This is a genomic window from Streptomyces sp. SLBN-118, from assembly GCF_006715635.1.
GTDB lineage: Bacteria > Actinomycetota > Actinomycetes > Streptomycetales > Streptomycetaceae > Streptomyces.
The window spans coordinates 918,094-973,465 of record NZ_VFNP01000001.1 but is presented as its reverse complement, the minus strand read 5'-3'; the positions used below and the strand labels follow the sequence as shown (position 1 = coordinate 973,465).

The window sequence follows — 55,372 nt, the reverse complement described above, 5'->3', positions numbered from 1 at the left end:
GAGGGCATCTGCGGCGCCTGCAGTCTGGTCATCAACGGCGACGCGCACGGCCCCGAACGCACCACTGCCTGCCAGCTCCATATGCGGTCCTTTCAGGACGGTGACACCATCGACGTCGAGCCGTGGCGTGCCTCTGCCTTCCCGGTGGTCAAGGACCTGGTGGTGGACCGCAGCGCCTTCGACCGGATCATCCAGGCCGGCGGCTACATCACCGCACCCACCGGTTCGGCCCCCGAGGCCCATGCCACGCCGGTCCCCAAGCCGGAGGCCGACTTCGCCTTCGAGCACGCCGAGTGCATCGGCTGCGGCGCGTGCGTGGCGGCCTGCCCCAACGGCTCGGCGATGCTCTTCACTTCGGCGAAGATCAACCATCTCAATGTGCTGCCACAAGGTGCGCCCGAGCGCGAGACGCGCGTGCTCGACATGGTCGCGGCGATGGACGAGGAGGGCTTCGGCGGCTGCACCCTGACCGGCGAATGTGCCACGGCCTGCCCCAAGGGGATCCCGTTGCCGTCCATCGCCGCGATGAACAAGGAGTGGCTGCGGGCGAGCCGGAAGGTCCGCCGCTGAGCCCATGATTCCGGACAGCTTCCCGGTGTGAGGCCGGGCACAGTTTCTCGACGCAGGCAACAAACTCTTCACGCAACTGTCACATTCGCCGCAGAATTTTCGTCTCCGGTGGCAGCGGGGCGCGTGGACAGCAAGATCAACCTTGTTCAACGCTGCACTGTGTATCGCGACATGTCCGCATAGCAGCCAACCAATTCGCGGAGATTTCCCCGGAGTTCGGGTGAACCGGTAGGCATGGATCCGGGTCACGGGCGCCGACCACGCCCGTGACCGACCGAACCACCGAAACATCTGGGGGTATTTGCCATGCCTGAACTCACCCGCCGACGCGCCCTGGGCGCCGTCGCAGGAGCGGCCGCCGCTGTGGCCGTAGCGGGCACAGCGGCCGCTGCCGCGCGGACCGAGCGGACCGTCGTCTCCGGCCCCTCGGCCGAACCCGCCTCGTTCGACGAGGTCTTCCAGGGCCGCCGTATACAGGGCGCGCCCGCCCGGGCGGGCGGGCATCACGGAGGCGGACACCACGGGGGCGGACACGCAGGCGGACACGGGGGCGGCTTCTCCGTGCGCATCGACGGCGAAGAACTGCATGTGATGCGCAATGCCGATGGCACCTGGATCAGCGTCGTCAACCACTACGAGACGTATCCCACGCCCCGAGCGGTGGCCCGTGCCGCCGTCGCCGAACTCCAGGGCGCCGCCCTCGTCCCGCTCGTCACCGCCTGATCCAGGAGCACGCACCGTCATGACCGTACGCAAGAACCAGGCGCAGCTCACGGCCACCGAGAAGCGCCGCTTTGTCGACGCGTTGCTCGAACTCAAGCGCAATGGGCAGTACGACGCCTTCGTCACCACCCACAACGCCTTCATCATGGGCGACACCGACAACGGCGAGCGGGTCGGCCACCGCTCGCCCTCCTTCCTGCCCTGGCACCGCAGGTTCCTTCTGCAGTTCGAGCGGCAGCTCCAGGCCGTGGACCCGTCCGTTGCGCTCCCGTACTGGGACTGGACCGCCGACCGCACCGCCGCCTCCTCGCTGTGGGCGGCCGACTTCCTCGGCGGCACCGGGCGCAGCAGGGACGGCCAGGTGATGGACGGCTCGTTCGCGTTCACGTCCGGCAAGTGGCCGGTGAGCATACGCGTGGACGGGCGCGGCTTTCTGCGCCGCGACCTCGGCGCCGGGGGCCGTCAGCTGCCGACCCGGGCCGACGTGGACTCCGTCCTCGCCATGGCCACGTACGACACTCCGCCGTGGAACAGCGCGTCGGACGGCTTCCGCAATCACCTGGAAGGCTGGCGCGGCGTCAATCTGCACAACCGGGTCCATGTCTGGGTCGGCGGCCAGATGGCCACCGGAGTCTCGCCCAACGACCCGGTGTTCTGGCTGCACCACGCCTTCATCGACAAGCTCTGGGCCGAGTGGCAGGCACGCCACCCCGGCTCGACCTACCTCCCGGCCGCAGGCACACCCAATGTCGTCGATCTGCGCGAGACCATGCGCCCCTGGAACGACGTGACCCCGGCCGACATGCTGGACCACACCCGCCACTACACCTTCGACACGGCGGCATAGGAATCACCGCGCAGCAACGGGTCGCGGGGACTGTGCACAGGGCCGGGCGTCAGCCCCGCGATCCGGGCGAGCTTCCGGAACGCCGGTCATTGCGCTCACCCAGGGTCCGAACGTCAGCGCCGCGCGGGGATTGCCTAGGCTGTCCGGCGTGACGCGAAACAGCAGGCCACTGGCCATATTCGACCTGGACGGAACGCTCGCCGACTCGGGGCACCGCCAGCGCTTCCTTCAGCGCAGGCCGCGCGACTGGGACGCCTTCTTCGCGGCGGCGCCGAAGGACCCGCCGCTGGCGATGGGCGTCGACCTGTGTCTGCGCGCGGCCGAGGACTGCGAGGTCCAGTACCTCACGGGCAGGCCGGAGCGGTGCCGCAGGGACACCCTGGTCTGGCTGGCCGAGCAGGGGCTGCCCGAGGGCACGGTGTTCATGCGGCGCAACGACGACCGCCGGCCCGCCCGCACGACCAAGCTGGAAATCCTGCGGAGGCTGGCGCACGACCGCGAGATCCGGATGCTGGTGGATGACGACGCAGGGGTGTGCGACGAGGCGGAACGGGCCGGCTTTGCGGTCGTACGGGCCCGATGGGCGGGCGGAGCGACCGAAGTGATGAAGGCGGCGCAGGGGCGCGAGGGCCGCACCTGAGGGTCCGTACGGGAGAGCCCTCAGGCACCGAAGGTGGGTACGGCGAGAGCGTCAGCTGCTCTCCTCAAGCCGAAAGCCGACCTTGAGCCCGACCTGCCAGTGCTGGATCTGCCCGTCCACGATCTGGCCGCGGACCTCGGTCATCTCGAACCAGTCGAGGCCCCGGAGGGTCTGGGACGCCCGGTTGATGCCGTTGTGGATGGCCTGGTCGATGCCGTCGGGCGAGGTGCCGACGATCTCGGTGACCCGGTAGGTGTGGTTCGTCATGTGTGTCGCACTCCTCTCGATGCGTTCACTCCACGGTGCCCCACCAGGGGGCGGCGCGCGAGGTGAGACACGTCGAATTTCGGGGCTCGGGGTGTGCTGGGAAGGGGCGGCCGGACCTCCCTGGAGGTGATGCATCGTCAGGTGAAAACGCAATCGCTGCGGCTGAAACATCCCCTCGGCGTGTTGTGCAGTCCAACGAGTGATAATCCGGCTTTCGTCACTCGAAGGGCCCAGGGTGGCCATCGAATGCGGTTGTGTCGGCTGGTGCTGAGCCGCAATCGGGCTGACGGTGGATCATGTCGCAACGCGATCCCATGAGCCGACGAAGTGTCAGCCTTCGCAGCGCGGCGAAAGGAAAGTGCCCCATGCGCTCTGCCCGCACACTGTTCGCCTCGGCCGCCGTTACGGCGGTCCTCGCTCTCACCGCGCCCGTTGCGAACGCCATCACGATGGACGAGGACCACGGGCAAGACAGCTCCTCCACGCAGCAGTCCGGTCGTCAGGAGTCCGGTCGTCAGGAGTCTGGCCGTCAGGAGTCCGGTCGCCAGGAGTCTGGCCGTCAGGAGTCCGGTCGCCAGGAGTCTGGCCGTCAGGAGTCCGGTCGCCAGGAGTCCGGTCGTCAGGAGAGCTCCAGCACGGAGGACTCCACCGCGTCCGACCCGTCGTCGAAGAAGGAGTCCTGGAAGAAGGGGGACTCTGCGACGAGTTCGGAGTCGGCGACCACTGAGGAGTCCGCGACGAAGGAAGAGTCCTGGAAGAAGGACAAGCCCTGGGGCGGCGTCCACACCGGTGGTGGCGCCCTGTCCGCGATCGTCGAGGACTGGGGCCAGGACAGCGGCTCCTCCTCGGAGAGCGGCGGCGGATGGAAGAAGGAGAAGCCGGCGGGCGGCGTCCACGCCGGTGGCGGCGGCCTGGCCGATTCGGGCGGCGGCCTGGCCGCGGGCTCGCTCCTGCTCCTCGGCGGTATCGGCTTCGGTGCCTACACTCTGCGCCGTCGCAACGCGTCGAGCGGCGCGGTCGCTTGATAGCCCGGACCACCAGTCGTCACATTCCGCCGCGGCCGCCGTCCTTCCGGACGGTGGCCGCGGTGGCTGGTTCTCCTCGCAGCCCTGCGCTGCTGTCCGATCGCGACCCACAGGCCCGCGTCCACGAAAGGCACACATGGCCGCCCAGCTGTCCTCCGGCACGAACCCGCCCGCCTCCGCACCCCGCTCCGTCGGCCGCTCGATGCTGTGGGCCATCGCCTCGATCGGGCTGGGCGTCGTCGTCATCCTCAACTCCTCCGGCCCCTCGGCGGGCGGAGTCCCCCAGCTGCCTCCGGTGGTCGCTGCCCCGCCCACGTACGGTCCGCCGGCGCCGCCCGTCGCCAGTCTGGTGCTGCCCCGCTCCGCACCGAAGCGGCTGTCGATCCCGCAGATCGGCGTCGACGCCCCGTTCACGACCCTGTCCATCGGAGCGTCCGGGCGGCTCGACGCGCCGCCCGCCAACAACAGCAACCTCGTCGGCTGGTTCGTGGGCGGCGTCTCGCCCGGGGAGCGCGGCGCTGCGATCGTTGCGGGCCATGTCGACACCAAGACCGGCCCGGCCGTGTTCTTGCAGCTCAGCAAGCTCAAGGCCGGGAGCAAGGTCGCCATCACCCGCGAGGACGGCATGGTCGCCTCGTTCGTGGTCGACTCCGTCGAAAGCTTCAGCAAAGCGCGCTTCCCCAACCAGCGGGTCTACGCCGACACCCCGAGCCCGCAGCTGCGCCTGATCACCTGCGGGGGCTCGTACGACCGAAAGAAGAAGGACTACACCGAGAACGTGGTGGCGTTCGCCCATCTCGACTCCGCCCAGCACGCCTGAGCTACGAACCCGCGCAGGAACGCGTGGCCCGTTTCGCGCTCGCCCCTCCCGCGCACCCCATTCCCCGCCATTCAACCGTCGCACATCCACTCTCCGCCGGGCGGTCATGTCGAATCCAGCCAGCCACGGAAGAAGTAAGGAGCCGGGCCTCCGCGCCCGCGGTCCGTCCCCTTCCGTCCGGCACAGGAGACCGTCATGCCCGCATCGCCAGCTGTCGTCCCCGCCCCACTCGCCGCCCCCGCGCAGATGCCCACCCAGCTCGCCGCGCCCCTGCCCTCGCCCGTCCCCGCTCCCCTCGGCCCGGGGGACGAGCAGCGCTACGTCGTCTCCCTCGCCCGGGACCAGGAGGACGTACGGGCCGCGCAGCGCCTGCGTCACCAGGTGTTCGCCGGTGAGATGGGCGCCAGGCTGGAGGGACCCGAGCCGGGCCTGGACACCGATGCCTTCGACGCGTACTGCGACCACCTCCTCGTGCGCGAGGCCGAGACCGGTGAGGTCGTCGGCACCTACCGCCTGCTTCCGCCCGACCGCGCCCGGGTCGCGGGACGGCTCTACTCCGAGACCGAGTTCGACCTGGCCAGGCTCGCCCCGATCCGCGACGACCTTGTCGAGGTCGGCCGCTCCTGCGTCCACCCCCTGCACCGCAACGGCGCCGTCATCGCCCTCATCTGGGCCGGGCTCGCCCGCTACATGACCCGCACCGGCCACAACTGGCTGGCCGGCTGCTGCTCCATCCCGCTCGCGGACGGCGGCACCCTCGCCGCGGCCACCTGGGACACCGTGAAGGCCAAGAGCCTCGCCCCCGAGGAGTACTGGGTCATCCCGCACAAGCTGTGGAACCCCGACTCCGTCGCCCGCCCCGACGGCCGCACCGAGCTGCCCGCCCTGCTCCGCGGCTATCTGCGGCTCGGTGCCTGGGTCTGCGGAGCGCCCGCCCACGACCCCGACTTCGGTGTCGCGGACCTCTACGTCCTGCTCTCGCTGCGCCGAACCAACCCCCGCTACCTGCGCCACTTCCTCTCCCTCGCCCCCGTGCGATGAGCGTCTGGCTCCCCAGCGCGCCCTGCACCCCCGGTGGCTGCGCGACCCACCACGGCCCGGCGGCCGGCTCGCTCAGGGCGGCGGCCCGGCTGCTCGCCGGAACCACGACGGTCCTCGTCGGCCTCCTGCTCGGGCCGGTGGTCGCGCTGCTCGCGCCGGTGCTCGGAACCCGCTTCCGCCATCGGGCGACCCGCTGCTGGGCGCATGCCGTGGTACACGCCTTCGGCGTACGCGTGCGAATCGTGGGCGTAGGCCGGACGCGGAGCACCGGCGGTTCCCTGGTCGTCGCCAACCACATCTCGTGGCTGGACATACCGCTGATCGCGGCGGCCCTGCCCGGACGGATGCTGGCCAAGACCGAGGTCCGGCGCTGGCCGTTGCTCGGACCGCTGGCCGCCCGCGGCGGCACGTTCTTCCTGGAGCGCGACCGGCTGCGTACGCTGCCCGGCACCGTCCGCGAGATGGCGTCCGCGATGAACGGCGGCGCGCGCGTCATAGCCTTCCCCGAAGGGTCCACCTGGTGCGGCCGGGCCCAGGGCCGCTTCAGGCCCGCCGTCTTCCAGGCCGCACTCGACGCGGGCGCCGACGTTCAGCCCGTACGCATCAGCTATCTGCCCACCGGCGCCGCCGCCTTCGTCGGGGAGGATTCGCTGACCGCGTCCCTGTGGCGGGTCGTGGCGGCCGGCGGGCTCACCGCGGAGATCCGGCTGCTGCCGGCCATCCCCGCGGGGAGCTGCCCCGACCGCCGTTCACTGGCCCGTGCCGCTCAGCGTGCCGTCGCCACAGACAGCGCGAACCTGCCTTCCGTGTCCGTCCACCAGTGCGTCAGCTCAAGCTCCGCAGAGGCGAGTTCGGTCCGTACACCTGCCTGACGGAACTTCGCCGACACCTCCGTACGCATCTCCTCGCCCGCTTCGAACGGCACCACGAGATCCAGCTCGGGGATCTTCACGGTCAGTGCGTGGCGCGCCCGCAGCCGCATCTCGATCCACTCCTGCCCACGGTCCCAGCGCGCCACATGCTCGAAGTCGTCGGGGTCGACGTCCGCATCCAGCTCACGCGCGATGACGGACAGCACGTTCTTGTTGAACGCGGCCGTCACCCCCGCCGCGTCGTCGTACGCCCGCACCAGGACCTTCTCGTCCTTCACCAGATCCGTGCCGAGCAGCAGCGCGTCACCGGGATCCATCAGCGAACGCACGGAGCGCAGGAACGCCGCGCGCTCCTCGGGCAGCAGATTGCCGATCGTGCCGCCGAGGAAGGCGATCAGCCGCGGCCCCGGGGTGGCGGGCAGGACGAGCCCGCGGGTGAAGTCGGCGATCAGGGCGTGGACATTGAGCGAGGGCCGCTCGGCGAGCAGCGCCTCGGCCGCGCCGGTCAGCGCGCTCTCGCTCACGTCGACCGGCACATAGGTGTGGAGCTCGGGCAGTTCGTCCAGCAGATGCCGGGTCTTGTCCGATGAGCCCGAGCCCAGCTCCACCAGGGTGCGTGCCCCGGTGGCCGCGGCGATCTCGGACGAGCGGGCGAGCAGGATCTCCCGCTCGGCGCGGGTCGGGTAGTACTCGGGGAGCCGGGTGATCTCCTCGAAGAGCTCGCTGCCGCGGGCATCGTAGAACCACTTGGGCGGCAGCGCCTTCGGCGTACGGGTCAGCCCGTGCAGCACGTCCGCGCGCAGAACGGCGTCGGTGGCATCCTCGGGCAGGGTGCGGGTCAGCAGAAACGGGCTCACGCGGGTGGCTCCTTGAGCGGGGTCAGAAGGACATCGGTGCGGGTCGCCGCCAGCAGGGTGCGGTCGGGGACCTCGCGCCAGTGCGGATCGTCGTCGTACGGCTCCGAGGCGACGACCGTGCGGCGGCCGGGCTCGGCCAGATACCAGAGCGTGTCTCCCCATGCCGTCGCCGCGACCGTCTCGCCGTCGGTGAGAAGGAGATTGAGCCGTGAGCCGGGCGCGGCCTCGCCGACCTCGCGGACCGTGTCGGCCAGCGCCTGGCCGGGCTCGTCGCCGTCGCGCAGCCGGTGCAGTACCAGCGCCCACACCAGCGCCGAGTCGCAGCGCGCCTCCAGTGACAGCAATTCGGTAGCGGGCAGGGTCACGGCGAGCGGGGCCAGCGATCCCGGCCAGCCCCCGACCGCGCCGTTGTGGCTGAACAGCCAGGGCCCGGCGGCGAACGGCGCGGCCGCCGCCTCACCGTCCGCGCCCGCCTCGGTGGCGTCGCGGACGGCGGCGAGCACGGCACCGCTGCGGACCACCCGGGCGAGATCGGCGAAGGAGAGATCGGCCCAGACGGGGCCCGGGCGCCGGTACCGGGCGGGCACCGGATCGCCCTCGGCGTACCAGCCGACGCCGAAGCCGTCCGCGTTGACCGTTCCGTACCGCTGGTGACGCGGCGCCCAGGACTGCCTGAACAGCCCGTGCGCGGGCTCGACGAGCAGTTGCCCGAGCGGCAGCGGCGGGCCGAGGAAGGCGATGTGGCGGCACATCAGGCCGACTCCCCGCGCACATGGGCGTCCCGTGCCGTACGGAAGCCGGAGAAGATCTGCCGACGCACCGGAAGGTCCCAGTTGCGGAAGGTGCCGCGGCAGGCCACCGGGTCAACGGCGAACGAACCGCCGCGCAGCACCTTGTGCGCGCTGCCGAAGAACACCTCGGAGTACTCGCGGTACGGGAAGGCGGCGAAGCCCGGGTAGGGCAGGAAGTCGCTCGCCGTCCACTCCCACACATCGCCGATCAACTGCCGTACGCCGAGCGGCGATTCGCCCTCCGGGTAGCTGCCCACCGGGGCCGGCCGCAGATGGCGCTGGCCGAGGTTGGCGTACGAGGGCTTCGGATCCTCGTCGCCCCAGGGGAAGCGGCGTGAGCGGCCCGAGTGCGGATCGTGGCGGGCCGCCTTCTCCCACTCCTCCTCGGTGGGCAGCCGACGCCCCGCCCAGCGGGCGTACGCATCGGCTTCGTACCAGCTGACATGCAGCACCGGCTCGTCCGCGGGCACCGGCTCGGTCACCCCGAAGCGGCGGCGCAGCCACTGACCGCCCTCGCGGCGCCAGAACAGCGGAGCGCCGATGTCGTGCTGCCGGATCTGGTCCCAGCCCTCGGCCGCCCACCAGCGGGGATCCGTATAGCCGCCGTCCTCGATGAAGGTCTGGTAGGCGCCACAGGTCACGGGCACGGTGTCGATGAAGAAGCCCGGAACGACCCGCTGGTGCGCGGGCCGTTCATTGTCCAGCGCCCACGGCTCGGTCGAGGTACCCATGGTGAACGGGCCGCCGGGTACCAGGACTTCGGCGGGCAGACCCTCCGCGCTGCCGGCCGGCGGCTCGGGCGCGGTGAGCGCCGCGGGCCCCTTGCGCAGCTGATGCGTGATGAGCATCGTCTCGTCGTGCTGCTGCTCGTGCTGGGCGATCATCCCGAAGGCGAAGGCGGCGTCGACCAGGGGCCTGCCCTCCAGTGGGGTGGTCTCCAGGACGTCCAGGACCCTGCCGCGCACATCGGAGGCGTACGCCCGCGCCTCGGCCGGGGCGAGCAGCGGCAGCGTGGGCCGCAGGGAGCGTGGATGCTCGAAGGCGTCGTAGACGGAGTCGATCTCGGGGCGCAGTGCCTCACGCCCGGCGACGGTGCGCAGCAGCCACTGCTCCTCCTGGTTGCCGACATGGGCCAGGTCCCACACCAGCGGGGACATCAACGGCGAGTGCTGGGCGGTCAGTTCATTGTCGTCGACGCACGAGGTGAGCGTGGCCGTACGGGCTCGGGCCGCGGTCAGCGCGTCCAGGGCGCGGAGCCGGAGGTCTTCGGTCATCTGGTCGGTTCCTTCCCGAGGGACGGGATGCGCAGCTCGTCGGCGGGACATCGCCCCGGCAGGACGTGGTGTTCGTTGAATGCGGCGACCGCGTCCCGTACGGCGTCGGACGCGCCGATGCGCGGCAGCGCCTCCATGGCGACGGCGAAGCAGGTCACGGCGGCGGCATGCAGTTCGGGGTCGGTCAGTGCGTGCCGTGCGGCGTTGGTCCACAGCAAATTGCGCGGTGCGGGCAGGGAACCGGCGTACTCCGCCAGTGGTTTCACGGCGCGGTAGACCGTCTCGGCGGCCTCGGCGTCGTCGAACAGGGCCGTGGTGACCGCGAGCGGCACCATCCAGCCGTCATCGCCCGGCTGGGCGTCGATCATGCGCAGTTCGAGATGGCCGCGCGGCCTCGCCGGCGGGAAGAGGGTGCTCAGGTGGTATTCGAGATCCTGCCGGGTCGGCGGGCGCACGACGCCGGAGCGTATCCACTCGCGGAAGGTGAGCCCGCCGGGCTGTTCCCACGGGTCGCCGTCCATTCGTATGCACATCACCGGTGCGTCCAGCGCGTGCGCGGCCCAGGCCGAGCGCGGTTCTCCGCCGAGCGGCGGCGCGAGGGGCCGTACGGCATCGAGCGCGGCCCACACGGCCTGCCGCGTCGAGCGCCAGCCGGTGTACCGCCCGCCCTGGAGGGGCGAGTTGGCGAACGAGGCCATCAACACCGCGCCGAGCAGATGCGCGAGCTGCCAGCGACGGCCGTGCCCCAGAGGGCCCGGCTCCTCGTCACCGGCGTCCAGACACACCTGGATCGAGGCGGAACTGCACATCATGGCGCGCCCGGACGGACCTGTCCGGTCGAAATACGCCTCCATGGCGTCATAACGGGGATCGTGGAGCAGTCTGCGTGGCGGATTGACGGGATCGAGCCCGATTCCATTGAGAGTGAGGCCTGCCGGGCGGAGCGCGGCGCGTACGGCGTCCAGATCGGCGGCGACGGAGTCGATGCACTCCATCAGGGAGGCGGCGGGGGGCGAGCTGAGCTCCAGCTGGCCACCTGGCTCGAAGGTGAGGGCCGAATTCAGTTGTAGAGCACGTACCTGGTCATGGGCCGCTCCGAGGCGGTCGGCGGGGAGGGGGCGATCGGGCCGCTCCAGCTCATGGACGAGCCATTCGACCTCCACGCCCACGTAGCGGGGCGGGCCGTTCTTGAAGCAGATACATCGAAGCAGGTCCTCGGCTTCTTCTTCCACGAGTGGGGGGCCGAAGCCGCCGGCATCGGGTGGGTGCATGTCCGGTTCCTCTTTCAAAGGCACCCTGCCAACCTAAGGCCACCGCCGCCGCTGCGCACAAGAGTGCCCGTCGGTGTTCGTGGGACGTAAGAAATGCGATTGCCGCGCCCCCAGCAGATCGCCGACGATGGCCGCCATGAGTGCACGACTGAGGGGGATCGCACGGCAGACCGAAGAAATCGTCGAGAACGGCCACTACCTGGCTCCCGACGGGCGGACCGTGGACATCGGGCGGGTGCTGGCCGTCGCACTGGCCGGGACCCGGATGTACGGGCCCGAAGCCGTGGATGTCGAGCCGGACACCGACCGCACGACATCCTTCGAGGTCACGGCCGAGAGCAGCACCCGGGCGGCCATGCGTCTGACCGCGGCCGACAGCGCCCGTGTGGGCGTCCTGAACTTCGCCTCGGCACGCAATCCCGGCGGCGGCTATCTGAACGGCGCACAGGCCCAGGAAGAGGCACTCTGCCGGGCCTCGGCGCTGTACGCCACGCTCCTGCGCGCCCCGGAGTTCTACGAGCACCACCGCGCCGAGCGCAGCCCCTTCTACACGGACCGCGTCATCCACTCACCCGGCGTCCCGCTGTTCCGTGACGACCGCGGACGGCTCCTCGACGAGCCCTGCACGGTGGGATTTCTGACGTCGCCCGCGCCGAACGCCGGGGTGATCACGAGCCGGACCCCCGACCAGGTACACCGCATCCCGGCCGCGGTCGCCGCCCGCAGACAGGGGGCGCGGCGCTAGCCGCTCCAGTGGAGCCGGTGCTTGCACCGGGGGGTGCTGGAGACAGCGGCCAAGGAGGGCTACCGGCGGCTGGTGCTGGGGGCCTGGGGCTGCGGGGTCTTCCGCAACGACCCCGCGGTGGTCGCGGCCGCGTTCCACGCTCTGCTCACCGGGGGCGGCCGCTTCGCGGGCCATTTCGAGCAGATCGTCTTCGCTGTACTGGACCGTACGTCCGACGGGCCGACCCTCGGGGCCTTCCGCCGCACCTTCGCCGCCCAGTTGCAAGCCGCCCAGTTGCAAGCCGCCCAGATGCAAGCCGGTCAGCTCCAGCCGTAGCGCTCCCGCAGCCGGTGCACGACCCGGTCGAAACGCGGCCGGTCCAGCGCGCACGCCTCACGGCGCATTCCGCGCTCGTGAACCCGCAGTACGCGGTCCAGATCCACCCAGGACTCACGTCCCTCCCGGTCCCACGGTCCGACGCCGATCGCCACCCATTCACGGTCCCGGTCGTGCCACTTGCTGGACAGCTGCACGGCGAGCAGCGTTCCCGCCTCCTCACGCGCCACCACCAGGACCGGACGGTCCTTGCCGCGTCCGTCCATCTCCTCGAACGGCACCCAGGTCCAGACGATCTCGCCCGGGTCGGGATCGCCGTCGCGGTCGGGGGCGTACGAGGTGCGGACCGGGCCGACCTCGGCGGGATCGGCTTCGGTGGTGGCCGAGGGGCCGCTTCGGCCGGGCAGTGGGGCGGTGCCGCCTGATGCGTCAGAGAAGATCGTCACCCGCCCCACGGTAGGACGTGGCGGGTCCCGCCCACTGGGCGGGTGCCTCACGCCCCTCGATCCCGGGCAAAACTCGGTCGGCGCGCGGCACCGCTGGTTTCCGGCCAACTGCCGGACCCCGTGCGCGGCGGGTCTGGAAGGATTCCCAGAGCGATGAGCCAGACACCCAAGCAGTCCGCAGAACGCCCCGTTCCGACCAGTGCCGACGTCGCCCGGCTCGCCGGAGTTTCCCGGGCCACCGTCTCCTACGTGCTCAACAACACTTCCGCCGTACGGATCAGCGAGCCCACCCGCCGCCGCGTCCGCGAGGCAGCCGAAGAACTCGGCTACGTGCCCCACGCGGCGGCCCGCAGCCTGCGCGCCGGGCACACCCGGATGGTGCTGCTCCCCACCGCGCACTTCCGCCTGGGGCCGCTCTACAGCCGCTTCTTCAACGAGCTCCAGTGGGCGCTGCGCCGCCTCGACTACACCGTCGTGCAGTACGGCAGCCTCGGCCTGGCGGGCGACGAGGCCGCCAGGGCATGGGCCGAACTGCGTCCCGTCGCGGTCGTCTCGCTCGGCGAGGTCGCGCTCACCCCGTACGGTGTCGACGTCCTCAAGCGCTCCGGAGCGAAGGCCGTCATCACGCTCGGCCCGCAGCGCGTCGAGGGCGCGCACTCCCTCGCCATGGACCAGAGCGAGATCGGCGGCTGTGCCGTGGGCCATCTGGTCGAGCGCGGCAGGCGCGCCATCGGCGTCGTCATGCCGCAGGAGGACGGCATGGAGTTGTTCTCCGAGCCCCGCCTGGAAGGTGCCCGGCGGGCCGCCGCCGGCACGGGCGCCCGGATCGAGCCGCTGTCCCTGTCGTACGGCGAGGAGTCGGCCGCCGGGCTCGCCGCCCGCTGGCGCGGGCTCGGTCTCGACGCCGTCTACGCGTTCAACGACGAGTACGCCATGCTCCTGATGCGGGCCCTGCAGGACGAGGACATCGATGTCCCCGCCCAGGCCGCGGTGATCGGCGCGGACGATCTGCTGCTCGGAAGGCTGCTGCGGCCACGGCTGAGCACGGTGCAGATCGACATGGTGACCGGTCGGCGCTTCGCCGAAGTCGTCGACCGTGTGGTGCGTGAGCCCTCAGCCGAGCCGGAGGGGCACGATCTGATCGGCGCGCGAGCGCTGCTGCGCGAGTCGAGCTGACCCGGCCCGTGCGCCGGGGCGCTTCGGCATGCGGGCAGGGCGCTGCGTGTCTAGCGTCGTTTGCATGAGCACAGACCCGCAGCGCTTCGAGATCCTGCTGGTGCCCGAGCATGTCGAGGGCAGCGACGCGGCCCATCTGGCCGCGAACGCCATCCGCTCGGCCGTCGTGGTGGCTACCGGCCAGGTCGGGTCGTCCGGGTATCCGCGCTTCTCGGGCGGCGGCATCGAGGCGGACATCGACCCGGTCACACGGACGGTTGAAGCACTGCTGGTCGACGGATCGGAACTGGACTACGGGCTTTCGGCGCGAGTCGTCGACCCGGCAGAACGCTGAAAGCCCGTTATTGCCATCAATTCCCCGTTGTTTCATCGGGGATTCACCGCAATTGGCCGGCCGTCCCGGGCCGTCCCGGGCCGTCCCGCACGGGGACGGCCGGGGACCGCGGCGCCGGTCAGGCTTCCGTCGCGGTCTCCGCCCCCGCGTCACCGCTCTGTGCCTCTTCGATCGACTTGCGGACCTTGTCCATGTCCAGCGCGCGTGCCTGACCGATCACGTCCTCCAGGGCGGCCTCCGGCAGCGCGCCTGGCTGGGCGAACACCGCGACGTTGTCACGGACGATCATCAGCGTGGGGATGGAGCGGATCTCGAACGCGGCCGCGAGCTCCTGCTGAGCCTCCGTGTCGACCTTCGCGAACACCAGGTCGGGGTGGCGTTCGGCGGCGCCCTCGTAGACCGGGGCGAACTGACGGCAGGGACCGCACCAGGAAGCCCAGAAATCGATCAGGATGAAGTCGTTGTCCGTTACAACCTGATCGAAGTTTTCCTTGGTGAGCTCAAGAGTGCTCATGACGCGCTACCTCTTCCTGATGTCCGTGGACTCGCCCCCGACAACGGTGCCCGGGGCCGTGCTATTCCTGCCCCTGCCCATGTGGCCAGGACGCACACCCGGCACCAGACTGTCCCTATGACGGAAGCCGTGGAGTACGACGTTGTGGTGCTGGGCGCAGGACCTGTCGGGGAGAACGTGGTGGACCGCACCAGGGCGGCGGGTCTGAGCACCGCGGTCGTGGAGAGCGAGCTGATCGGGGGTGAGTGTTCGTACTGGGCGTGCATTCCGAGCAAGTCGCTGCTCCGTTCGGCGCTCGCCCGCGCCGACGCCCGCCGTGTCCCCGGCCTCCGTCACGCGGTACAGGGACCGCTCGACGCCGAAGCGGTGCTGGCCCACCGTGACGAATATGTCTCCCACTGGAAGGACGACGGCCAGGTCCGCTGGCTGGATTCGATCGGCGCCCGCATCTATCGCGGCAAAGGCAGGCTGCACGGCCCCAAGAAGATCCTGGTCGACGGTCCCGAGGGCGAGCACCACGTACTGACCGCCCGGCACGCCGTGGTCGTGTCGACCGGCAGCCGTGCTGTACTGCCCGACATCCCGGGTCTGGTCGGCGCGAAGGCATGGACCAGCCGCGAGGCCACCAGTGCCCACCGGGTGCCCGGGCGGCTCGCGATCGTCGGCGGCGGTGTGGTCGGCGTGGAGATGGCCACCGCCTGGCAGGCGCTCGGCTCGCTGGTCACCCTGCTGGTACGCGGCGGGGGAGTGCTGACCCGGATGGAACCCTTCGTCGGCGAGCATGTCATCGAGGCATTGACCGAGGCCGGTGCCACGGTCCGTACGCACACGTCCGTCACCTCCGTCGAACGCATGGGCGGCACCGGTCCCGTCACCCTCGTCCTCGACAACGGCGAGCGGGTCGAGGCCGACGAGGTCCTCTTCGCCACCGGCCGCTCCCCGCGCACCGACGGCATCGGCCTGGAGACCGTGGGCCTGGCACCGGGCTCGTGGCTGCCCGTCGACGACAGCTGCCGGGTCGAAGGCAGCGACTGGCTGTACGCGGTGGGCGATGTGAACCGCCGCGCGCTCCTCACCCACCAGGGCAAGTACCAGGCCCGGATCGCGGGAGCCGCCATCGCCGCCAGGGCACAGCACTGTCCGCTGCTGGAGACCGACCGCTGGGGCGCGCACAGCGCCACGGCCGACCACGCCGCCGTCCCGCAAGTCGTCTTCACCGACCCGGAGGCCACGGCCGTCGGTCTCTCGCTCGCCGAGGCCGAGGCGGCCGGACACCGGGTCCGGGCCGTCGACTACGACCTGGCCTCGGTCTCGGGCGCCGGCCTGTACGGCGACGGCTACCGCGGCCACGCCCGGATGGTCGTCGATCTGGACCGCGAGATCCTGCTGGGCGTCACGTTCGTGGGCCCGGGCGTGGGCGAGTTGCTGCACTCGGCGACCGTTGCGGTCGCGGGCGAGGTGCCGATCGAGCGGCTGTGGCATGCGGTGCCCGCGTTCCCGACGATCAGCGAGGTGTGGCTGCGGCTGCTGGAGACGTACCGCGGCTGAGTGCCGTCACCGCCGTAACCGAGTTCCCCTCAAACGCCTCAGCGGTAGTCGGGATTGGGGAAGTCGAAGCGGCAGCCGGCATCCCATTCGGAGCGCTGGTTGCCGTGGGCCGGGATGCCGCCGGCCTGCTTCAGCATGGCGCCGAGGTGCATCAGGTTCCAGGTCATGAAGGCCGTGTTGCGGTTGGTGAAGTCGTTCTCGGGACCTCCCGAGCCCGGGTCCAGATATGAGGGCCCGGGTCCGGCCTCGCCGATCCAGCCCGCGTCGGCCTGCGGCGGGATCGTGTAGCCGAGGTGCTGGAGGCTGTAGAGGACGTTCATCGCACAGTGCTTGACGCCGTCCTCGTTGCCGGTGATGAGGCAGCCGCCGACGCGGCCGTAGTACGCGTACTGGCCACGGTCGTTGAGGATGCTGGAGCAGGCGTAGAGACGCTCGACGACCTGCTTCATCACGGAGCTGTTGTCGCCGAGCCAGATCGGCCCGCACAGGACGAGGATGTCGGCGGCCATGACCTTCTCGTACAGCTGCGGCCAGGCGTCCGACTCCCAGCCGTGCTCGGTCATGTCGGGCCAGACGCCGGTGGCGATGTCGTGGTCGACCGCGCGGATCACCTCGGTCGTCACGCCGTTGCTGTCCATCAGAGCGCGGCTCTTGTCGATAAGACCCTCGGTGTTGCTGGTCTCCGGTGCCCGCTTGAGCGTGCAGTTGATGAAGACGGCGCGCAGGTCGTCGTAGTGGTACGTCGTCGAGGCCATCGGACCGTCTCCTCGTGCCGGGCGGGAGCTGAGCGGGACTGTGCCATCAGACTGCTCCCGCCCGGCATCGCGGTCCACATCGGTGGCCCGAACGGGCAGCGTCACACCGGAGCGGTCACCTGAACGCCGCGATATTGCGCTGCACCCACTGAGCGAAGGTGCGGGCCGGCCGGCCGAGGATCTGCTCGACGGCCGGGCTCACCCGCTGTTCGGCGGCGAACGGCTCGCCCAGGATGGCAAGAGTGCCGTCCGCGACGGGCCCGGGCATGAACCGAACCAGCTGCGCCCGCGCCTCGTCGCGGCTCTGCTCGATGAACCGTACGGGTGCCCCCAGTGCGTGACCGATCGCCTCGGCCTGCTCGCGCGGAGAGACCGGCGACGGCCCGGTGAGTTCGTAGGTGTGGCCGGCATGCCCCGCCTCGCGCAGGACCGCGGCGGCGACTTCCCCGATGTCGGCGGGGTCGATGACCGGCAGCCCCACGCCGGGGAACGGCGCGGCGACCGTTCGCCGCGCGCGGACGCTCTCGGCCCAGAGGAACGCGTTGGACGCGAATCCGCCCGGCCGAAGGACCGTCCATTCCAGCCCTGAGTTCCGCACATCGTCCTCGAAAGCCCGCAGGGGTGCGTGAGAGGGGGACTGCGGTCGTGTCCCGGCGCCCTGGGAGGACAGCAGGACGACGCGCCGGACCCCGGCCGCCCCGGCCACGGCGAGGATGCCGCTCGCGCTGACACCCTCGCCGCCGCCGGCAACCAGAAGGAAGAGCGCGTCGGCGCCGTCGAGCGAGGGCCTCAGGCTCTCCGGCTCGGCCAGATCGGCCTGCCGGTGCACGACGCCCGGCTGCGCCTCCTCTCCAAAAGGCCGCCGTGAAACGGCCGTGACCTTCTCCCCGGCCGCAGCGAGTGCCTGCACAAGTGGCCGTCCTACATTGCCGGTTGCTCCGGTAATCACGATCATGATCAGCTCCCATTCAGGTCGTCCGGCCCGCTTCCGGCCGGTGCACAACGCCATCCTGGAGGCCAAACTGGCCATCTTCTGGCCAGTTTCTGGGAGAGAATGACCGGCATGAGGGCTGATCGTCTGGTCGCGACGCTGTTGTTCCTCCAGGCGCGCGGGCGCGTGACCGTCGCCGAAGTGGCCGCGGAACTCGACGTGTCCGAACGCACGGCGCGACGCGACCTGGAGGCACTGGCGAGCGCCGGAATTCCCGTCTACTCGCAGCGCGGCCGCGGCGGCGGCTGGTCGTTGGTCGGGGGAGCCCGGACCGACCTGACCGGACTGACCGCGGGCGAGATCCGGGCGCTGTTCCTCGTGGCAGGACCCTCGTCGGCGACGCCCGAACTGCGGACGGCGCTGCGCAAGTTGGTCCGGGCCCTACCGGCGACGATGAGATCCGACGCCGAGGCCGCGTCGAGAGCGGGCGTCACCGACGACACGGACTGGTCGCGCACCGCGGTCGGGGCAGCCGGACCCCACCTCGATGCCCTGCGGAGCGCGGTGGTGGACGGGACGCAGATCAGACTCGGTTACGCCCCTCCCGGCAGGCCCGACCGTGAGCGGACCGTGCATCCGCTCGGTATCGCGTCCAAGGCGGGCGTCGACTACCTCGTCGCCGGTACGGACCGTGACCTGCGGGCCTACCGGCTCAGCCGGGTCACCTCGGTCGAGCCGACGGGCGACCCCGTCGTACGGCCGGAGGGCTTCGATCTGACCACCGCCTGGCGCTCCCTCGCCGAGGGGATGGAGGACCGCATGCTCGCGGCGACCGTGCGGGGGCGGGCCGAACGGAGCGCCGAGCCGGTGCTTCAGGGGCTGTTCGGCGGGCGGCTGACGGTGGGCCGGCCGCTCGGCGTCGCATGGGTGGAGATCGCGGTCGACGGGCCGTCACCGGAGATCCTGGCGGCGCAGTTGGCCGGGCTCGGGGCGCGGGTCGAAATCCTCGAACCGGCCGCGGCACGCGAACGGCTCGCACGTCTGGCGGCCGAACTCGCCGCCATCTACGGGTCACCCACGACCACCGGCGATGCCCCGGCCGGGCCGCGTGACGCCGCCGATGGCCGGGTCCGGTAACTGCCGCCGGGACCGGACGGGTTCGCCGGGTTTTGTCGAGACGCTTGACGCTTCCGCGGCGGGAGACAACGCTGAGAGCGCTCTCAGAATCACCCCCACAGCTCCACCCGACTGGGAGGACGAGCGTGCTCGCCAAACGAAACGTCCTGGCGTTACTGATCACCGCGGTGCTGCTCGGCGCGGGAATCGCGACGGCCGGACCCACACCCCCCGCCGAGGCCGCGGTCCCCGCGACCATTCCCCTCACGTTCACCAACAACTCCGGGCGCGGCGACCAGATCTACATCTACAACCTGGGGACGCTGCTCACCACGGGCCAGCAGGGCTGGGCCGACGCGAACGGCACCTTCCATCCCTGGCCCGCCGGCGGCAACCCGCCCACCCCCGCGCCCGACGCCTCGATCGCCGGACCGGCAGCCGGCCAGTCCAGAACGATCCGCATACCCAAGTTCTCCGGGAGGATCTACTTCTCCTACGGCCAGAAGCTCGTCTTCAAGCTCGCCACCGGAGGGCTTGTACAGCCCGCGGTCCAGAATCCGGCGGACCCGAACCGGAACATCCTCTTCAACTGGTCCGAGTACACACTCAACGACTCCGGTCTGTGGATCAACAGCACCCAGGTCGACATGTTCTCGGCCCCGTACGCCGTCGGTGTCCAGCCGGAGAGCGGAGCCACCAGGAGCACCGGACATCTGAAGCCCGGTGGATACAACGGCTTCTACAGCGCCCTTCGGGGACAGCCCGGCGGCTGGGGCAACCTCATCCAGACACGCTCCGACGGCACCGTCCTGCGCGCCCTCGCACCCGGCCACGGCATCGAGGCCGGCGCCCTGCCCGCCGGTGTCATGGACGACTACGTCAACCGGGTCTGGAGCAAGTACTCCGCGTCGACGCTGACCGTCACACCGTTCGCGAATCAGCCGAACACCAAGTACTACGGCCGGGTCTCGGGCGGCGTCATGAACTTCACCAACGCTGCCGGCGCGGTCGTCACCTCGTTCCAGAAGCCCGACTCCGACAGTATCTTCGGCTGCTACAAGCGGCTGGACGCCCCGAACGACCAGGTGCGCGGCCCGATCTCGCGCACACTGTGCGCCGGATTCAACCGCTCCACCCTCCTCACCAACCCCAACCAGCCCGACACCGGATCCGCGAACTTCTACCAGGACGTGGTGACCAATCACTACGCCCGGAAGATCCACGCGCAGATGGTGGACGGCAAGGCGTACGCCTTCGCCTTCGACGACGTCGGCGCCCACGAGTCACTGGTGCACGACGGCAACCCGCAGCGGGCGTACATCACGCTGGATCCGTTCAGCTAGCCCGCCCCGAACGGACCGTTCACGGGGCCTTCGTGTCATCCGAGACGTAGCGTGGGCGGTCCGTTCGCAGAGAGGAACCGCCGATGTCCGTACGCCGGGTCGTGCCTGACATCCGAACGAAGGCCATGGAGGAGAGCAGGGACTTCTACGGCCTCATCGGTCTTGAGGAAGTCATGAACCTTGGCTGGGCCATGACGCTCGCATCGCCGTCCAACCCCAACCGCCCAGCTCACCCTCGCCACTCACGACGCGACCGCGCCGGTCGAGGCCGACGTGAGCATCGAGGTGGACGACGTCGACGCCGTGTACGCGGCGATGCTGGAGCGGGGCGCGGAGATCGTGCACTCGCTGCGGGACGAGGAGTGGGGCGTGCGCCGCTTCTTCGTACGCGATCCCAATGGCCGGGTCGTGAACGTCGTCAGCCACCTGCACTGACGGTGCCGAGGGGTGCGTCGCCCTCGAACCGGCGCAGCCGCTCCGCGTCACAGGTCCGCGGGCAGGTGCCGCACGCCTCGGCGGGGCGGATCGAGTAGTAGAGGCAGCAGCCCAACCGGGTCCGGGTGAGGTACGACTGCCCGGCCCGGCCCGTCAGCCGGCGGAAGTCGGCGCCGCCGGGGAAGGGCGGCACGGGCCCCGGAAGCAGTTCGCCGACTGTCCGCACGGCATGCTCCTCCAGGTCCAGCATGCGGCCGAGGTACCAGATGCCGGAGACCAGGTCGTCGCCCACCATGCCCCACAGCGCCCGCGGTCCGCGCCGCATCTGCGGACCGACCGCGGCGAGCAGGGGCCGTACGTGGTCGGCGACCGCGGCCCGCAACTCGGCCCGCAGTGCCTCCTCGTGAGCCAGCACCCGGGCGCCGGGAAGACCGGCCGCCGGATCGTCGGGAAGGCAGGCGAAGCCGCCCGGGACGATCCCGAACGCTCCGGTGGTGAGGCTGATCCGGACGTCGCGCGGACGGATCCGCGGTACACGCCGCTCCAGATACCAGGGGCCGCTCATCAGCAGGCAGACGGACCAGAGGTAGGCGTGCAGCGCGCGGGACGCGGCGACGTCCCTCCGGGCGGTGTGGGCGTGCTGCTCCTGGATGCGCCGTGCCTCGGCGTCCAGGAACGCATCGAGGAATTCCGGACGCTCCGCCAGTTCGGCGCCGTCGGCCCACCCCTGGGCGGCCGGCGTGCCTGGAGCGATGACGTCCACGTCCAGCGACTGGCAGAGCCCGGTGAGCCCCTGGTAGGTCGTGGCGAGCAGCGCGGAGCAGCTCACGGCGGGTCCGGCCGGGGCGAGTGCCAGGGCCAGGGTCACGGGTACTCCTCAACGCCAAGAGCGAACACAGGGGAGGTCACACAGGATGCCTCACGAGCGGTAAGGCAAGGCTCACCTTAACCACATCGAAGTCTTCTTCGGTGAACCGGGGCCGCGTGGCGGCGAATTGACAGTGTTAGGTATGCCTAACTTAGGCTTTCGGCTCGTGTCCCAGAAGAATGTGGGTCGCATCGGACGGTCCGACCTTGCGCGCGGAAGTGATCCCTTCATGCAGCTGTACCTGCTTGCCCTCAACCCGACCGACTCGGTCACCGAAGGGTTCCTCCCCGCCGCCCGGCGGCTCGGCCTCGACATCACCCTGCTCACCGACCAGCCCGAGGCGCACCGCGCCGGCTGCCCGGACACCGATGTCCTGGACTGCGACGTACGGGATTTCCGCGCCGTCATCTCGCGCATATCGAAGCATCGCGCGCCGGACGCCGTCTTCACCAACAGCGACCATCTGCAGATCCAGACCGCCCTGGCCGCCGACTACTTCGGCCTCCCAGCCAAGAGCTGGCAGGCCGCGCTGCGCACCAAGGACAAGGCGCAGATGCGCCGCCACCTCTCCGCCACCGGCATGGACACGGTCCGCTCGGTGGAACTCGCCGCCGGACAGGACCCCGCATCCGCGCTCGCCGGAATCGGCATGCCGTACCCATGCGTCGTCAAGCCGCGCGAGGGAGTCGCCAGCGAGGACGTCGTCCTCGTCGACGGACCCGAGGATCTCGACCTGCGCTGCAAGGAGATACGGGCGCGCCGGCCGGGGGCCGCCCTGGTCGTCGAGGAGTACCTGCCCGGCGAACTCCACACCCTGGAGACACTCGGCGACGGTCGTGTCCTTCATGTGCTCGGCGGCTTCCGCACCGAGCTGTCCCCGCCCCCGTACTTCGTCGAGGAGCGCCTGACCTACGTCCCTGCCCACCCCGGGCCCGTGGTCACGCAGATCCTGACCCAGCTGGACACCCTGGGGGTCGGATTCGGCGCCTGCCACACCGAGTTCGTCGTGCACGAAGGACGCGCGCGCATCATCGAGGTGAACTACCGGGCGATCGGCGACCAGTGCGATCTGCTCCTCGCCCGGCTGCTGGACATCCCGCTCTTCGAGCACATCCTCCGTACGCATCTGGGCGAGCCGCTGCCGCCGGACCTGGAGGCCAGGACCGGCGGTGCGGCCCGGCTCGACTACCCGTGCGCCGAGCGCGCCGGAACGCTGACGTCTGCCCCCGCCCCGGCCGAACTGACCATCGGAGAGGTTGAGTTGACGTACCGGCCCCTGCGCCGGATCGGTGAGCGACACGAGGTGTACCGCACCAACCGAGACCTGCTGGGCGTCGTCCGGGCCATCGGCGCCGACCGGGAGAGCGTGGACCGGGCCGTCACCGACTTCCTCGCCGCCCAGCGCTGGGAGATCACTCCGTGACCGCCACGACGGCAGTCGCCTGCCCGGCCGAGACGGGCCTCGTCCTCCGGCTGCTCGGCGCGCTCCTGCGCGAGGACGTCGCCGGCATGCGCACCCGCTCCACCGTGATGGAGCGCCCGGACGGGACCTGGCTGCGCCTGGAGGCGGCGGACGGGGACCTGCTCGAACTGCCCGTATGCGAGGACGGATTCCAGTACGAGACCGGCGCCCGGCTGCCCCTGCTGCGCCGGGAGTCCGACCGCAGGGAGCTGCGAACCACCGACGACATCCTGGCCGCGCTCCGCGCGCTCGCGGACCCCGAGGACCGCAGTGGCTTCGACGCCCTCGCCGGCGAATGCCGCCAGACGCTCGCCACCCTGCGGCTGCACGCCTCCACGCAGGACGAGGTCGGCGCGATGCTCGCCACCCGGTACGGCACCGATCCCGCGCAGTGGACCGGCCTCGCCGGCCAACTCGCCCACGACACACTCGCCGCCCGCCTCGACCACCCCGTCTACCCGGCCGCGCGCGGCCGGGCAGGACTCGCCACGGACCAACTGCGTGCGTACGCACCGGAGTTCCATCCCGCATTCCGGCTGCGCTGGATCGCGCTTGACAGGGACGCGGTCACGATGCAGGGCACTGTCGGTCCATCGGACCCGGTCTGGCCCACCCCGTCGGCGCTCGGCCTGCCGGAACTCGACGACAGCCATGTCGCCCTCCCCGTGCATCCGCTCACCGTGGGCGAACCGCTGCGGAACGCACTGTGCACCACCGGGCTCGACAGGCGAGCCGTGCTGTCCCACCGTCCCCACCTGGAGGTCGTGCCGACCCTGTCGATGCGGACCGTGGCCCTCGCCTCGTACCCCCGGATCCACCTCAAACTGCCCCTGACCACTGCCACGCTGGGCTTGCGCAACCGACGCACGATCAAGCCGGGCACGCTGGTCGACGGCGCCGCGGTCCAGCGTCTGCTTCAAACCGTGATCGCCCGCGAGCCCCGCTTCCGGGACAGCGTCCTCCTCGCCGACGAGACCGGCTTCGCCCATGCAGGGCATGAACTTCTCGCCGTACTGCTCCGGCGCCAGCCGGCCGGTCTGGACGACGCCGTCGTCGTCCCCATGGCGGCCCTGCTGAGCGAAGCCCCCGGCGGCCGGCTGCTGATCGACCACCTCGCCGACCGCTTCCACAGCGGCGATCCCCTCGCCCTCCTCGACTCCGCACTCGCCCTGCTCTTCGACTGGCAGACGACGCTCTTCGGGTACGGGATCGCCCTGGAGTCCCATCAGCAGAACATCTCGCTGGTGCTCGACACACACGCGAACCGCACCCGGATCAGACTGCTGCTGAAGGACAACGACGGACCGCGGATCAACACCGTCCGGATGCGCTCGGCCCTCGGTGCGGACGCGCCCGGTCCGGCCGAGTTCGACGACACCCGGATCCTCGTGAACACCGACGCGCCGGCCGTCGACCTGTTCACCACCATCACGGTCCACCTCTGCGCGGGTGCCTACGCCTTCGGTCTCGCGCGCCACGGCCGCGCCCCGCTCGACCGGCTGCTGAGTCTCGTACGGGACCGTCTCACCGATGCCGTGGAGCGGCTCGGGACCGATCCCGGGCAGCCGGGCGCCGTGCTGCGCGAACACGTCCTGGACGCCGCGCGCCTCCCCGTCAAGGCGATGGTGACGGCGGGCACCCTGCTCAGCAAGGAGCGCTCGGGCGCGTCCGACATCAACAAGCACTACACGACCGGTCCCAACTACCTGTCGCGGGAGGTGTGAGCGCCGGTGACCGGCACACAACCCATTTGCCGCCCCACGGAACCGGTGACGTCAGCCGCCCGGAGCGTCCTGCCCACAGCCGATGACGCCGTGGCCCACACCCTCCTCAACTGTCTGCTCCGCGAGGTCTCCGGCCCCGAGCGCGAGAGTGCCGTCATCGACGGCCATCTCCTGCTGCGTCTGCCACGGCGAGGGGTGCTGCTGAGGGTGGCCCTTCGCCGTACGTCCCTCATCGGAGCGCACCGCTTCCAGGGCCCGGTGGCCGAACAGACCGGCAGCGGCTGGACCGAACTCGGCTGGCGCCGCCTCGCCGAGTACACCCATGCCGAGCTCTCGCTCCGTACCGGCGCGCGCAACGACGAGTTCCTGGCCCAGGTCGACGCGAGCCATCAGGGCGTCCGCGCCGCCCTGGCCGCGCCGCGCCCGCCGCTCACCGGAGGGCCGCAGGCCACCTACCTGGCATCCGAGCAGTCCCTCGCGCTCGGCCACCGCTTCCACCCCACCCCCAAGGCCCGCAGCGGCGATCCCGCCCTCTGGTCCGCATACGCTCCCGAAGCCGCAGCCGCCTTCCCGCTCCGGCTGCTCGCCGTACGGGAGCAGCTGATCGTCCAGGAATCGGCCGAGCCAGGCGCGACCGACCCGCTGGACCGGTTGCACGCCGTCCCGGCGGGCTTCCGGCTGCTGCCCGCGCACCCGTGGCAGTACGAGCTGCTCCACGGACACCCTGCGTTGCGGGCGGCCCTGGCCCAGGGCGACATCCTCGACCTGGGCCCCGGCCGCACCCTGTTCGCCGCCACCGCGTCCGTCCGCACTCTCTACGACGGCGACACCTTCCTGAAGTTCAGCCTCAATGTGCGCATCACCAACTGCCTGCGCAAGAACGCCAGTTACGAGCTGACGGGCGCGGTCGCGCTCACCCGCCTGCTCGGACCGGTCTTCGCCGACCTTGCCGCCCGCTTTCCCGGCAGCGGCCTGCTCCGCGAACCCGCCTATCGCAGCCTCGCACTCCCCGGCCCGGACGGGCGGCCCGACCTCGCACTGCTCGAAGGCTTCGGCGTGATCGTCCGCGAAGGCCTTGCCGGCCATCTGGTGCCCGGCGCCACCCCGCTGCTGGCCGCCGCCGTCGCCGACGAATACCCCACGGGCCCCGCCCACATCTCACGGCTGCTGGCCGGCTCGGACCCCGCAAGCGCCCTGAGCTGGTGGCGCACATACCTCGCGCTGCTCGTCCCGCCCGTCCTCGCCGCCTACTTCGACCACGGCCTGGTCCTCGAACCGCACCTCCAGAACGTCGTCGTCTGTGTCGGCGCCGACGGCAGACCCGTCCGCGTCCTGTTCCGGGACCTGGAGGGCACCAAGCTCGTCGCCGGGCACCACACCGACAGCCTGGCCGGGCTGCCGCCCAAGGTCGCGGGCCCGCTGACGTACGACGCGGAACGCGGCTGGGACCGGGTCGTCTACTGCCTCGTCGTGAACCATGTGTCCGACATGCTCGCCGCCCTCGCCGATCTCCACCCGGAGACCGAGGCGGCGCTGTGGTCCCTGGTCCGGCGGGCGCTCCAGGAGTACGCGGACGAGCACGGCTGCCCGGCCCGGCTCGGCGCCCTGCTGGCCGGAGCGCCGCTGCCCGCCAAGGCCAACCTGCTCACCCGCTGGGAGCGCACCGCCGACCGCGATGCGGGCTATGTGCGCCTGCCGTCACCCTTCGGCGACGACATTCTTCCCGTGGACGTGCTCTCCGCAGCGACCCGCACCGATGATTTCTGGAGCGCCCGATGACCGTCCTCACACCGCCGGTGCGCGATCGCGCCCTGTCGCTCCCGTCCCAGTCCCTGCCCGCCTATCTCTACGACCTCGGCGCGCTGCGCAGGCATGCCGCGTCCGTCCGCTTGGTGCTGCCCGACCGCGTCGAGCTGTACTACGCCGCCAAGGCCAACCCGGAACCGGAGATCCTGGCGGCGCTCGCCCCGTACGTGGACGGCTACGAGGTCTCGTCGGGCGGCGAACTCGCCCATGTCGCCAAGATCGTCCCGGAGCGTCCGCTCGCCTTCGGCGGCCCCGGCAAGACGCCCGCCGAGATCACCGCGGCGCTGGACCTCGGCGTGGAGCGCTTCCATGTCGAGAGCCTGCACGAGCTCAGGATGCTGGCGGATCTGGCCCTGCTGCGGGCTGATGCCGCGCCCGTCGGCGTACTGCTGCGCTTCAACCTTCCGCTCGCCGACGCATCTCTCCAAGCCAGTGCGCTGTCCATGGGCGGCCGCCCGACGCCGTTCGGCCTCGACCCCCTCCAGGCGGACGCCGCGGTCCGCCTCCTGACCGACGGCACCTCCCCGCACCTTGAACTCATCGGCATCCACGCCCACTTGGCCAGCGGCCTCGACGCCACCCGCCACCTCGACGCCGCCGAGTCCATCGTCACCTGGGCCACGCGCCTGGCCGTCCGCCACACCGTCGACCTGCGCGAGGTGAACGTCGGCGGCGGCATGACCGTCGACTACGCCGCCCCCGAAGCCCGCTTCGACTGGCCCGCCTACGGCGCGGGCCTCGCCCGCCTCACCGACGCCCACCCCGGTCTCACGCTGCGCATCGAGCCGGGCCGCTCGCTGACCGCCTACTGCGGCTGGTACGCCACCGAAGTGCTGGACGTGAAGCTCAGCCACGGCGAGGAGTTCGCGGTCGTACGCGGCGGCACGCACCATCTGCGCACCCCGGCGACCAAGGGCCACGACCAGCCCTGTGTGGTTCTTCCGGTCGATGGCTGGCCGCACTCATGGCCGCGGCCGGTGGCCCGGCAGCATCTGGTCACCTTGGCAGGCCAGCTGTGCACGCCCAAGGACATCCTGGCCCGCCGGGTCCCGGCGGCGGGCCTACGGGCGGGCGACCGTGTGGTGTTCGCGCTGGCGGGGGCGTACGCGTGGAACATCTCGCACCACGAATTCCTGATGCACCCGCGGCCGGGCTTCCACTTCCTGGACGCCTGACCGGGAGAGCCCGGCGATCCGCTGCCTCTCAGGGAGCACTGTCGATCAGGAGCTGCGGCTCCTTGACGCCCGCCAGCCGCGCGAAGCCCAGCGCGTAGCTGCGCAAGTTCGTTTGTACGGTGCGCAGTTCGGCGCGGCAGTCCGCATCGTCCGGCCAGGCCGACTCGGGCCCGTCCGGTGCGGCCTTCTCGTAGGCCAGCAGGCGCGGATGCCACTTCGAGAGGAACGGGCGCAGCTCCCGGTTGAGCATGGTGATGGCAAGGTACTCGACGGTCGGGCCTCCGGAGAGCGGGACGGAAGGCCGCCCGGCCTTCAGTGCCTCGCGCGTCGTGGCGAACAGACCGTACAGCGAGGTGAGAGTCTCGCGGACCAGGCCGTCGTCCTGCTTGAGGGGCTGGGTGCTCACCCGGGTGACGGTCTCCACGAACAAGCGCCATGCCACCTGCCTCGACTCGTCGTTGACCATGAAGGTCAGCTGGCTGAACTGCGGCACTGTGACCGTCACTTCGGTCAGCCGCGCGGCGCGGCCGTAGACCTGGAACATCAGGACGCTGGCGGCACCCGCGATGCCGCCGGTGACGACGAAGAGATCGCGGCCTGAGAGCCGGGTGACCCCGAAAAGGGCGAATCCTGTGGCGGCGCCTATGAGGACGGAGAAGAGCAGTCGGGCGACCGGAGTGCGTAAGACCTGGCTCATACGGTCCGTTCGGTGCGGTGTGTTGGGCTGTCGCGTCACAGTAGTTCCTGTTGGCGCTCGGCGAGTTGGCGATTCTCACCGTACCGGCTCCTCGGGGGGCGTACATGGCGCAGCTCGGGGGTGGCATGCGGCGGGATGATCAACGTCGTGCATGCTGGCCGGATGACCGTGCTCTCCGGCTTCCTGCCCATCTGGGCGATCACTGCGGTCGGTTGGGCGGCGGGCCGGTTCGATGTGCTTGGTGCTCGGTGCTTGGTGCTCGGTGCTCAGGCGCAGGGCGTGCTGGGACGGTTCGCCTTCGCGTTCGCCATGCCCGCGCTGCTCTTCCTCACGCTGTCCAGGTCACGGGTGTCTCAGCTGGCCCGTCCCGGCGTGGCGGTCTTCGCGGCGAGCCTTGTCATCGTGTTCGCGGTGGGGCTGCTGTGGGCGTGGGGGCTGACGGCTCGCGCCCCAACAGGAATAGGTTGAGCTCCATGAGCAATCTCGATCGTCAGGCCGCCCTCTCCGTCTGCGGCGGTCGTGGCTTTGTCGTCGCCGAGCCCGTCCGTGAACTTCTCAGCCCCCGCCGGGTCCAACTCGGCGAGTCCACCGTGGTCCGCCGGCTCCTGCCCAACCTCGGCCGCCGGATGGTCGGCGCCTGGGCCTTCGTCGATCACTACGGGCCCGACGACATCGCCGACGAGCCCGGCATGCAGGTCCCGCCCCACCCGCACATGGGCCTCCAGACGGTCAGCTGGCTCCACGACGGCGAGGTGCTGCACCGAGACAGCACCGGCGGCCTCGCCACGATCCGGCCCCGCGAACTGGGCCTGATGACCTCGGGCCGCGCGATCAGCCACTCCGAGGAGAGCCCCAAACCGCACGCCCGCTTCCTGCAGGGAGCCCAGCTCTGGGTCGCGCTGCCCGACGAGCACCGGAACGTCGAGCCGCATTTCCAGCACCACACCGACCTGCCGACGGTCACCGCGCCCGGCTTGAGCGCCACGGTCATCCTCGGCGAACTGGCGGGCGCCGCCTCGCCGGGCACCACCTACACCCCGATCGTCGGCGCCGACCTGGCGCTCACCAGCGGTGCCGAACTGAACCTGCCGCTGGACCCCGACTTCGAGTACGCCGTACTCGCCATGTCGGGCGAGGCTCATGTCGACGGCGTGCCCGTACTGCCCGGCTCGATGCTCTACCTCGGCTGCGGCCGCACCGAACTCCCGCTGCGCGCCGAATCCGACGCCGGTCTGGTGCTGCTCGGCGGCGAGCCGTTCGAGGAGGAGATCGTCATGTGGTGGAACTTCGTGGGCCGTTCGCACGAGGAGATCGAGCACGCCCGCACGGACTGGATGACCGGCTCCCGCTTCGGCGAGGTGAAGGGGTACGACGGGGGGCCGCTGGCTGCTCCCGAACTCCCGCCGGTGGCGCTCAAACCGCGCGGACGGGTGCGTTGAACCGGGGTTACAGATCGCCGTCTCGTTGTCGGACGGTGGGGCTGGGCAGACGCTCGGGAACAGTCCGCCGGTGCTCCGGCGGACTGTTCCCGACTCCCGGCGGTCAGTGCCGGGTCTTGGTGTGCCAGACGGGGTCGCCCGTGCTGGTGTAGATCACCACGTTGCCGTCGGCCTGGACCGCGAGCTTGGCGCCCGGGTTGCCGGCGGTCGAGGACGCCCACACCGGCTGGTTGTCCGGCGTGTAGATCACCAGGTTGCCGTCCTCCTGGAAGACAGCGCGAGCGCCCCGGGTGGCCGGGTTGTTCGAGGCCCAGCGAGGGTTCTCCCGCTCGTCGAAGACCACGAGCTTGCCGTCGTCCTGGAGTGTCAGCTTCGCCTTGCCCGCGTCGACTTCGTCACCGATGTCGATGACGGAGACGGCCGAGATCTCGTGGTTGCCGTTCTCCGCGACCCGGACCTTGATCTTCGGGGTGTCGTCCGACAGCTTGCCGTCGGCCAGCCGGTCGAGGGTCGACAGTGAAGGCGTGAATGCGTACACCGCTCCCTCGGTCCGTACGAACTGCTCGAACCGCACCTGCTTGCCGGCGAACGTGACATCGGTCGTCGGGCCGATCATCGGGTCCGCGCCGACCTCTGGATCACGCTTCGGAAAACCGGTTTCGATGACCCAGTCCTTCTGGATGAACTCGAACTGCCTCACCAGGTCGGCCTGGTAGCTGACGAAGACCAGACCGCGAGCGGCGTCAGGACCGTGGCCGCCCGCTCCCGCCGGGTCGAAGGGCAGGCCGTAGGGGATGCCACGGCGCATGATGCGCCGGCCGTCGAGGTTGCCCTTCTCCGGTACGGGCTTCTCGCCCTTCTGGAACAGGAGCCCGTCCCGGGGGTTGGTCTTGCGGAGGTGGGAGAAGAGCGGGGTGATCTCCCCTTCCAGGTCGTTGGCAAAGCTGATGTCGTTGTCGTTCGCCGCTTCCGCGTCGGAGGGCATGTCGGCGTGCGGACACTTCGCCACAGGTGTGCCCGAACGCCAGCGCCCGACCATCCGGGCCGCCAGCCACTCCGTGGTGGCCTCCGGGGGCACGGCCTTCGCGTTCTTCAGCTCCTTCAGCCGCGCTCCGATCTGCGCCCACCAGCCCGGAACGTCCTGGCCGAGCCTGCGCACCACATGGAACGAGCCGTTCCGCGCCCAGTCCGGCAGATCGGAGGGCTTGCCGCTGACGGTCTCCTCACCGACGACGAACTCGCCGGCCGGGATGATCCTGGTGCCCGGGTGCCCCTTCTTCCACTCCGGGCGCATGGGGTCGGGCTCGTCAAATCCCTTGACGGCCGGCTCGCTGATGCCGTCCTTGAAGCCGAAGTGCTCCTTGCCCCTGCGGTCCCCGAGCAGAGTCCCGCCGTCCTGCTCGAAGATGATCACAACCTTGTGGACGGAGGCTTCCTGCCGTTCCTGGGCGAGGGCCGCGCGGAGGTCCTCGACCCTGTCGGCCGCGATGGTGAGCACCGCGTGGACTGGCTGTGCGTTGCTGTCGCCGAAGAGCCAGTTCTCCGGGGAGTTGTCCCCGGTGTCCCCGAGCATTCCGGCGCGCACGGCCGAGCCCTGCTTGAACGCGTGCTGTGTCGTGCCTTCCGCCGTACCGGGGAAGGGGTCCATGCCCGTCAGCGTCTGCATGCCGCCATGGGTGAAGCTGACGCTGCGCCATACGGCGGTCAGAGCCTTGGGGTCGTCACCGCCCGTGTTGCCGCGTGCCTTGCTGAAGGCCGCGTTGAACGCGGCGACCTGCCGGGTCGTGGCGATGCGCGGCTTCAGGCGACGCAGCCAGGTGCGTGCCCGTGTCGCGTCGTCGAACTTCAGGAACAGCAGCTGTACGTGGTCCTTCTTGAAGCCGGCGAGCACATCGCCCTGGATTTCCGTGCTCTCCCGCAGTGCCAGGTCTGTCATCGTGTCTCCAGTTCCTCGGGTTATCGGGCATGGGATTCCTGCGTCGGGCAGCGGGCGGCGTCAGCCTGTGTTCGGCGGGCCGAAGGACACGAACTTGGCGACGCTCGGTACGCCGTCCTCGTTGAGGAGGAAGAGCATGTAGTAGCCCGGTGGCGCGGCTTCCGCCGTGGGCGGCGCCTGCAGTTCGAGGGATCCGTCGGTACGGCTCTTGATGCGGACGTCGAGATGGCGCTGGCTGAAGTTCACCGCATGGGTCGCGGTCGTCGGGGCCAGCAGGACGGCTCGCTTGATGTCCGCGGCGTCCGACGTCAAGACCGTGAAGCGGTCGTCGTAGCGGACTGTGCCCCGGGGCACCGCAGAGAGGTCGGGGCGCGCACCGTTGTGCAGATAAGCCGGCTCGTAGATCTCGATGGAGCCGTCCATGTCGTCTTTGATGTCGGGGTCGTTGGCGATCTGCTGCGCCTCGTCGCCGGTGACCATGATGCGTCCGTCGGGCAGGACCACGGCGTTGGAGTGGTAGCCGCGCGGCAGCCGCTGGGCGGGCCCGAGCTTCCAGTTGCCGTCGGCGTCGCGCATCTCGGTCTGCCGGTACTTCAGGTCGGCGTTGGGGTTGTAGAGCCCGTTCCCGTAGTCGCGGATGTCGTAGGCGCCGTTGACGGTGAACAGCGTTCCGTCGGGCAGGATCAGGGTGTCGTCCTGCGTACGGCCGAAGGCGCGGGCGTCCCTCGTCTTCCACTGGCCTCCGACGAGCTGGTACGTGTTCGGGTCGTCCCGGTCGCCGCCGAGGACGAGGACGGAGTCGGGGCCCTTGAAGCCGGCGGGCAGCGGTACCGCGGAGCCGTAGTTGCGCAGGAGGGCGCCGGGCCGGTCGGGCAGGCTCGTGCGGGTCTCGGTGACCGGGTTGAAGAGCCACTGCTGATTGCGGTCGCGGCCGAGGCCGTAGATCTTGCCGTCACGCAAGGAGAACAGATGCGGATAGTCGTGCTTGTACGGGGCTTCCGCCTTGAAGACGTCCACGGGCACGTTCTCGGGGACGTCGGTCTTCGTGGTCGGGACCGGGTGGCCGAGTGCCGGGAAGCGTTCCACGACGGGCGTGGGCGTGCCCCAGCCGATCTCCGACTGCCCGGACATGATGAGGATCCGCCCGTCGGCACCGGTCACGGTGCTCGGGTACCAGCGGCCCACGGACATCTGCTCGTTGAGCGACCAGGTCTCCGTCCAGGGGTCGAAGACGAGGGACAGTTTGGCGCCGGAGCCGTGGTTGCCGCCGAGATTGCCGCCGAAGACGCCGAGCATCCCGTTGGGCAGAAAGGCGTGACCGGCGCAGAAGAACGGCGCGGGACGGGGTTCGTTCTTGCCGTCCGGCATGTTCACGGTGGGCGGCGTGACCTCCTTGAACGCGTCGGGGCCGCGGCCCTTGGCCGGGTCCCACAGATGCGCCCGGCCCGCGTTCTCCTTGCCGATGATCTCGGTGGGGGCGGTCTCCTTCGTGGGGTTGGTCTCCATCCTCTCGAAGGAGAACATCAGGACCTTGCCGGTGGGCAGTTGCGCCACGTGCACGGCGAAGTCGGGTGACGGGAAGTACTCCTTGAAGGCGCCGTACTCCTGCGCGCTGAACGTGGAGTTGTGCTGCGCCTGGGACTTGGTGAGCGACTCCAGCCGTGCCGTACGGGTCGGCTGTGGGTAGTCGCCGAGGTCCGCGACCCCCTTGCGGGCCCTGGCGTGTGCCTCGGCGTGCTCCTGGCCGAGGACGGCGGCCTCGGCCTTGTCGACGGCGACTTTGCCGCCGGTGTCACGTTCCGTCTCAGGGGTGACGGAACGCGGGTCCGACGCGCCGTCGTGAGCGGTGGCGGGGAGGGCGGTGGCGAGGGGGGTGGTCAGGGCGGAAATGACGGCACAGGCGGAGATCAGCCTGGACAGCCGTGGTCGTGACATGGGACTCCTCATGGCCTGTCGGCCTCCGCGTGCATGACTGTCCCCGCGGGGGCGGGGCGTGAAGATGTAGACGGAATAGGCCGAATGTTACTGACTGTAACATGTGAACACACAGGGTAATCGTGTGCAAGTACGGAGAGTCAGTGTTCGACCGGGCGGGCGTATGTTTCCGGGCCGGTCGGGGCGGTGGGTCGGCCTTCAGCGCACAGGTGGGCGCGGGCTTCGTCCGTGCCGTCGGGCAGGTTCTGCGGGGCCGGGTGAATGTCTGCTATTTCCCGGTATGGCGAACCGTCGCGTGCCAGACTGGACGTAGAGGGAAGCGGCAACCGGAGACGCCGGGCCTCGCGTCTGATTCCCGAACCGTCGCGCGCAATGTGCATGTGCTCGGGAGGACCGTCGAAACATCAGCCGTGGCCCGGTTACTCCGTGACACGGCATCAGGGCGTGGCGGTGCGCTGTTCATCACAGGAGAGCCGGGGGTGGGACGGACCACCCTGCTCCGCAGGATCCTCACCCTCGACGCCACCTTCCGATCGGCGTACTTGGCGGGCACTGCCGCCGAATCATCACCGCGGACCACCGCTGCTCCGCCGCCACGTCCGCAATCCGCCCGGCTGTCAGCGGCGTACCGGAACTGCGGCTGGGACCGCTGGACCCGGCCGACGCGCGGACCCTGCTCCAGCAGTCCGCCCCGTCTCAGCTCCGGCGTTATGTCGCCGAGCGGCTGATCGCCGTCGCGGAGGGCAATTCGCTCGCACTCACTGAACTGCCGGCCGCCCTCACACCGGGCCAGTGTGCGGGAAACGTGCCGCTCGACGACCCGCTCATGGCCGGAGCCGCCGAGCACGTACCGGTGCTGCTGGGAAAGGCAGTGGCTCTTGCGTGTGAGCCCCGGATCCGTTGTGCGGATCCGGGGCACAACCTGTTCAGGCCGCCTCGGGAAAGTGGCAGGCGACCTGCCGCGGTTCGCCCGGTGCGGCGGTCCGCAGCAGTGGCGCCTCGGTCCGGCACACGGCCTGGGCCTTGGCGCAGCGCGGGTGGAAGGTGCAGCCCGGTGGGGGAGCGGCCGGGCTCGGCGGGTCGCCGAGGAGCGTGATGCGCTCACGGGCCCGCTCGGCCGCGGGGTCGGGCAGGGGCACCGCGGAGAGCAGCGCCCGGGTGTAGGGGTGGGCCGGGGCCGCGTACACCCTTTCCTTGTCGCCGATTTCGACGATCCGGCCGAGGTACATGACGGCGACCCGGTCACATACCCGCTTGACGACCGAGAGGTCGTGGGCGATGAAGACGTACGCGAGCCCCAGTTCCTGCTGGAGCCGTTCCATGAGGTTGACGATCTGGGCCTGCACGGAGACGTCGAGGGCGGAGACGGGTTCGTCGGCGACGACGAGCCGGGGGTTGGTGGCGAGCGAGCGGGCGATGCCGATGCGCTGCGCCTGGCCGCCGGAGAACTCGTGCGGATAGCGGTCGATGTGCTCGGGGATGAGCCCCACCAGGTCCATCAGCTCGGCCGCGCGCTTGCGTGCCATGGCCGCTGAACTCCCCTGCGCCAGCAGGGGATCGGAGATGATCCTGGCCACGGTCTGGCGTGGGTTGAGGGAGGAGTGCGGGTCCTGGAAGACCATCTGGAGCTTGCGCCGCAGGGGTTTGAGCTTGCGCTGGGAGAGGTGGCTGATGTCGTGGCCGTCATAGCTGATCGTGCCTGTGGTGGGTTCGAGCAGCCGTACGATCATGCGGCCGGTGGTGGACTTGCCGCAGCCCGACTCCCCGACCAGGCCCAGCGTTTCCCCGGGTGCCACGTCGAAGCTGATGCCGTCCACGGCCCGCACGGGAGCCGCACCGCGACGCCTTCCAGGGAAGGCCATCGTGACATCCCGCACGCTGAGGAGTGGCTGAGCTGTACTGGTCATGAGGGGACGCCTTCGTACGCGGGGAAGTGGCAGGCGGCCGGATGGCCGACCGGTCCGGAGAGCAGGGGCCGCTCGGTGTCGCAGCGCAGCCGCTCGCTGGGAGAGCCGTCGGCCGCCCGGACGCAGCGGGGCGCGAACGCACAGCCGGATGCGGGGGCCAGCAGGGACGGGGGGCTGCCGGGGATCGCTCGCAGCGGCACGTCGTCGGCGTCGTCGAGACGAGGAAGCGAGTCGAGCAGGCCCCTGGTGTAGGGGTGGGCGGGGGTTGCGAACAGGTCGTCCACCGGGGCCTGTTCGGCGGCGCGCCCTCCGTACATCACCAGGACCTCGTGGGCGACCCGGGCCACCACACCCAGATCGTGGGTGATCATGACGACGGCAAGCTCGCGCTCCTCCTGCAGTCGGGCGATCAGCTCCAGGATCTGGGCCTGGACGGTGACGTCGAGGGCGGTGGTCGGTTCGTCCGCGATGAGCAGCTCGGGCTCGCAGGCGAGCGCCATTGCGATCATCACGCGCTGCCGCATGCCGCCGGAGAACTGGTGCGGATACTCTCCGGCGCGACGCTCGGGCTCGGGGATACCGACCTCGGCGAGCATCTCCACGGCCCGTCTGCGGGCCACGGAGCGGCGGGAGTTGAAGTGGACCCGGTGGTGTTCTGAGATCTGCTCACCGACCGTGTAGTACGGGTGGAGGCTGGAGAGCGGGTCCTGGAAGATCATCGCCATCCTGCGGCCGCGCAGGCGGTTCAGCTCCCGCTCCGGGATCCCCACCAGCTCCTGCCCGTCGAGGCTGATCGAGCCGGTGACCTCGGCGCCGGTGTGCAGTCCGAGCACGGCCATCGAGGTCACCGACTTGCCGGAGCCCGACTCGCCGACGATGCCGAGCGTGCGGCCCCGGTGGACGTCGAAGCTGAGCGAGTCCACAGCCCTTACGGGCCCGTGCTTCGTGGCGAAGGTGACATTCAAGTCCCTGACGCTCAACAGAATCTTAAGGTCAGTCATCAGAGCCTCACCCTCGGATCGACGACGGCGTACAGCAGGTCGACAGCCAGGTTGGCCACGACGATGAACGTGGCGGCGAGCAGCGTCACGCCGAGGATGACCGGCTGGTCGCCGCTCGTCAGCGCGCCGTAGAAGAGCCGCCCGATGCCGGGTAGTCCGAAGATGGACTCGGTGATCACGGCACCGGCGAGCAGCCCGCCCAGGTCCATGCCGAAGATGGTCAGGATCGGGGTCATGCCGGCGCGCAGGCCGTGCTTGACGACGACCGTGCGGCGCGGAAGGCCCTTGGAGCGGGCGGTGCGGATGAAGGGCTCCGCCATCGTCTCGATCATCGAGCTGCGGCTCTGGCGCGCGTACATGGCCGCGTACAGGATCGCGAGCGCCAGCCATGGCAGCAGCAGATTGCTCGCCCAGTCCAGGGGATCGGCGCCGAAGGCCACGTACTGCGGATAGGGGAGCAGACCCGCGACCCGGATCAGTCCGTAGATCAGCATCATCGAGGTGAAGTACACCGGCAGGGAGGCGGCGCCGACCGCGCCGACCATCAGGACCCGGTCGACGAGGGTGTCCTTGCGCAGGGCCGCGGTGACCCCGGCGGACAGGCCGAGCAGCAGCCACAGCGCGGCCGCGCCGAACGCGAGCGAGGCGGAGACCGGGAGCCGGTCCATCAGCAGGCCCCAGACGGACTCGCTGTTCTCGTACGAGTAGCCGAGGCAGGGGAAGCCGCAGTGCAGTGCGTACTGGCCGGTGCCGAGGGTGCGGCCGGTGAAGATTCCGCTGAGGAAGTCCCAGAACTGCCGCCAGATCGGCTGGTCGAGGCCCATGTTCGCCCGGATCGCCTCCAGGCGTTCGGCGCTGCACGACTTGCCGCAGGCCGCGGCGGCGGGGTCGGAGGGCAGGACGTAGAAGATGGTGAAGGTGACGGCGGCGATCGCGAGCAGTACTCCGATCACGGCGATCAGCCGGCGGCCGACGTACATGATCATGTGCGGCTTCCCCTCGGGTCGAGGATGTCCCGCAGCGCGTCGCCGAGGAGGGTGAACGCGAGCACGGTCAGGAAGAGACAGATGCTCGGGATGACGAAGTACATGGGGTCCGTGTCGTAGAAGGCGACGCTCTCGGCGATCATCTGGCCCCAGGAGGGGGTGGGCGGGCGGACGCCGACGCCCAGATAGCTCAGGGCCGCCTCGGTGGCGATCATGCCCGGGATGATCAGGGTGGTGTACGCGATGACGGGCCCCGCGACCCCCGGGAGGATGTCACGGGTGAGGATCCGCCAGGGCCCCGAACCGCCCACCCGCGCGGCGTCGACGTATTCGCGGTGCTTGAGCGAGAGCGTCTGGCCGCGGACCACCCGGGCGATGCCGGGCCAGCCGAACAGGCCGATGACGGCGGTCATCAGGACGATCCGGTTGACGTCCTTGGCCACGGACATCATCGCGATCATGAAGATGAGGGAGGGGAAGGACATGGTGAGGTCCATGAGCCGGCTGAGGACCGTGTCGGTGCGGCCGCCGAAGTAGCCGGCCGCGATCCCGGCCGCCGTCCCGGCGACCACGACGATCGCGGTCGCGGTGAAGGCGATCAGCAGGGAGACCTGGGCGCCGTGCAGGACCCGGGCGTACAGGTCTCGGCCCGTGACGGGTTCGACGCCCAGCCAGTGGTCGGCCGAGATCCCGCCGAGCGGACCGATCGGCTGCCCGCCCAGGTAGGGGTCGACGGCGAACTTGTCGAACTCGTCGGGCGACCAGCCGCCGAGCCCGCTGAGCAGCGGGGCGGCGGCGGCCATGACGACGAACAGGACGACAATGACGAGGGAGATCTTGACGGAGGTGCGGCGGCGCAGTTCCGCGCGGGCCAGCTGCCAGGGGCCGCTGCCCGCCGGAACCTCAATCGGTGCGGTTGTGGTGGCCATGATCTGACGAGCCCTCAGCCCTGGCTCTTGGAGGGGTCCTTGAGGCCGACCGAGGCGTAATCGAGCTGACCGCCGAAGGAGGTCTGACCGTAGGCGCCCGCGATGTTGCTGCCGAGCACGAGGGGCCAGCGGCGGACCAGGACGGGTACGGCGGGGGCCTTGGCGAGGATCTCGCCGTCCAGCTGCTGCCAGGCGGTGTTGGCCTGCTTGGCGTCGGTCATGGCGGCGATCTCGTCCATCCGCTTCATCGTCGGCTCGTCGCGGAAGAGCGAGTGGTTGCCGGAGTTGCCCTTCTCCTTGATGTAGCGGCCGTCGAAGACGAACGGCAGGAAGGTGGAGCCGGACGGGTAGTCGGGGCACCAGCCCGTGTACGCGATGTCGGTGCGGTTCTTGGTGTCGCCGATCGTCGCGTAGAACGCCGACGGGTCGACGGTCTCGATGGTCACCTTGATCCCGGCCTTGCCCAGCGACTGCTGGATTGCCTCGGCCCGCCCCTTGTCCCCGGTCGAGACGGTCATCTTCGTCTCGAACCCGTCCGGCTTGCCCGCCTCCTTCAGCAGCTGCTTCGCCTTCTCGACGTCACCGGTCGCGGGAATCCTCAGTGTGTCGGGCTGCTTGCCGTTGAAGAGGGTGGCGGGCATGTAGGCGGTGGACAGGTCATTGAACGCCGGCCCGCCGGAAGCTGTGAGGACCAAGTCCCTGTCGAGCACGTACTGCACCGCCTTGCGGAGCCTCACATCGTTGAACGGGGCCCGGCCGGTGTGCATTTGGACCATGTCCGTGCAGTTGGTCGACTCGGCGATCAGCCGCCCCCGCACCTCCGCGTTGGGCAGCACCTTGGCCGCGCTCTCCGGCCGCAGCGCACCCCAGGAAACGGCGGAGGAGTCGGCGCCCTGGCTGGCGATCAGCCGGTCGTCGATCTGGTTCGCCTTGAGCCCCATCACCATGACCAGCTTGTCCGGATACGCCTTGCGCACCTCGTCGGTCGAGGCGTCCCAGTTGGTGTTGCGCACAAGCACCAGCTTCTTGCCGCGCTGGTACGACTCGATCTTGTACGGACCCGAGGAGAACGGCCGGTTGTCGTACTGAGGCCCCTTGTCCTGCCCCTTGGGTACCGGGGCGAAGGTCGGCATGACGGTGGCGCTGGCGAACTCCGCGAAGGGCTTGCGGAGTTCGAAGACGATCGTGTGGTCGTCGGGCGTCTTGATGGAGCCGAGGTGCTTGCCCCCGGCCGGCCCCTGGTAGCCCTCGGCGCCGGCCAGGTAGCGGGCCGCGTAGTCGGCGCCGCCGGGCAGGTCGGGGGAGAAGGACCGCTCCACGTTGTACTTGATGTCCTGCGCGGTGACGGGCGTGCCGTCCTCGTACTTGATTCCCTGCTTGAGGTGGAAGGTCCAGGTCTTGGCGCCGTTGGAGGAGGTGCCGAGGTCGGTCGCCAGGTCCGGGACGAGTTCACCGCCCGCCGTGCCCGGGGCTGCCTTGTAGGTGACCAGGGTGCGGTAGAGCAGCCGGGTCCCGAACTCCATGTCGCTCATCACCCAGTTGCGGGCGGGGTCCAGGTGGGTGAAGTCCTGGTTGGACAGGACAGTGAGGGTGCCGCCCTTTTGCGGAGTGCCGCCGACTGCCTCGCCCTGGTTGGCGGTCGCCGGGTTCTTGCCTCCGCCGGAGCCCTGGCCCCCGCTCGGGTGCTTTGAGCCGGAACAGCCGGCTGCGCCGAGTGCGATGGTCGCCGCCAGGGCGGTGGCGACGGCGGTGAGGGTGCGCTTGTTCATCAGTGGTCACTCCGAGAACAGTCGGCCAGTCAGAAAACTGGAATGTGACCGGTAACATAGTAATGTGAAATTGTACTCTCAAGGCATTGGCACGTCCGTTACTCATCTGTGTCCGAGGAGGCCCAGTTGAACGAGTCAGTAACAGCCGGGATTGGCGTGGTGAGCCATGATCTGCCCGTCTCATCCGAGTTCGCGTCCTTCATGGCGGGCGACTGGGCGGACACCTCGTTGCCCGAGGAGATCAGGCTGACCGTCGCCGACCTGACCCCCGCCCGGCGCGACCGGCTCTCGGCCCACTTTCCCGGGGAGCGCCTGATCGTCCCTGCGGGAGAACTGAAGGTCCGCTCCAACGACTGTGACTACCGCTTCCGGCCGCACAGTGCCTACACCTGGCTGACGGGCCTCGCCGGAGAGGAGCAGGCTGGGCACGTCCTGGTCCTTGAACCGGACGGGCCGAGCGGTCATGAGGCGGTGCTGTACATCCGGCCCCGCTCCCTGCGCACCGGTGAGGCGTTCTACCGGGACCGCCGCTACGGCGAGTTCTGGGTCGGGCGCCGTCCCGACCTCGCGGAGGCCGAGCGGATGACCGGCATCAGATGTGTACACCTGGACGGGTACGGCGACCTGCCGCCCGGCAGGAACGCGGCATCGGATGCGGAACTTGCCGCAGTGCTGAGCGGGTTGAGGCTGGTGAAGGACGCCTGGGAGCTCGGCCAGCTCCAACTCGCGGTCGACCACACCGTCACCGGCTTCGAAGATGTCGTACGGGCTCTGCCGCGCGCCCTTGCCCATCCGCGCGGCGAGCGCTGGATCGAAGGCGTCTTCGGTCTGCGCGCCCGCGTCGAGGGCAACGGCACCGGCTACGAGACCATCGCGGCCTCCGGCGCCCATGCCTGCGTGCTGCACTGGATACGCAACGACGGGCCGCTGGACGCACGGCAGTTGCTGCTCCTGGACGCGGGTGTGGAGACCGACAGCCTCTACACCGCGGACATCACCCGCACCCTCCCGCTCTCCGGGCGCTTCTCCTCGGTGCAGCAGCAGGTGTACGAACTCGTCCTCGCAGCACAGGAAGCGGGCATCGCGGCCCTGAAGCCGGGCGCGAGCTTCCGTGACTTCCACCGGGCCTGCATGCGGGTGATCGCCGAAGGGCTCAAGGAATGGGGGGTGCTGAAGAGCGCCGAGGGAGACTTCCATCGCCGGTACACCCTGTGCAGCAGCGGGCACATGCTCGGCCTGGACGTCCACGACTGCGCACAGGCGAGGGCCGAGGTGTACCTCGACGGGATCCTGGAGGAGGGGCAGGTCCTGACCGTCGAACCCGGGCTCTACCTCCAGCCCGACGACGAGACACTGCCCCCTGAGTTGCGTGGCATCGGCGTACGCATCGAGGACGATCTGGTGATTACCTCGGAGGGGGCACGACTGATGTCCGACGCGCTGCCAAGGACGCCGGCCGCCATCGAGGCGTGGATGGGCACCCTGCTGGAGGGGTGAGCCGTCGGCGGATCACGCGAAACACTTGGCATCGCCAGTGTAATGTGAAATATTACTAGCGTGCCCACGAGAACCTCGGACCTCATCGTTGTCGGTGCCGGCGTGGTCGGCGCGGCCTGCGCCTACTACGCGGCTCGGGTCGGCCTCTCCGTCACCGTGATCGACCGCGGCCCCGTCGCGGGCGGCACCACGGGGGCCGGCGAAGGCAATCTCCTGGTCTCCGACAAAGAGCCCGGACCCGAACTCGATCTCGCAATGCTGTCCGCCCGGCTGTGGCGGGAGCTGGCCGAACTGCTCCCGCCGCAGATCGAGTACGAGCCCAAGGGCGGTCTCGTCGTCGCCTCCGGTGAGGACGGGATGCGATCGCTGCGCGACTTCGCGGCCGGACAGGAGAAGGCCGGTGTGCGGGCGGAGGAAGTCCCGGGGGACCGGTTGCACGACCTGGAGCCGCATCTGGCTCCCGGCCTGGCGGGCGGCTTCCACTACCCCCAGGATGCGCAGGTCATGCCGGCCCTGGCAGCCGCGCATCTGCTGCGCGCGGGGGGTGATCGGGTGCGTCTTTGCCTCGGCGAGGAGGTCAGGGGCCTGCTGACCGCGGCGGACGGATCGGTGCGGGGGGTGCGTACCGTGGCCGGCGAGGTGCATGCCCCGTACGTGATCAATGCGGCCGGTACCTGGGGTGGCGAGTTCGCCCGGCTCGCGGGCGTCGAGCTTCCTGTGCTGCCGCGCCGCGGTTTCGTACTCGTCACGGAACCCCTGCCGCGCGTGGTGCGGCACAAGGTGTACGCGGCCGACTATGTTGCCGATGTCGCCAGCGGCTCGGCTGCGCTGCAGACCTCGGCGGTGGTCGAGGGCACCCCCGCGGGCCCGGTCCTGATCGGCGCCAGCCGGGAACGGGTCGGCTTCGACGTCACGCTGTCGACCGAGGTGCTGCGCCGCCTGGCGGCACAGGCCACCGCACTGTTCCCGTTCCTGGCCGGGGTCCGGGCGATGCGGACATATGCCGGGTTCCGCCCGTACCTGCCCGACCATCTGCCGGCCATCGGCCCCGATCCACGGGTGCACGGCTTGCTGCACGCCTGCGGTCACGAAGGCGCGGGGATCGGTCTTGCCCCGGCCACGGGGCTGCTCATCGCACAATCACTGGTCGGTGGTGAGCCATCCCTGGACATGGGCCCGTTCAGGCCCGACCGCTTCGAAGTCGCCGTCTGACCCGTCAGCTATGAGAGGAGGCCCGCAGTGGCCCGTACCCCAGCCGAACTGGTGGGAGCGAACCCCGGCCCGTCATTCGAGATCACGATGGACGGCCGCCCGGTCACCGCCCTGCCCGGGCAGTCCGTCGCCGCGGCCCTGTGGTCCGCGGGCATCCTCGCCTGGCGCACCACGCGCAACACCGGCCGCCCGAGGGGTGCCTTCTGCGGCATCGGGCAATGCTACGACTGCCTTGCCATCGTCAATGGGGAGCCCAACCACAGGGCCTGCCTGGTGCCTGCCCGCCCCGGCGACGTGATCACCACCCAGGAGGGACACGGTCATGCCGATCTCGGCGTCTGATCCCTACGACCTCGCGGTGATCGGAGCGGGCTCCGCCGGTCTCGCGGGCGCCGTCACGGCAGCCGGACTGGGCTTGTCCGTGGCCCTGCTGGACGCCTCGCCCCAGACGGGCGGGCAGTTCTACCGGCATCCTGCGCGGGCCATCGGCGCGGCGCGGCCCGAGGCCCTGCACCATGACTGGTCCGCCTTCGCGCAGCTGCGCCGGCGACTGGAGCAGAGCGACGTCAGCCTTCTGCGCGGACACCATGTCTGGGCCGTCACGAAGGAGGAGGGCGCCCTGTGGGCGGTGCACGCCGTCACCGGGGCCGACGGCACGGCGGAGCGGTCGGTGCGGGTGCGGGCCCGTGCGGTGCTGCTCGCGACCGGGGCGTACGAACGCCAACTGCCCTTTCCCGGCTGGACCTTGCCGGGTGTCGTGGGTGCCGGGGGAGCGCAGGCCATGCTCAAGTCCGGCTTGGTGCTGCCCGGTAAGCGCGTTGTCGTGGCGGGCAGCGGGCCCCTGCTGCTCGCGGTCGCCTCCTCGCTCGCCACCGCCGGCGCGCAGGTCCCGGCCGTGATCGAGGCGTCCGGCTATCTGGGGTACGCCCGCCATCCCCGCGCGCTCGCGGCCAACCCGCGCAAATGGGTCGAGGCGGCGGTCCACGGTGCCGCTCTGCTCCGGCATCGCGTACGGGTGCGGCTGCGCAGCGCGGTCACCGAGGTGCATGGCACCGACCGGGTGGAGGCCGTCACCGTCAGTCGCCTCGACCTCGACTGGCGTCCCGTCCAGGGGTCGGGGCGCCGGATCGAGTGCGACGCGCTGGCCGTCGGGCACGGCCTGGTCCCCCAGATCGAACTGGCCACCGCACTCGGCTGCGCCACCCGCCCGCTGCCCGACGGAACATCCGCCGTGGCTCTGGACGGGCTTCAGGAAACCTCTGTGCGCGGTCTGTGGGCCGCAGGGGAGACCGGAGGAGTCGGTGGCGCGCAGCTCGCCCGCTCGGAAGGGGAACTGGCCGGGCTCGCGGCGGCTGCCAGACTGTACGGGCGCCCTGTGCGCGAGGAGCGCGTTCGCGAGCTGCAACGTCGCCGGGACCGGATGCGCGCCTTCGCCGATGCGATGGCCCTCAGTCATGCACCGGCAGCGGGCTGGACCAGCTGGCTGACCGACGGCACGGAGGTGTGCCGCTGCGAGGAAGTGACGGCAGGACGCATCCGCGAAGCCGTCACCGACCTCGGGGCCCGCGACGCACGTACCGTCAAACTGCTCACCAGAGCCGGCATGGGCTGGTGCCAGGGACGGATGTGCGGCGCGGCTGTGGCGTGCCTCGCGGCACGCGGGGGTGCCGTGGAGCCGCCCGTCGAACGCCGTCCGTTCGCTGTGCCCGTTCCGCTCTCGGCACTCGCTTCGCTCGACGAACCCACCGGGGTCCGTACAGACTCGGCACCGGGCGTCGGCGACTGATCCGCGTTTGGCCTTGTGGGCACCGCACATTCACCAGTAAAATGTCACACACTATAGAAGGGTTGACCTGACATGATGGCCACCACCTGGAACAGTACGCGCCCCTGGCGCGGGATCATGGTCGCCACCGCGGTGCCACTGCGGGACGACCTGTCCGTCGACTACGACGCGTACGCCGAGCACGTCTCCTGGCTGATCGAGAACGGCTGCGACGGTGTCGTACCCAACGGCTCGCTCGGCGAATACCAGACCCTCACCGACGAGGAGCGGGCGCGCGTGGTGCGCACCGCGGTCGATGCGGCGGGCGGCGCGCGGGTCATGCCCGGCGTCTCCGCCTACGGCAGCGCCGAGGCCCGGGGCTGGACGGAGCAGGCGGGCGAATCGGGCTGCGGCTCGGTCCTCCTGCTGCCCCCGAACGCCTACCGGGCCGACGAGCAGGCCGTGCACGCCCACTACGCCGAGGTCGCCCGGTCCGGGGTCCCGGTCGTCGCGTACAACAATCCGCTCGACACCAAGGTGGATCTCACGCCCGGCATGCTGGCCCGGTTGCACCAGGACGGCAATATCGTCGCCGTGAAGGAGTTCACCGGCGATGTACGGCGCGCATACGAGATCGCCGAACTCGCCCCGGAACTGGATCTGCTGATCGGCGCGGACGACGTCCTGCTCGAGCTCGCCATGGCCGGTGCGGTCGGCTGGATCGCCGGCTACCCCAACGCCTTCCCCGCCAGCTGCGCCGAGCTGTACCACGCCGCTGTCGCCGGCGACCTGGACACCGCCCTGCCGCTCTACAAGTCCCTGCACTCGCTGCTGCGCTGGGATTCGAAGACGGAGTTCGTCCAGTCCATCAAGCTGTCCATGGACATCGTGGGCCGCCGCGGTGGCCCCTCCCGCCCGCCGCGCTTCCCGCTCACGGGGGCGATCGAGGCGGGCGTGCGGGCCGCCACCGAGAAGGCCGTCGCCGACGGCCACCACTGACACCCGCCCGCTGACCGAAAGGAAGCCCGTGCGTACGCGCCATGTCTTCCACGCAGTCGACTCACACACCGAGGGCATGCCCACGCGGGTGATCACCGGTGGCATCGGGGTCATCCCCGGCGCCACCATGGCCGAGCGCAGGCTGCACTTCATCGAGCACCTCGACCACATCCGGACGCTCCTGATGTACGAGCCACGTGGCCATGCCGCCATGAGCGGTGCCATCCTCCAGCCGCCCACCCGCCCCGACGCCGATTTCGGAGTCCTCTACATCGAGGTCTCAGGGCTCCTCCCGATGTGCGGACACGGCACCATCGGGGTCGCCACCGTACTCGTCGAGACGGGCATGGTGCCGGTGAGCGAACCGGTCACCACGGTCCGGCTCGACACCCCGGCGGGGCTCGTGACCGTCGAGGTCCAGGTGGCGGACGGCGCGGCCACAGCCGTCACGTTCACCAATGTGCCGGCCTTCTGCGCGGCTCTGGACAACAAGATCTCCGTGCCCGGCCACGGCACGGTCACCTATGACCTGGCGTTCGGCGGGAACTTCTACGCCTTCGTGGAACTCGACGCGCTGGGGCTGCCGTTCGACCGCACGCGCAAGGACGAGCTGTTGGCCGCCGGGCTGGCCATCATGGACGCGATCAACGCCTCGCCACAGCGGCCCGTGCACCCCGAGCAACCGGAGATCGCCGGAGTCAAGCATGTGTACCTGGCCGCTTCCGGCTCCAACGCCCGCCATTCCCGGCATGCGATGGCCATCCATCCCGGCTGGTTCGACCGCTCCCCGTGCGGCACGGGCACGTCGGCCCGGATGGCCCAGCTGTACGCGCGCAGGCAACTGCCCCTCGGCCGCGACTTCGTCAACGAGTCCTTCATCGGAACCCGCTTCACCGGCCGCCTGATCGAGAAGACCACTGTCGGCGGGCTGCCCGCCGTCGTGCCGACCGTTACCGGCCGCGCCTGGATCACCGGCACCGCCCAGTACTTCCTCGACCCGGACGACCCCTTCCCCGGAGGTTTCCTCCTGTGACCGCCACCGAATCCCTCATCGCATCGCGCAATCCGGCCGACCCGTCCGACGTACTCCTGCAGATTCCGGCGCCCGGCGCCTTCGCGGCGGTCGACGCCGTGGACCGGGCGCGCGCCGCCCAGCCGGGATGGCTGCTCGGCGGGGCGGCCGCCCGCTCGGCCGCCCTCGGTGAGGTCGCCGACGCCATCGATGCCGCGGAGGCCGAGCTGACCGCGCTCGCCGTCCGGGAGGTGGGCAAGCCCCGCGCCGAAGCCCGCGCCGAAGTCGTCCGCACGGCTGCGATCTGGCGCTACTACGCCCAGGCCCCCTACGAGCCCGTCGGCGCCGTCCACGAGACCGCCGTGGGCCCCGGCCTGCTGCTCACCCGCCGCCGGCCGCACGGCGCGGCCGGACTGATCACGCCCTGGAACTTTCCCTTCGCCATTCCGAGCTGGAAGGCCGCCCCGGCGCTCGCGGCCGGGAACGCGGTCGTCCTCAAGCCCGCCCCCGAGGCCACCGCCTGTGCCGGGCGCCTGGGCGAGATCATCCAGCGGGCCCTGCCGGCAGGGGTGTTCACCGTCCTGCCCGGCGGGGCGACCGAGGGGAACGCGCTCGTCTCCTCCGCCGATGTCGTCTCCTTCACCGGTTCGACCGCCGTGGGCCAGGCCGTCGCGCGTGCCGCCACGGCCCGGGGCATCCCGGTCCAGGCCGAGATGGGCGGCCTGAACGCGGCCATCGTCCTCCCGGACGCGGACATCGAGCAGGCCGCAACCCACATCGCCGCCTCGATCGCCGGGTACGCGGGCCAGAAGTGCACCGCCACCAGCCGGGTGATCGCGGTCGGCGCGGCCCTGGACCCCCTGCGCGAGGCGCTCTCGGAGGCACTGCGGGCCGTCCAGGTCGGCGATCCGTCCGATGCGGCGACTGTGTGCGGGCCGCTGATCAACCAGCACGCCCGCGACCAGGTCTGCGACGCCTGGCACGGCCTGTGCGCGCTGGCCGGCGGCACCGTGCCCGACAGGCCTGGCTGGTATGCGGCCCCGACTCTGGTCGAGAAGGTCCCCCCGGGGCACCGGCTGCTGCGCGAGGAGGTCTTCGGACCGGTCGCGGCGCTGCTGCCCGCCGACGACCTGGCCCACGCGGTCCGGATCGGCAACTCGGTGCCGTACGGCCTGGTCACTTCGGTGCACACCGCCGACCTGGACACGGCCCTGCACGGGTTCGACCGGCTCGACACCGGGATGATCAGGATCAACGCGCCGTCCACCGGCGTCGACTTCCACCTGCCGTTCGGAGGCGCCAAGACATCCAGCCACGGGCCGCGCGAACAGGGCCGGGCGGCACTGGAGTTTTACACCTCCAGCCGGACCTACACCCTGTCACCTGCAAGAACAATATGACATTGTAGGATGCCGACCTGCTCGGCATGAAAGGATCACCACCGTTATGGGGCACCTGAAGCACCGCGATCTCAGCGCCACCCGGGAGCGGCTGCGTGACCAGGTCGCCCACGCTCTGCGGGCCGCCCTGATCTCCGGTGAGCTGCGGCCCGGTGAGGTGTATTCGGCGCCGGTCCTTGCCGAGGACTTCGGTATCTCCGCCACGCCCGTGCGGGAGGCGATGCTCGACCTGGCCCGTGAGGGCCTGGTCGAGCCCGTGCGCAACAAGGGCTTCCGGGTCACCGAAGTCAACGAGCGCGACCTCGATCAGTACACCGAGATCCGTGCGCTGATCGAGATCCCCATGGTCGGCCGGATCACCCGCAGCGCCACACGCGAGGATTTGGAAGCGCTGCGCCCGGTCGCCGAGGAGATCGTCCGGGCCGCCCGTGACCACGACCTGATCGGATACCTGGAGGCCGACCGGCAGTTCCATCTGACGCTCCTCGCCCTCTCCGGCAACGACCGCCTCGTCGAGACCGTCGGTGACCTGCGCAAGCGCTCGCGCCTGTACGGGCTCACCGCCCTGGACGAGCGAGGCGAGCTGATTCCCTCGGCCGAAGAGCACCTGGAACTCCTCGACCTGATGCTCGCGGGCGATGCCAAGGGCGCGGAGAAGTGCATGGCCAGGCACCTGGGACATGTCCGCTCGCTCTGGGCCAAGAGCGAGACCGCGGCGAAGTCCGGCAGGGTGCGGGCCCGGTCGGGGCAAACCGCAGCCCACTGAGACGGCAGGGGCCCTCCATAACCTGGGGTTATGGGGAGGCGGGGGCTCCCCGCCGACGGCTGGTCACAGCATGCTGACTGTGAAATGTCACACTTCATGCTGCGGCCCCCTGGGCCAAGAAAGGGACCATGAATCCCGCCAACGCGACCGTCGACCACGTCGTCACCGTTCCCCTGGACCACTCCGCCCCGGGCGGGCCGGACATCCAGATCTTCGCCCGCGAGGTCGTCGACCCGGCTCGTACGGGCGAGCGGCTGCCCTGGCTGCTCTATCTGCAGGGCGGTCCGGGCGGCAAGTCGCCCCGCCCGTCAGCCGGTTCACCCGGCTGGCTGGCCAGGGCGCTCAAGACCCACCGGGTGCTCCTGCTCGACCAGCGAGGCACGGGCCGTTCCACACCGGTCACCGCTCGGGTCGCCTCCCGCTTCGGTTCCCCCGCCCGGCTCGCCGCGTATCTCGGCCACTTCCGTGCCGATTCGATCGTTGCCGACGCCGAACTGATCCGCCGTCGCCTCTGCGGTGACGAACCCTGGGAAACGCTCGGCCAGAGCTACGGCGGCTTCATCACCCTCACCTACCTCTCCCGGGCGCCCGAGGGCCTGCGGGCCTGCTACGTGACCGGTGGTCTTCCCGGGCTCGCCGCCACCGCCGACGACGTGTACGCCCGCACCTACCCACGGGTCCGGGACCGGGTCCTTGATTTCTATGCCCGCTACCCGCAGGACGCCTCCCGCCTCCGCAAGATCTCCGATCTCCTCGCGACCGGAGCGGTCCGGTTGCCCGATGGGGACCGGCTCACCACCCGCCGTCTGCGCACCCTCGGCCTCGCCCTCGGCATGGGCGACGGCTTCGAACGGCTCCACTGGCTGCTCGATGAATCCGTGGACGCCGATGGCGAGTTGACCGACACCTTCCTCCATCAGGTGATGAACCAGACCGGCTTCACCGACAACCCGCTGTTCGCCGTGATGCAGGAGACGCTCTACGGGCAGGGCGCCGGCCCGACCGGCTGGGCAGCCTCCCGGGCCCTCGCCGACTTCTCCGAATTCACCGAAGAGGCGGACCCCCTCCTCCTGACCGCAGAAATGATCTACCCCTGGATGTTCCGCGAGATCACGGGCCTACGGCCCTTCGCGGACGCTGCCGACCTACTGGCCGAACACACAGGCTGGCCGCCGCTGTACGACCCCCACCGCCTCGCCGCCAACGAGGTCCCCCTCGCGGCGATCGTCTACCACGACGACATGTACGTCGACGCCGGACTCTCCCTGCGCACCGCGCGCGAGGTCCGCGCCACCCGTGTATGGGTCACCAATGAGTGGGAACACGACGGGATCTCCTCCTCCGGAGGCCGGGTGCTGGCCCGCCTGATGGACCTCGCCGCAGGCCGCGCGTAACCCACCCGTCCTGTCCGTCGACTACCACGCAGCGCAACGCGCACAGCTGTGCCCCGGCTCCACGGCAGCCGGGACACAGTCCTTTGTCGCGGGCCGCACGAACAGGGCCGCGCCGACCTGGAGTTCTACACCTCCAGCCGGACGCACACCCTGTCACCTCCCAAAACAACGTGACACTGTACGTTGGGTTCATACCGAACCGAAGGGATCATCACCTCCATGGGGCACCTGAAGCACACCGATCTCAACGCCACCCGGGAGCGGCTGCGCGACCAGGTGAGCAGCGCCCTTCGGGCCGCCCTGATCTCCGGAGAGCTCCGTCCGGGCGTCGTGTATTCGGCGCCGACGCTCGCTGAGGACTTCGGCGTCTCCGCCACGCCCGTGCGGGAGGCGATGCTCGACCTCGCCCGCGAGGGCCTGGTCGAGCCCGTCCGTAACAAAGGCTTCCGGGTCACCGAAATCAACGAGCGCGACCTCGATCAGTACACCGAGATCCGCGCCCTGATCGAGATCCCCACGGTGGGCCGGATCACCCGCAGCGCCACACGCGAGGAGTTGGAAGCGCTGCGCCCGGTCGCCGAGGAGATCGTTCGGGCGGCCCGTGACCACGACGTGATCGGGTACCTGGAGGCCGACCTGGAGTTCCATCTGACGCTCCTCGGCCTTTCAGGAAACGACCGCCTCGTCGAGACCGTCGGTGACCTGCGCAAGCGCTCGCGCTTGTACGGGCTCACCGCCCTGGACGAGGGCGGCGAGCTGATTCCCTCGGCCGAGGAGCACCTGGAGCTCCTCGACCTGATGCTCGCGGGTGACGCGAAGGGTGCGGAGAAGTGCATGGCCAGGCACCTGGGACATGTCCGCTCCCTGTGGGCGGGCAGGGGCGAGACGTCCTCGGCCGGAACCAAGCGAGCGGCGCGCGGCACGGGGAAGCGCTCCGCCTGAATTGTCGGGCGTAGCGCCGGCGTTGAGAGGGGTCACGAGACCCCGCCCAGATAGGCCTCGGCGACGCGGGAGTCGGCGGACAGTTCGGCCGCAGCCCCCTCCAGTACCGTTTCACCGTTCTCGATCACATACGCACGGTGCGCGATCTTCAGCGCCCCCTTGGCGTTCTGTTCGACGAGGAGCACGGCGGTGCCCCCGCGGTTGATGTCCCGGATCACCTCCATCACGGCGGCGACCATGAGCGGGGCAAGCCCCATCGACGGTTCGTCGAGCATCAGCAGGCGGGGGCGGGCGACGAGGGCCCTGCCCATGGCGAGCATCTGCTGTTCGCCGCCGGACAGCGTCCCGCCGTGCTGGGTCCGCCTCTCGGCCAGCCGGGGCAGCAGTTCGTACACCTCGTCGACCCGTCGGGCCAGTTCGGCCCCGTCGCGCACCAGATATCCGCCGATCAGCAGGTTCTCGTGCACCGTCAGCGTGCTGAAGATCCGCCGCCCCTCGGGGACGTGAACCACCCCGCGTGCGACGATCTTCGGCGGAGACGTCCTGGTGATGTCCTCGCCCTCGTGCACGATGCGGCCCGCAGCGGGTTTGACCAGTCCTGACACGGCGGACAGCGTCGTGGTCTTGCCGGCGCCGTTGTTGCCGAGCAAGGCGACGGTCTCCCCTTCGCCGACGGTGAGGTCGAGGCCGCGCAGCGCCTGCACTCCTCCGTATCTGACTTCCAGGCCGTGGATCTCAAGCATGCTGTGCTCCTTCCCCCACGAGTTCCGTGCGAGCGGCGTGGACCTCGTCGTCGTCGGCATCCCGGCCGAGGTACGCCTCGATGACCGCCGGGTCGCGTCGCACGTCGTCCGGACGGCCGTCCGCGATCTCCTTGCCGAAGTTCAGGACGACCACCCGCTCGGACACCTCCATGACCAGGCCCATGTCGTGTTCGATCAGCGCAATCGCCATGCCCAGTTCCTGGATCCGGCGGATCAGGGTGAGCAGTTCGGCCTTCTCGCCGTGGTTGAGCCCTGCGGCCGGCTCGTCCAGCAGGAGCAGCTTCGGCCGCCGGGCGAGAGCACGGGCGATCTCCACGCGGCGCTGCTCGCCGTAGGGGAGGTTGCGGACGAGGCCGCCGCGGTCACCGCGCAGCTCGACGAAGTCGAGCCACTTGTTGGCCTCGTCGGTGGCCTCGCGCTCGCTGCGACGGTAGCGGGGGGTGTGAAACAACGCGTCGACGGCTCTCTGCCGCAGCCACAGATGCGTGCCCGCCCGTACGTTGTCCAGCACCGACAGCTCGCCGAACAGCCTCAGGTTCTGAAAGGTACGAGCGAGGCCACAGGCGGCGATCGCCGACGGGCGCCGGCCCGTCACGTCCTGACCCGCCAGCCGGACCGTACCCCCGGTCGGCTTGTAGAACCCGCTGACGCAGTTGAACGCGGACGTCTTCCCCGCACCATTGGGGCCGATGACCGAGACGATCTCACTCTCGCCGACCGAGAAGGTGAGGCCGTCGACAGCGCGGACTCCCCCGAAGGCCAGCCGCAAATCCTTGACTTCGAGAATCATTCGTCTTCCTTCGCCGACGAGGCGGTCACGGGAACGCCGAGCGTGCTGGGGGCACGGGACGCCATGTCGTCGGGGTCGCGTACGCGGTGCGGCCACAGGCCTTGGGGACGGAGCAGCATCACGACGATGAGGAGCATGCCGAACACGAAGAACCGGTAGTCCGCCAGGTCCCGCAGCAGTTCGGGGAGCAGGCTGATGACGACGGCGCCGACCACGACACCGCGGGTGGAGCCCATGCCGCCGAGCACGACCGCCATCAGGACGAGGGCGGACTGCAGGAACGTGAAGCTGGCAGGGGACACCGCCGACAGCTGGGCGGCGAACAGGACGCCGGAGAGCCCTCCCCAGACCGCGCCCGCGACATAGGCCGCCAGTTTGACCCGGTACGTATTGACTCCGCTGGCTTCGGCCGCATCCTCGTCCTCCCGGACGAACCGCCAGGCACGGCCGATACGGGAGCGGCCGAGCCGGGCGGCGAACAGCACCGCAACCGCGACGATCACCACGGTGGCGTAGTAGAAGACGACCGGATCGGAGAGCGTGTCGCCGAGCAGCCCGGGGATGCCGTAGATCCCCGAAGGACCGCCGGTGATGTCCAGGTTGTTGGCGACGATCCGGATGATCTCCCCGAAGCCGAGGGTGACGATCGCCAGATAGTCGCTGCGCAGCCGTAGCGTCGGGCCTCCGATCACCACTCCGGCCACCACCGTCACCACAACGACGACGGGCACGGTGGCCAGCAGGGGGAGGTTCAGCCGCGTGGCGAGTATGCCGCCGGTGTACGCCCCGACGGCGAGGAAGGCGGCGAAGCCGAGGTCGAGCAGGCCGCAGTAGCCGACGACGATGTTCAGCCCGACGGCGAGCATCACAAAGACCGCCGCGCTGGTCATCACGTTCAGTGCATAGGGGGTGGCGGTCACGAACGGGGCCAGCAGGCCGATCGCGAGCCCGCCCCAGCCGAGCCTTGGGCTTTCCAGAGCCCGCGTGATGACCGAGGGTCCACGGCGCCTGACCGGCTTGACCGGTGGGTTCTGGTTCTGGACTGCCGTCATCACACGCGCTCCGTGACACGTTCGCCGAGCAGGCCGGTGGGCCGCACGGTCAGGAAGAGGATGAGGAACCCGAAGGCGAACACGTCGCGCCATTCGCCTCCGAACCAGTCGGTGCTGAAGGACTCCAGCAGACCGAGGACGAGGCCACCGAGCATCGTGCCCTTCAGGTTGCCTATGCCGCCGATGACAGCCGCGGTGAACGCCTTGAGCCCGATGATGAAGCCCATCAGGAAGTCGATCTTCCCGTAGTAGGCGCCCGCCATGACTCCGGCCGCTCCGGCAAGGGCCGAACCGATGAAGAACGTACGGGAGATGACCGCATCGACATCGATGCCCATCATCAAAGAGGCCTTCGGGTCCAGCGCGATGGCGCGCATCGCCCGGCCCTGGCGGCTGCGCATGACGAGCGCGTTGAGCGTCAGCATGAGACCGACGGCGACCACCATGAGGACGAGCTGCTGAACAGTGATCTTGGCGCCGAGCACCGACACGGCGGTGCCGTCTAGGCGTACCGGATACACCCGCGGGTTGGGGCCCGCGAAGATGCGGACCCCGTACTCCAGCGCGAATGACGCACCCACCGCGGTGATGAGCAGCGACAGCCGCGGTGCTCCGCGCAGCGGCCGGTAGGCCACCCGCTCGAGCGCGACTCCGCTCAGGCCGGCCACCAGCATCGTCAGCACGAGCACCACGAACAGGGCGACGAGCGAACCGCCGGGAACGGCGCCGAATGTACCGAGCAGCGCGAATCCCGAGAACGCTCCGAGCATGTAGAGGTCGCCGTGGGCGAAGTTGAGCAGTTTGATGATCCCGTAGACCATGCTGTAGCCGAGGGCGACCAGGGCATAGAACGAGCCGACGAACAGCCCGTTCCAGATGAGTTGTGCCATGCGAACCCCTCCGGTTACTTGAGGGAGTCCTGCAGGACGAACTTGCCGTTCCTGACGCCCAGGATCACGAATCCGCCGTTGCTCAGCGTGTGTTCATCGGTGAACTTCAGCGGGCCGGAGAAGATGTCGAAGCCGTTCAGGCCCTCGAGCGCCGTGATGATCTTGTCGCCGTCGGTGCTGTCGGCCTTCTTGATGGCCTCGGCCGCGACCCGCACGGCGTCGTAGGACTGGGTCGAGTACGGGCCGGGCTGGGAGCCGAACTTCTTCTTGTAGGAGGCGATCCAGCTCTCGGCACCCGGAGTGGTTTCGGGGGTCTGGGTCATGGTCGCGTAGACGTCCTTGCCGTTCGCGGCGCCCGCGATCTCGACGAGCTTCGCGTCGACCGAGCCGTCGCCGACGAGGAACTTGCCCTTGTAGCCGGCCTGGCGGAACTGGCGGATCAGCAGGCCGCCCTCCTGGTAGTAGCCGGTCCAGTAGATGTAGTCGGGGTTCGACTTCAGCACGCTGGTGACATTCGGGCTGTAGTCGCTCTCACCGGGGTTGACCGAATCCTCACCGGCCCTGGCCGGAGCGCCGCCCACACCCAGCTTGACCGAGGT

53 protein-coding genes and 2 pseudogenes (2 of these 55 running past the window's edge) are annotated in these 55,372 nt (G+C 70.1%); 32 read left to right on the top strand and 23 right to left on the bottom strand.

Features of this window, described 5'->3' with window-relative positions:
• The 4 genes from FBY35_RS04540 to FBY35_RS04525 form a co-directional block, all read left to right on the top strand.
• Positions 1 to 570 carry the 3' portion of a succinate dehydrogenase/fumarate reductase iron-sulfur subunit gene (locus FBY35_RS04540; protein WP_142212545.1) on the top strand. It extends 177 nt beyond the left edge of the window, so the window shows 570 of its 747 coding nt (coding positions 178-747); its start codon lies beyond the left edge, outside the window; it ends in the stop codon at positions 568 to 570.
• Positions 571 to 876: 306 nt separating this feature from the next.
• Positions 877 to 1,293, top strand: coding sequence for an apotyrosinase chaperone MelC1 (locus tag FBY35_RS04535; RefSeq protein ID WP_142212544.1), 417 nt, complete (start codon positions 877 to 879; stop codon positions 1,291 to 1,293).
• A 19-nt stretch (positions 1,294 to 1,312) separates the two neighbouring features.
• Positions 1,313 to 2,140: a tyrosinase MelC2 gene (locus FBY35_RS04530; RefSeq protein WP_142212543.1), complete on the top strand. Its 828-nt coding sequence runs from the start codon at positions 1,313 to 1,315 to the stop codon at positions 2,138 to 2,140.
• 148 nt (positions 2,141 to 2,288) lie between these two features.
• The gene (locus tag FBY35_RS04525; RefSeq protein ID WP_142212542.1) at positions 2,289 to 2,780 is read left to right on the top strand and encodes a hypothetical protein; all 492 of its coding nucleotides are present in this window, start codon (positions 2,289 to 2,291) and stop codon (positions 2,778 to 2,780) included.
• A gap of 51 nt (positions 2,781 to 2,831) precedes the next feature.
• On the opposite strand, the gene FBY35_RS04520 is transcribed toward FBY35_RS04525, so the two are convergent.
• The gene (locus tag FBY35_RS04520) at positions 2,832 to 3,047 is read right to left on the bottom strand and encodes a dodecin (protein ID WP_142212541.1); all 216 of its coding nucleotides are present in this window, start codon (positions 3,045 to 3,047) and stop codon (positions 2,832 to 2,834) included.
• A gap of 365 nt (positions 3,048 to 3,412) precedes the next feature.
• On the opposite strand from FBY35_RS04520, the gene FBY35_RS04515 reads away from it, so the two are divergent.
• The 4 genes from FBY35_RS04515 to FBY35_RS04500 all read left to right on the top strand — a co-directional run bounded on the left by FBY35_RS04515 (position 3,413) and on the right by FBY35_RS04500 (position 6,805).
• The gene (locus tag FBY35_RS04515; RefSeq protein ID WP_142212540.1) at positions 3,413 to 4,072 is read left to right on the top strand and encodes a hypothetical protein; all 660 of its coding nucleotides are present in this window, start codon (positions 3,413 to 3,415) and stop codon (positions 4,070 to 4,072) included.
• A 136-nt stretch (positions 4,073 to 4,208) separates the two neighbouring features.
• Positions 4,209 to 4,892, top strand: coding sequence for a class F sortase (locus tag FBY35_RS04510; RefSeq protein ID WP_142212539.1), 684 nt, complete (start codon positions 4,209 to 4,211; stop codon positions 4,890 to 4,892).
• Between the two features lie 195 nt (positions 4,893 to 5,087).
• Positions 5,088 to 5,933: a GNAT family N-acetyltransferase gene (locus FBY35_RS04505; RefSeq protein WP_142212538.1), complete on the top strand. Its 846-nt coding sequence runs from the start codon at positions 5,088 to 5,090 to the stop codon at positions 5,931 to 5,933.
• Positions 5,930 to 6,805 (top strand): 1-acyl-sn-glycerol-3-phosphate acyltransferase, encoded by an 876-nt coding sequence (locus FBY35_RS04500; RefSeq protein ID WP_142212537.1) that lies wholly within the window; start codon positions 5,930 to 5,932, stop codon positions 6,803 to 6,805. The genes FBY35_RS04505 and FBY35_RS04500 overlap by 4 nt, the downstream gene beginning before the upstream one ends.
• Here the strand turns inward: FBY35_RS04500 and egtD are convergent.
• The 4 genes from egtD to egtA are packed head-to-tail and all read right to left on the bottom strand — an operon-like array spanning position 6,700 to position 10,998.
• Positions 6,700 to 7,662: an L-histidine N(alpha)-methyltransferase gene (egtD, locus tag FBY35_RS04495; protein ID WP_142212536.1), complete on the bottom strand. Its 963-nt coding sequence runs from the start codon at positions 7,660 to 7,662 to the stop codon at positions 6,700 to 6,702. The two genes, FBY35_RS04500 and egtD, sit on opposite strands and share 106 nt — an antisense overlap.
• Complete coding sequence (egtC, locus tag FBY35_RS04490; RefSeq protein ID WP_142212535.1) at positions 7,659 to 8,414, bottom strand: ergothioneine biosynthesis protein EgtC; 756 nt, start codon at positions 8,412 to 8,414, stop codon at positions 7,659 to 7,661. Before egtC ends, egtD begins: the two co-directional genes overlap by 4 nt.
• Complete coding sequence (gene egtB / locus FBY35_RS04485; RefSeq protein ID WP_142212534.1) at positions 8,414 to 9,727, bottom strand: ergothioneine biosynthesis protein EgtB; 1,314 nt, start codon at positions 9,725 to 9,727, stop codon at positions 8,414 to 8,416. The genes egtC and egtB overlap by 1 nt, the downstream gene beginning before the upstream one ends.
• Entirely contained in the window at positions 9,724 to 10,998 is a 1,275-nt protein-coding gene (gene egtA / locus FBY35_RS04480) for an ergothioneine biosynthesis glutamate--cysteine ligase EgtA (protein ID WP_142212533.1), read from the bottom strand. Before egtA ends, egtB begins: the two co-directional genes overlap by 4 nt.
• Positions 10,999 to 11,134: 136 nt before the next feature.
• Here egtA and FBY35_RS04475 point away from each other — a divergent pair.
• Positions 11,135 to 12,058, top strand: a pseudogene (locus FBY35_RS04475) (TIGR02452 family protein).
• Here the strand turns inward: FBY35_RS04475 and FBY35_RS04470 are convergent.
• Positions 12,043 to 12,504 carry a type II toxin-antitoxin system PemK/MazF family toxin gene (locus FBY35_RS04470; RefSeq protein WP_142212532.1) on the bottom strand — a complete coding sequence of 154 codons (462 nt, stop codon included), beginning with the start codon at positions 12,502 to 12,504 and terminating at the stop codon, positions 12,043 to 12,045. The pseudogene FBY35_RS04475 and the gene FBY35_RS04470 overlap by 16 nt on opposite strands.
• A 153-nt stretch (positions 12,505 to 12,657) precedes the next feature.
• On the opposite strand from FBY35_RS04470, the gene FBY35_RS04465 reads away from it, so the two are divergent.
• Together FBY35_RS04465 and FBY35_RS04460 are read left to right on the top strand one after the other, a co-directional pair.
• Positions 12,658 to 13,680, top strand: a complete 1,023-nt coding sequence (locus tag FBY35_RS04465) for a LacI family DNA-binding transcriptional regulator (RefSeq protein WP_142212531.1) — start codon at positions 12,658 to 12,660, stop codon at positions 13,678 to 13,680.
• Positions 13,681 to 13,744: 64 nt separating this feature from the next.
• The gene (locus FBY35_RS04460; RefSeq protein WP_142212530.1) at positions 13,745 to 14,014 is read left to right on the top strand and encodes a hypothetical protein; all 270 of its coding nucleotides are present in this window, start codon (positions 13,745 to 13,747) and stop codon (positions 14,012 to 14,014) included.
• A 118-nt stretch (positions 14,015 to 14,132) separates the two neighbouring features.
• Here FBY35_RS04460 and trxA read toward each other — a convergent pair whose 3' ends face one another.
• Positions 14,133 to 14,528 (bottom strand): thioredoxin, encoded by a 396-nt coding sequence (trxA, locus tag FBY35_RS04455; protein WP_142212529.1) that lies wholly within the window; start codon positions 14,526 to 14,528, stop codon positions 14,133 to 14,135.
• A gap of 117 nt (positions 14,529 to 14,645) precedes the next feature.
• Between trxA and FBY35_RS04450 the strand changes: the two genes are divergently transcribed.
• Positions 14,646 to 16,076, top strand: coding sequence for an NAD(P)/FAD-dependent oxidoreductase (locus FBY35_RS04450; protein ID WP_142212528.1), 1,431 nt, complete (start codon positions 14,646 to 14,648; stop codon positions 16,074 to 16,076).
• A 38-nt stretch (positions 16,077 to 16,114) separates the two neighbouring features.
• Here FBY35_RS04450 and FBY35_RS04445 read toward each other — a convergent pair whose 3' ends face one another.
• Together FBY35_RS04445 and FBY35_RS04440 are read right to left on the bottom strand one after the other, a co-directional pair.
• On the bottom strand, positions 16,115 to 16,831 hold the full coding sequence (locus FBY35_RS04445) for a flavodoxin family protein (RefSeq protein ID WP_142212527.1): 717 nt from the start codon (positions 16,829 to 16,831) through the stop codon (positions 16,115 to 16,117).
• Positions 16,832 to 16,946: 115 nt separating this feature from the next.
• On the bottom strand, positions 16,947 to 17,786 hold the full coding sequence (locus tag FBY35_RS04440) for an SDR family oxidoreductase (protein ID WP_142212526.1): 840 nt from the start codon (positions 17,784 to 17,786) through the stop codon (positions 16,947 to 16,949).
• A 108-nt stretch (positions 17,787 to 17,894) separates the two neighbouring features.
• On the opposite strand from FBY35_RS04440, the gene FBY35_RS04435 reads away from it, so the two are divergent.
• From FBY35_RS04435 to FBY35_RS04425, 3 genes and pseudogenes are all read left to right on the top strand, one after another.
• Positions 17,895 to 18,899: a YafY family protein gene (locus tag FBY35_RS04435; RefSeq protein WP_142212525.1), complete on the top strand. Its 1,005-nt coding sequence runs from the start codon at positions 17,895 to 17,897 to the stop codon at positions 18,897 to 18,899.
• Between the two features lie 155 nt (positions 18,900 to 19,054).
• Positions 19,055 to 20,221 (top strand): glycoside hydrolase family 64 protein, encoded by a 1,167-nt coding sequence (locus FBY35_RS04430; protein WP_399208340.1) that lies wholly within the window; start codon positions 19,055 to 19,057, stop codon positions 20,219 to 20,221.
• 83 nt (positions 20,222 to 20,304) lie between these two features.
• Positions 20,305 to 20,656, top strand: a pseudogene (locus FBY35_RS04425) (VOC family protein).
• Here FBY35_RS04425 and FBY35_RS04420 read toward each other — a convergent pair.
• On the bottom strand, positions 20,640 to 21,524 hold the full coding sequence (locus tag FBY35_RS04420; protein WP_142212522.1) for a (2Fe-2S)-binding protein: 885 nt from the start codon (positions 21,522 to 21,524) through the stop codon (positions 20,640 to 20,642). The pseudogene FBY35_RS04425 and the gene FBY35_RS04420 sit on opposite strands and share 17 nt — an antisense overlap.
• A gap of 229 nt (positions 21,525 to 21,753) precedes the next feature.
• Here FBY35_RS04420 and FBY35_RS04415 point away from each other — a divergent pair, with 229 nt between their 5' ends.
• Genes FBY35_RS04415 through FBY35_RS04400 form a run of 4 tightly spaced genes read left to right on the top strand, consistent with a single transcriptional unit; the run spans position 21,754 to position 27,691 of the window.
• Complete coding sequence (locus FBY35_RS04415) at positions 21,754 to 22,947, top strand: acetyl-CoA carboxylase biotin carboxylase subunit family protein (protein ID WP_142212520.1); 1,194 nt, start codon at positions 21,754 to 21,756, stop codon at positions 22,945 to 22,947.
• Positions 22,944 to 24,710, top strand: a complete 1,767-nt coding sequence (locus FBY35_RS04410; protein WP_260848511.1) for an IucA/IucC family protein — start codon at positions 22,944 to 22,946, stop codon at positions 24,708 to 24,710. Before FBY35_RS04415 ends, FBY35_RS04410 begins: the two co-directional genes overlap by 4 nt.
• 6 nt (positions 24,711 to 24,716) lie before the next feature.
• On the top strand, positions 24,717 to 26,489 hold the full coding sequence (locus FBY35_RS04405) for an IucA/IucC family siderophore biosynthesis protein (RefSeq protein ID WP_399208231.1): 1,773 nt from the start codon (positions 24,717 to 24,719) through the stop codon (positions 26,487 to 26,489).
• The gene (locus FBY35_RS04400; protein ID WP_142212519.1) at positions 26,486 to 27,691 is read left to right on the top strand and encodes a type III PLP-dependent enzyme; all 1,206 of its coding nucleotides are present in this window, start codon (positions 26,486 to 26,488) and stop codon (positions 27,689 to 27,691) included. Before FBY35_RS04405 ends, FBY35_RS04400 begins: the two co-directional genes overlap by 4 nt.
• A 28-nt stretch (positions 27,692 to 27,719) precedes the next feature.
• On the opposite strand, the gene FBY35_RS04395 is transcribed toward FBY35_RS04400, so the two are convergent.
• Positions 27,720 to 28,388 carry a transmembrane 9 family protein gene (locus FBY35_RS04395; protein WP_142212517.1) on the bottom strand — a complete coding sequence of 223 codons (669 nt, stop codon included), beginning with the start codon at positions 28,386 to 28,388 and terminating at the stop codon, positions 27,720 to 27,722.
• Between the two features lie 162 nt (positions 28,389 to 28,550).
• Between FBY35_RS04395 and FBY35_RS04390 the strand changes: the two genes are divergently transcribed.
• Positions 28,551 to 28,856 carry a hypothetical protein gene (locus tag FBY35_RS04390; RefSeq protein ID WP_142212516.1) on the top strand — a complete coding sequence of 102 codons (306 nt, stop codon included), beginning with the start codon at positions 28,551 to 28,553 and terminating at the stop codon, positions 28,854 to 28,856.
• Positions 28,857 to 28,861: 5 nt separating this feature from the next.
• Positions 28,862 to 29,827 (top strand): pirin family protein, encoded by a 966-nt coding sequence (locus FBY35_RS04385; RefSeq protein WP_142212515.1) that lies wholly within the window; start codon positions 28,862 to 28,864, stop codon positions 29,825 to 29,827.
• Positions 29,828 to 29,930: 103 nt separating this feature from the next.
• Here FBY35_RS04385 and FBY35_RS04380 read toward each other — a convergent pair whose 3' ends face one another.
• Both FBY35_RS04380 and FBY35_RS04375 read right to left on the bottom strand, forming a co-directional pair.
• A complete protein-coding gene (locus FBY35_RS04380) occupies positions 29,931 to 31,763 on the bottom strand; it encodes a Dyp-type peroxidase (RefSeq protein ID WP_260848510.1) in 1,833 nt (610 codons plus the stop codon).
• Positions 31,764 to 31,823: 60 nt separating this feature from the next.
• Positions 31,824 to 33,698 carry a glyoxal oxidase gene (locus FBY35_RS04375; protein ID WP_142212514.1) on the bottom strand — a complete coding sequence of 625 codons (1,875 nt, stop codon included), beginning with the start codon at positions 33,696 to 33,698 and terminating at the stop codon, positions 31,824 to 31,826.
• A gap of 122 nt (positions 33,699 to 33,820) precedes the next feature.
• Here FBY35_RS04375 and FBY35_RS37935 point away from each other — a divergent pair, with 122 nt between their 5' ends.
• Positions 33,821 to 34,426: an ATP-binding protein gene (locus FBY35_RS37935; protein ID WP_399208230.1), complete on the top strand. Its 606-nt coding sequence runs from the start codon at positions 33,821 to 33,823 to the stop codon at positions 34,424 to 34,426.
• A 198-nt stretch (positions 34,427 to 34,624) separates the two neighbouring features.
• Here the strand turns inward: FBY35_RS37935 and FBY35_RS04365 are convergent, their stop codons facing one another.
• The 5 genes from FBY35_RS04365 to FBY35_RS04345 are packed head-to-tail and all read right to left on the bottom strand — an operon-like array spanning position 34,625 to position 40,290.
• Complete coding sequence (locus FBY35_RS04365; RefSeq protein WP_142212512.1) at positions 34,625 to 35,605, bottom strand: ABC transporter ATP-binding protein; 981 nt, start codon at positions 35,603 to 35,605, stop codon at positions 34,625 to 34,627.
• The gene (locus FBY35_RS04360) at positions 35,602 to 36,606 is read right to left on the bottom strand and encodes an ABC transporter ATP-binding protein (protein ID WP_142212510.1); all 1,005 of its coding nucleotides are present in this window, start codon (positions 36,604 to 36,606) and stop codon (positions 35,602 to 35,604) included. The genes FBY35_RS04365 and FBY35_RS04360 overlap by 4 nt, the downstream gene beginning before the upstream one ends.
• Positions 36,606 to 37,592: an ABC transporter permease gene (locus tag FBY35_RS04355; protein WP_142212509.1), complete on the bottom strand. Its 987-nt coding sequence runs from the start codon at positions 37,590 to 37,592 to the stop codon at positions 36,606 to 36,608. The genes FBY35_RS04360 and FBY35_RS04355 overlap by 1 nt, the downstream gene beginning before the upstream one ends.
• Complete coding sequence (locus tag FBY35_RS04350; protein WP_142212508.1) at positions 37,589 to 38,521, bottom strand: ABC transporter permease; 933 nt, start codon at positions 38,519 to 38,521, stop codon at positions 37,589 to 37,591. The genes FBY35_RS04355 and FBY35_RS04350 overlap by 4 nt, the downstream gene beginning before the upstream one ends.
• 14 nt (positions 38,522 to 38,535) lie before the next feature.
• Positions 38,536 to 40,290 (bottom strand): ABC transporter substrate-binding protein, encoded by a 1,755-nt coding sequence (locus tag FBY35_RS04345; protein ID WP_142212507.1) that lies wholly within the window; start codon positions 40,288 to 40,290, stop codon positions 38,536 to 38,538.
• Positions 40,291 to 40,416: 126 nt separating this feature from the next.
• Between FBY35_RS04345 and FBY35_RS04340 the strand changes: the two genes are divergently transcribed.
• From FBY35_RS04340 to FBY35_RS04295, 10 genes are all read left to right on the top strand, one after another.
• A complete protein-coding gene (locus FBY35_RS04340) occupies positions 40,417 to 41,787 on the top strand; it encodes an aminopeptidase P family protein (RefSeq protein ID WP_260848509.1) in 1,371 nt (456 codons plus the stop codon).
• A gap of 60 nt (positions 41,788 to 41,847) precedes the next feature.
• Entirely contained in the window at positions 41,848 to 42,999 is a 1,152-nt protein-coding gene (locus tag FBY35_RS04335) for an FAD-binding oxidoreductase (RefSeq protein ID WP_142212506.1), read from the top strand.
• Between the two features lie 27 nt (positions 43,000 to 43,026).
• Entirely contained in the window at positions 43,027 to 43,341 is a 315-nt protein-coding gene (locus tag FBY35_RS04330; RefSeq protein ID WP_142212505.1) for a (2Fe-2S)-binding protein, read from the top strand.
• Entirely contained in the window at positions 43,322 to 44,785 is a 1,464-nt protein-coding gene (locus tag FBY35_RS04325; RefSeq protein ID WP_142212504.1) for an NAD(P)/FAD-dependent oxidoreductase, read from the top strand. The genes FBY35_RS04330 and FBY35_RS04325 overlap by 20 nt, the downstream gene beginning before the upstream one ends.
• A 72-nt stretch (positions 44,786 to 44,857) precedes the next feature.
• Positions 44,858 to 45,763, top strand: coding sequence for a dihydrodipicolinate synthase family protein (locus FBY35_RS04320; protein ID WP_142212503.1), 906 nt, complete (start codon positions 44,858 to 44,860; stop codon positions 45,761 to 45,763).
• A 28-nt stretch (positions 45,764 to 45,791) separates the two neighbouring features.
• Positions 45,792 to 46,796, top strand: a complete 1,005-nt coding sequence (locus tag FBY35_RS04315) for a proline racemase family protein (RefSeq protein WP_142212502.1) — start codon at positions 45,792 to 45,794, stop codon at positions 46,794 to 46,796.
• On the top strand, positions 46,793 to 48,175 hold the full coding sequence (locus FBY35_RS04310; RefSeq protein ID WP_142212500.1) for an aldehyde dehydrogenase: 1,383 nt from the start codon (positions 46,793 to 46,795) through the stop codon (positions 48,173 to 48,175). Before FBY35_RS04315 ends, FBY35_RS04310 begins: the two co-directional genes overlap by 4 nt.
• A gap of 46 nt (positions 48,176 to 48,221) precedes the next feature.
• On the top strand, positions 48,222 to 48,941 hold the full coding sequence (locus tag FBY35_RS04305) for a GntR family transcriptional regulator (protein ID WP_142212499.1): 720 nt from the start codon (positions 48,222 to 48,224) through the stop codon (positions 48,939 to 48,941).
• Positions 48,942 to 49,069: 128 nt separating this feature from the next.
• Positions 49,070 to 50,335, top strand: coding sequence for an alpha/beta fold hydrolase (locus FBY35_RS04300; protein ID WP_142212498.1), 1,266 nt, complete (start codon positions 49,070 to 49,072; stop codon positions 50,333 to 50,335).
• A gap of 219 nt (positions 50,336 to 50,554) precedes the next feature.
• Positions 50,555 to 51,277 (top strand): GntR family transcriptional regulator, encoded by a 723-nt coding sequence (locus FBY35_RS04295; protein ID WP_142212497.1) that lies wholly within the window; start codon positions 50,555 to 50,557, stop codon positions 51,275 to 51,277.
• Between the two features lie 32 nt (positions 51,278 to 51,309).
• Here FBY35_RS04295 and FBY35_RS04290 read toward each other — a convergent pair whose 3' ends face one another.
• The 5 genes in view from FBY35_RS04290 to FBY35_RS04270 are tightly spaced (at most 14 nt apart) and all read right to left on the bottom strand, a layout consistent with a single transcriptional unit that may run on beyond the window.
• Positions 51,310 to 52,020 carry an ABC transporter ATP-binding protein gene (locus FBY35_RS04290; RefSeq protein ID WP_142212496.1) on the bottom strand — a complete coding sequence of 237 codons (711 nt, stop codon included), beginning with the start codon at positions 52,018 to 52,020 and terminating at the stop codon, positions 51,310 to 51,312.
• Complete coding sequence (locus FBY35_RS04285; RefSeq protein ID WP_142212495.1) at positions 52,013 to 52,831, bottom strand: ABC transporter ATP-binding protein; 819 nt, start codon at positions 52,829 to 52,831, stop codon at positions 52,013 to 52,015. The genes FBY35_RS04290 and FBY35_RS04285 overlap by 8 nt, the downstream gene beginning before the upstream one ends.
• Positions 52,828 to 53,883 carry a branched-chain amino acid ABC transporter permease gene (locus tag FBY35_RS04280; protein WP_142212494.1) on the bottom strand — a complete coding sequence of 352 codons (1,056 nt, stop codon included), beginning with the start codon at positions 53,881 to 53,883 and terminating at the stop codon, positions 52,828 to 52,830. The genes FBY35_RS04285 and FBY35_RS04280 overlap by 4 nt, the downstream gene beginning before the upstream one ends.
• The gene (locus FBY35_RS04275) at positions 53,883 to 54,773 is read right to left on the bottom strand and encodes a branched-chain amino acid ABC transporter permease (protein WP_142212493.1); all 891 of its coding nucleotides are present in this window, start codon (positions 54,771 to 54,773) and stop codon (positions 53,883 to 53,885) included. The genes FBY35_RS04280 and FBY35_RS04275 overlap by 1 nt, the downstream gene beginning before the upstream one ends.
• A 14-nt stretch (positions 54,774 to 54,787) precedes the next feature.
• Positions 54,788 to 55,372, bottom strand: partial view of a branched-chain amino acid ABC transporter substrate-binding protein gene (locus FBY35_RS04270; protein WP_260848508.1) — the 3' end only. It continues 615 nt past the right edge of the window; the window shows 585 of its 1,200 coding nt (coding positions 616-1,200); its start codon lies beyond the right edge, outside the window; its stop codon occupies positions 54,788 to 54,790.

What these genes read in the sequence shown, in the direction of transcription:
- FBY35_RS04355 (WP_142212509.1), bottom strand. Translation starts at nt 37,592, where the DNA reads ATGATCATGTACGTCGGCCGCCGGCTGATCGCCGTGATCGGAGTACTG.
- FBY35_RS04280 (WP_142212494.1), bottom strand. Translation starts at nt 53,883, where the DNA reads ATGACGGCAGTCCAGAACCAGAACCCACCGGTCAAGCCGGTCAGGCGC.
- egtA (WP_142212533.1), bottom strand. Translation starts at nt 10,998, where the DNA reads ATGCACCCACCCGATGCCGGCGGCTTCGGCCCCCCACTCGTGGAAGAA.
- FBY35_RS04390 (WP_142212516.1), top strand. Translation starts at nt 28,551, where the DNA reads ATGACCGTGCTCTCCGGCTTCCTGCCCATCTGGGCGATCACTGCGGTC.
- FBY35_RS04295 (WP_142212497.1), top strand. Translation starts at nt 50,555, where the DNA reads ATGGGGCACCTGAAGCACACCGATCTCAACGCCACCCGGGAGCGGCTG.
- FBY35_RS04440 (WP_142212526.1), bottom strand. Translation starts at nt 17,786, where the DNA reads ATGATCGTGATTACCGGAGCAACCGGCAATGTAGGACGGCCACTTGTG.
- FBY35_RS04435 (WP_142212525.1), top strand. Translation starts at nt 17,895, where the DNA reads ATGAGGGCTGATCGTCTGGTCGCGACGCTGTTGTTCCTCCAGGCGCGC.
- FBY35_RS04460 (WP_142212530.1), top strand. Translation starts at nt 13,745, where the DNA reads ATGAGCACAGACCCGCAGCGCTTCGAGATCCTGCTGGTGCCCGAGCAT.
- FBY35_RS04275 (WP_142212493.1), bottom strand. Translation starts at nt 54,773, where the DNA reads ATGGCACAACTCATCTGGAACGGGCTGTTCGTCGGCTCGTTCTATGCC.
- FBY35_RS04345 (WP_142212507.1), bottom strand. Translation starts at nt 40,290, where the DNA reads ATGAACAAGCGCACCCTCACCGCCGTCGCCACCGCCCTGGCGGCGACC.
- FBY35_RS04500 (WP_142212537.1), top strand. Translation starts at nt 5,930, where the DNA reads ATGAGCGTCTGGCTCCCCAGCGCGCCCTGCACCCCCGGTGGCTGCGCG.
- FBY35_RS04530 (WP_142212543.1), top strand. Translation starts at nt 1,313, where the DNA reads ATGACCGTACGCAAGAACCAGGCGCAGCTCACGGCCACCGAGAAGCGC.
- FBY35_RS04415 (WP_142212520.1), top strand. Translation starts at nt 21,754, where the DNA reads ATGCAGCTGTACCTGCTTGCCCTCAACCCGACCGACTCGGTCACCGAA.
- FBY35_RS04505 (WP_142212538.1), top strand. Translation starts at nt 5,088, where the DNA reads ATGCCCGCATCGCCAGCTGTCGTCCCCGCCCCACTCGCCGCCCCCGCG.
- FBY35_RS04510 (WP_142212539.1), top strand. Translation starts at nt 4,209, where the DNA reads ATGGCCGCCCAGCTGTCCTCCGGCACGAACCCGCCCGCCTCCGCACCC.
- FBY35_RS04450 (WP_142212528.1), top strand. Translation starts at nt 14,646, where the DNA reads ATGACGGAAGCCGTGGAGTACGACGTTGTGGTGCTGGGCGCAGGACCT.
- FBY35_RS04305 (WP_142212499.1), top strand. Translation starts at nt 48,222, where the DNA reads ATGGGGCACCTGAAGCACCGCGATCTCAGCGCCACCCGGGAGCGGCTG.
- FBY35_RS04520 (WP_142212541.1), bottom strand. Translation starts at nt 3,047, where the DNA reads ATGACGAACCACACCTACCGGGTCACCGAGATCGTCGGCACCTCGCCC.
- FBY35_RS04465 (WP_142212531.1), top strand. Translation starts at nt 12,658, where the DNA reads ATGAGCCAGACACCCAAGCAGTCCGCAGAACGCCCCGTTCCGACCAGT.
- FBY35_RS04535 (WP_142212544.1), top strand. Translation starts at nt 877, where the DNA reads ATGCCTGAACTCACCCGCCGACGCGCCCTGGGCGCCGTCGCAGGAGCG.
- FBY35_RS04515 (WP_142212540.1), top strand. Translation starts at nt 3,413, where the DNA reads ATGCGCTCTGCCCGCACACTGTTCGCCTCGGCCGCCGTTACGGCGGTC.
- FBY35_RS04400 (WP_142212519.1), top strand. Translation starts at nt 26,486, where the DNA reads ATGACCGTCCTCACACCGCCGGTGCGCGATCGCGCCCTGTCGCTCCCG.
- FBY35_RS04360 (WP_142212510.1), bottom strand. Translation starts at nt 36,606, where the DNA reads ATGACTGACCTTAAGATTCTGTTGAGCGTCAGGGACTTGAATGTCACC.
- egtC (WP_142212535.1), bottom strand. Translation starts at nt 8,414, where the DNA reads ATGTGCCGCCACATCGCCTTCCTCGGCCCGCCGCTGCCGCTCGGGCAA.
- FBY35_RS04285 (WP_142212495.1), bottom strand. Translation starts at nt 52,831, where the DNA reads ATGATTCTCGAAGTCAAGGATTTGCGGCTGGCCTTCGGGGGAGTCCGC.
- FBY35_RS04350 (WP_142212508.1), bottom strand. Translation starts at nt 38,521, where the DNA reads ATGGCCACCACAACCGCACCGATTGAGGTTCCGGCGGGCAGCGGCCCC.
- FBY35_RS04365 (WP_142212512.1), bottom strand. Translation starts at nt 35,605, where the DNA reads ATGACCAGTACAGCTCAGCCACTCCTCAGCGTGCGGGATGTCACGATG.
- FBY35_RS04380 (WP_260848510.1), bottom strand. Translation starts at nt 31,763, where the DNA reads ATGACAGACCTGGCACTGCGGGAGAGCACGGAAATCCAGGGCGATGTG.
- trxA (WP_142212529.1), bottom strand. Translation starts at nt 14,528, where the DNA reads ATGAGCACTCTTGAGCTCACCAAGGAAAACTTCGATCAGGTTGTAACG.
- FBY35_RS04395 (WP_142212517.1), bottom strand. Translation starts at nt 28,388, where the DNA reads ATGAGCCAGGTCTTACGCACTCCGGTCGCCCGACTGCTCTTCTCCGTC.
- FBY35_RS04300 (WP_142212498.1), top strand. Translation starts at nt 49,070, where the DNA reads ATGAATCCCGCCAACGCGACCGTCGACCACGTCGTCACCGTTCCCCTG.
- FBY35_RS04325 (WP_142212504.1), top strand. Translation starts at nt 43,322, where the DNA reads ATGCCGATCTCGGCGTCTGATCCCTACGACCTCGCGGTGATCGGAGCG.
- FBY35_RS04320 (WP_142212503.1), top strand. Translation starts at nt 44,858, where the DNA reads ATGATGGCCACCACCTGGAACAGTACGCGCCCCTGGCGCGGGATCATG.
- FBY35_RS04445 (WP_142212527.1), bottom strand. Translation starts at nt 16,831, where the DNA reads ATGGCCTCGACGACGTACCACTACGACGACCTGCGCGCCGTCTTCATC.
- FBY35_RS04385 (WP_142212515.1), top strand. Translation starts at nt 28,862, where the DNA reads ATGAGCAATCTCGATCGTCAGGCCGCCCTCTCCGTCTGCGGCGGTCGT.
- FBY35_RS04375 (WP_142212514.1), bottom strand. Translation starts at nt 33,698, where the DNA reads ATGTCACGACCACGGCTGTCCAGGCTGATCTCCGCCTGTGCCGTCATT.
- FBY35_RS04290 (WP_142212496.1), bottom strand. Translation starts at nt 52,020, where the DNA reads ATGCTTGAGATCCACGGCCTGGAAGTCAGATACGGAGGAGTGCAGGCG.
- egtB (WP_142212534.1), bottom strand. Translation starts at nt 9,727, where the DNA reads ATGACCGAAGACCTCCGGCTCCGCGCCCTGGACGCGCTGACCGCGGCC.